The sequence below is a fragment of the Nitrospirillum pindoramense genome (genome assembly GCF_007827955.1).
GTDB classification, from domain to species: domain Bacteria; phylum Pseudomonadota; class Alphaproteobacteria; order Azospirillales; family Azospirillaceae; genus Nitrospirillum; species Nitrospirillum amazonense_B.
Genome location: NZ_VITR01000001.1, coordinates 1 through 57,074, shown reverse-complemented (window position 1 = coordinate 57,074; position 57,074 = coordinate 1). Strand labels below are relative to the sequence as shown.

Below are 57,074 nucleotides of genomic sequence, written 5' to 3'. Positions count from 1 at the left end.
CCGCTATCACGCCGACCGGGCGGAGCAGATGCTGCCCGCCGGGTCGCCGGATTGGGTGCGGGCGCAGGACATCCGCGTCCTGGTGGAAAGCCGCCTGCCGCACAACATGCGCCCGCAACTGGCGCCCAGCAGCGGCCTGGCCTCGCCCGACACCCCCATCATCTCCACCGGCCGCATGCCGGAGGATGCCCTGTCCACCGGGGGTACGGCCGCCATCGGCCCCACCTTCCCCGGTATCACCGACCTGCCGACCCCCACCACCATCGGCGCCGGTTCCTCGGGCCTGGGTACCCTGGGCGGGGGCGGCATGGGCGGACAACGCGGCGGGCCGGGCGGACGCTAATGCGCCCCGGGGGATCTGCCCAGGGGATCTGCCCGTCGTATCCGCCCGGCGCCGGGCGCGGCCGTCAGCCCAGCCGGACCATCTTCACGAAGCCGGCCGACTCGCTGTCCAGGATGGCGGATTGGGCGGACAGCCTCTCCGCCAGGCCGGCGACCCCCTGGGCGGCATCGCCCACCGCCTGTGACGCGCCTGTCAGGTCGCCCAGGCTGCCGGCCACGTCGCCGATGCCCACCGCCGCCTGCTGCACATTGCGCGCGATCTCCTGCGTCGCGGCGGTCTGCTCCTCCACCGCCGAAGCGATGGTGACCGTCAGTTCGTTGACGTCGGCGATGGTGGCGCCGATGCGACGGATGGCCGTCACCGTCTGGGTGCTGCGGCCCTGAATGGTGGTGATCTGCGCCGCGATCTCCTCCGTCGCCTTGGCGGTCTGGTTGGCCAGGCCCTTGACCTCATTGGCGACGACGGCGAAGCCCTTGCCCGCCTCGCCCGCGCGGGCGGCCTCGATGGTGGCGTTCAGGGCCAGCAAATTGGTCTGGGCGGCGATGGCCTGGATCAGGCCCAGCACCTCACCGATCCGGCGGGCGTCACCGTCCAGGCCCTCAACCACCGTGTCCGTCTCGCGCACCACGGCCAGCGCCTCGCCGGCGATGGTGGCGGAACGCACGACCTGGGCGCTGATCTCGCCGATGGAGGCCGACAGCTCCTCGCTGGCCGCCGCCACGGTGTTGACGTTGCTGGACGCGTCAGCCGCCGCGCCCGACGCCGCCCGCGCGCGGGTGAGGGCCTGGTCCGCCGCCTGGGTCAGCGTGGCGGCCAAGCGCTCCAAATCGGTGGCGGCCTGGGTGACGGTGCCCACCACGCCCCCCACGCGGGCCTGGAACGTATCGGCCACGCCGGCCAGGGCCTGGCGTTGGCGCGCCGCCGCCTCCGCCTCCGTCCGCGCCTGCTCCGCCCGCAGGGCCGCGGCGTTGCGCATGTGCTCACGGAACAGGGCCACCGCGCGCGCGATGCGGCCGATCTCGCTCCGGTCCGTCGTATAGTGGATGTCGACGTTCAGGTCGTCGGCCGCCAGCCGGTCCATGGTGCCGCACAGATCGGCCAGGGGGCGCGTGATGCTGCGGGCGATCAGAACGGTGAACACGCCCGCCACCAGCAGCACCAGCACGGTGCAGGCGCCGGTCCACAGCGCCTCGCGCCACAGGGTGGCGTCGATGTCGTCGATATAGACACCGGCCTGCACCGCCCATTTCCACGGTTCGTAGGGCGCGGCGTAGACCAGCTTGGGCGCCGGCACCTCGGCCCCAGCCGTGCCGCGCGGCGCCTCATAGGTCGCCAGGCCCCCGCCCCGCTGGGCCGCGGCGATGATATCCGCCACGATGCGGGTGCCCTTGGGGTCCTTGAACTCCATGCGATTCACGCCTTCGTTCTTGGGATTGGCGTGGACCAGCGTGACGCCATCGAACTGATAGACACCGTAGTAATCGCCCTCGCCCCAGCGCATGGCGCGGATGGCCTTCTTAACCGTCTCCTGCGCCTGGTCCAGCGGCATCCTGCCGGCCTTAACCTCCCCATCATAGGTGTGGATCAGCTTGAGCACGCTGCCGACCATGTCGTGCAGCTTCTGCTCGCGCTCGGCATAGATCGACTTGCGCAGACTCCAAACCTGCGCCCCCGAAATGGCGAGCATCGACACCACCATGATGGCCATGATGATGCCGATACGCAGAATTAGCGAAAAATTGCGCATGTGCGTGGGTCCCCCCGCTGAGGCGTTCAACCTTTCCGGACATGTAGCATGGTTAATTTTTTGGGCAAGCCGCCACGGGCGGGCGCCACCCAGGGTGGTGCACGCCGCATGGGAAGGCGGCCGTCAGGCCGGGTCGCGCGCCTGTTCCAGGGCCCAGGCGGTGACCAGGGCGTCGGCGATGCGCATCATCAGCAGCAGGGCCAGGCGACGCTCGATCTCATCCAGCGGCCGGACCAGATGCAGGTGCAGCATGGCCACCGCGCCGGCGTGCGGGTTGCCGCCCTCCCCCGCCGGGCCGGTCAGCGGCCAGGCCAGGGTCATGGCGTCGTTGGCGAAGTCGTGACGCAGGTCGCCCGGGCTGCGCAGGGCGTTGGCCAGGGCGCCGGTGTCGGCCACGGTGGCCAGGGGATGTCCGGCCGCGTCCTGATAGCGTCCGCGTCCCGCCAGGATGCGGGCCGACAGGCGGTCGGCACCGTACATCACACAGAAAAGCCCATCGGCCGGCTGCTCCAGCACCTCCGCGATCTGATCCAGGGCCGCCCCCGCGGCCGAGGATGGGCCTGACAGCGCCATCTGGCACAGCCCCAGCCCAGCCACCCGTTCCAGTCCGATGCAAGATCGTTCCAGCGTCCGGATGTGGTGGTAGGCGCGCAGCGCCGTGATGGTGGCCGTCACCAGCTTGCGGGCGGTCAGCTCGGTCTTGGCTTTGTAGTCGTTGACGTCATAGCCGGCGATCACGGCGTCCTCCGGCGCCTGGCCAGGCTGGCCGGTGCGCAGGATGATCCGCACCGCCCGGTTGCCCAGCTCATCCCGGATGCGGGGCACAAGCTTCAGGCCGGCGTCGTCGCTTTCCATCACCACGTCCAGCAGGATCATGGCGATGTCATGCTCCCCCCGCAGGATGTGCAGCGCTTCGGCGGCGGAGTAGGCGGAGACGAAGGCCAGGCCGCGGCCCTGGAAGGCGAACTTGCGCATGACCAGGCGGGTCATGGCGTGGACCTCGGGATCGTCATCGACGATCAGCACCTGCCAGGGCGGCATGCCCGGAATCAGTTCCGACTCCTCGCCGGCATCCTCATCCTCGTCGTCCTGGAAGAGGAAATCGTCGTCGTCATCCGCCATGGTCATGGCCAACCCCACCTTCATGCCTGGGCATGGAAACGCATCCCCGCCGGCGTCATCCCCCACCGGCGTCATCACCGGCGTTATCCTATGCAAACCCCAGACCCAGCCCAGCTCATGACCGCACAGCGCCGCCAGCCTGGCAAGCGCGACGATGGATGGCCCACCGGCAAGGCGGACGCAAGGCCGGCGGCGCATGACGCCGCACCCGCGCCCTTGCGGGATTGCGCCCTGCCGCCGCCTGGTCCATGCTGCGCGCCGTCACCGCCACCCCGGGCACGAGGCACCTTGGCTTTGGGGAAAAGGCCGCAAACCGGAGTTTGTCCCGATGTCGCGTACCATTAACGCCACCCTTTGCGCCACCGTGGCGCTCGCCGGCCTGGCGATCGTCAGCCCGGTCTTCGCCGCCGACAAGCCGGTGGCGGACAAGGGGCCCTACGACAAGGCCCAGGTGGAACAGATCGTCCACGACTACATCCTGGCCCATCCCGAGGTGATCACGGAGGCGGTGCAGGCGCTGCAGGACAAGGCCGAGGCGGAGGAGGCCAAGGCCGCCGCCGACGCGCTGGTGAAGCACAAGGATGAGCTGTTCGCCTCCAAGGCGTCCCCCGTGGGCGGCAACCTGAAGGGCGACGTCACGATGGTGGAGTTCTTCGACTATCAGTGCGGCTACTGCAAGCACACCCAGCCGGAGATGGACAGCGCCATCAAGAAGGATGGCAAGGTCCGCATCGTCTACAAGGAATTCCCCATCCTGGGCCCGGCGTCGGTCATCGCCACCAAGGCGGCACTGGCCGCCAACATGCAGGGCAAGTACGAGTCCGTGCACGCGGCGCTGATGGCGGCCACGGGCAAGCTGGACCGGGACCGCATCCTGTCCATCGCCAAGGAGGCCGGCGCAGACACCGAGCGCCTGGTCAAGGACATGGATTCCCCGGCCGTGCAGAAGGAAATCGACGCCAATCTGGCGCTGGCCGACGCCCTCAACATCCACGGCACGCCGGGCTTCGTCATTGGCAACACCCTGGTGCCAGGGGCCATCGGCGCCGACGCCTTCAAGGATCTGTTCGCCAAGGCCCGCAGCGCCAAGAGCTGACCGCAAGGCCAGCGCAGTAGGCGCCGGGCCGGTTTGAGACGCCGGGGACGCATGGGCGGACCCCGGCGCCCGCGCGCGTGGATTCTTGCCCCGGGCGCCACCCGTGTTATAAAGCGGCCTTCGACGGACGCTGGCCGGGGACGCATACCCCCCAGACGTCCGGGTTCAGAGACGTACGTACACAAAGGCGACACACCCTTGGCCATCGCGCCCTCCGTCCTGGTTTTGAACGGTCCGAACCTCAACATGCTGGGGATTCGCGAGCCGCACATCTATGGCGCGGAGACGCTGGAGGATATCGAGAACGCCTGCCAGGAAACGGCCGCGCGCCTGGGACTGGAGATCGATTTCCGCCAGTCCAACCATGAAGGCGAGCTGGTCACCTGGATACAGGACGCGCGCGGCGAACATGACGCCATCATCCTGAACGCCGGCGCGTACACACATACATCCATCGCCATCCACGACGCGCTCAGCGCCGTGGGCCTGCCGGTGGTCGAGGTGCACTTGAGCAACATCTTCCGGCGCGAGCCGTTCCGGCATCACTCCTACGTGTCGCCGGTGGCACGCGGCGTCATCTGCGGCTTCGGCTCGCAGGGTTACCTGCTGGCGCTACAGGCGGCAGCCCGCCTGATCGACAGCCCACCCCCCGCGTAAACGAGAAACCGTAACGCCGGCACCGGCGCACCCCCCTCACAGGCAACCGGCCTACCCAACACCATCGGCGGCCTAACCGCAGCCCAGTACCCAGGATCATGACAATGGCGACCTTCGAACTCGACAGCGAATTCGTGCGCAAGTTGGCCGAGCTTCTCGGCGAAACCGGTCTCACCGAGATCGAGTACGCGGAAGGCGAAAAGCGCATCCGCCTGTCCCGCGCCGCCCCGGCCGCCGCCTTGGCGCCCGTCGCCGTGGCCGCCGCCCCGGTGGCGGCCGCCGCCCCCGTCGCCGCCCCCGTGGCGGCCGTGCCCCCGGCGCAGCATCCGGGCGCGGTGAAGTCACCCATGGTCGGCACCGCCTATCTGGCGCCGGAGCCGGGTGCCTCCACCTTCGTGAAGGTGGGCGATACGGTGAAGGTGGGCCAGACCCTGCTGATCATCGAGGCCATGAAGGTCATGAACCCCATCAAGGCGACCAAGGCCGGCACCGTGACCCAGATTCAGGTCGGCGACGCCCAGCCCGTCGAATACGGCGAAGTCCTGCTGATCATCGAGTGAGGATTTGACCATGGGCGGCCTATTCGAGAAGGTCCTGATCGCCAATCGCGGCGAGATCGCGCTTCGCATCCACCGCGCCTGTCGCGAGATGGGTATCCACACCGTGGCGGTGCATTCCACCGCCGACGCCGACGCCATGCATGTCCGCCTGGCGGATGAGAGCGTGTGCATCGGCCCGCCCTCGGCCAAGGAAAGCTACCTGAACATCCCGGCCATCCTGTCGGCGGCGGCGATCACCGGAGCGGACGCCATCCATCCCGGCATCGGCTTCATGGCGGAAAACGCCCAGTTCGCCCAGATGGTGGAGGAACACGGCTTCGCCTGGATCGGCCCGTCGCCGGAACACATCCGCATCATGGGCGACAAGGTCACGGCCAAGCGCACCGTGATGGACCTGGGCCTGCCGGTCGTTCCCGGCTCCGACGGCCCGGTGGAAACGGTCGAGGCCGCCCTGGTCAACGCCGCCCGCATCGGCTACCCCGTGCTGATCAAGGCCGCCGCCGGCGGTGGCGGCAAGGGCATGAAGGTGGCCTGGAGCGAGGGTGAACTGGCCGAGGCGTACCAGTTGGCCCGGGGCGAGGCGCGCGCCGCCTTCGGCAACGACCAAGTCTACATGGAAAAGTACCTGGCCAAGCCGCGCCACATCGAAATCCAGCTGCTGGGCGACCACCACGGCACCGTGGTGCATTTCGGTGAGCGCGACTGCTCCATCCAGCGCCGCCACCAGAAGGTGGTGGAAGAAGCGCCGTCGCCGGCGCTGAACGCGGAAGAGCGGGCCTTCATCGGCAACCTGGCGGCCAAGACGGCGGCGGCCTTCGGCTATCGCGGCGTCGGCACGATGGAGTTCCTGTACGAGAACGGGCAGTTCTACTTCATCGAGATGAACACCCGCCTGCAGATCGAGCACACCATCACCGAGATGGTCACGGGCATCGACCTTGTGCGGGAACAGATCCGCGTGGCCACCGGCGCGCCGCTGGGCTATGGCCAGAACGACATCAAGTTCAACGGCCATTCCATCGAATGCCGCGTGAACGCCGAGAACCCGGTGACCTTCACCCCCAGCCCCGGCAAGATCGACGGCTATCACGCCCCGGGCGGCCTGGGTGTTCGGGTGGATAGCGCGCTGTACGACGGTTATCGCGTGCCCCCCCACTACGACAGCATGATCGCCAAGCTGATCGTCCACGGGAACAGCCGTAACGAGTGCCTGATGCGCCTGCGCCGCGCCATCGAGGAATTCGTCATCGGCGGTATCGACACCACCCTGCCGCTGCACCAGCGCATCATCGCCCAGCCGGACTTCATCAACGGCGACTATGACATCCGCTGGCTGGAGGAATGGATGAAGAACCAGCCCGCCGGCTGATCCTTCCTAATCCACAGACACGTGACCCAGGCCCGGGATCGACGGATGGTCGGCCCCGGGCCTGTCGTTTTTCCAGCCCCGCGACCGGCCCGGAGCGATAGCCACTGCACGGCCGCGGGAAATGCACTACCTTTCCTGTCGCTCCGCGTGATCCTGGGACCGGCATGGCCTTTCTTGTCTTCATCGCCCTGATGGTGGCCCTGTGGGCCCTGATCCATGCCGACAAAGCGAACCGCCGGGTGGCGAACCTGAACGCCCGGCTGGACGTATTGACCCGGCGGTTGGCCGACCTGCAGGGCAGCCCCCCCCAGCCCCAGAGCGTCGGGGCGCCGGTGGCGACGGCCCCGCCAACGCTCTCCGAGCCCCTCCCCGCGCCGGTGCCGCCGCCTGTGGCGGATACGCCCTCCCCCCGTCCCATCCCCAAGCCCATCCCCAAGCCCATCCCCAAGCCCGTCCCCACCCCGTCGCCCTCCCTTGGGCCGCCCTCCCTTCCGCCACCGTCCCTGGAGCAGGCGCTGGGCACGCGCTGGCTGGTCTGGCTGGGCGCCATCGCCGTGGCCCTGGCGGGCGTGTTCCTAGCCAAGTATGCCGTGGACCTGGGTCTGCTGGGCCCCGCCGTGCGCCTGACCCTGGGCGGCCTGTTCGGCGCCGGGCTGGTGGTGGCGGGCGACGTCCTGCGCCGACGCACCGCCAGCGCCGCAGAGATGGATGGAAGGGGCGGGCACCCGTCGTTCCAGGCCGCCTCCATTCCCGCCGCCTTGACCGCGGCCGGCTTGGCCATCGCCTTCGCCTGCGTCTATGCCGCCCACGCCCTGCACGGCCTGATCGGGCCTGGCACCACATTCGCCGGCCTGGCCGTTCTGACCGGGGCGGCGTTCCTGCTCGCCTTGCGCCACGGGGGTGGCGAGGGCCTGTCCGCCGGCGCCTTCATCGCCCTGCTGGGCTTGGGCGGCGGCTTGGCCGTGCCGGCCCTGGTTCCCAGCGACCACCCCTCGGCCTGGGCCTTGTTCGGCTACCTGGCGCTGCTGAACACCGCCACCCTGGCGGTGGGATGGCGGCTGCCGGCTCCCTGGCTGGGGTTGCCGGTGCTGGCGGGGGCCGCCCTGTGGGTCGTGACCGCCACGGCCCATGGATCGGACGCCGTCCCCATCGCCGTGTTCCTGGTGGCCCTGTCGGGCGCGGGGATGGGGTTCGCGCTGACGGGCCTGCGCCACCGCCGGTCGGATGTCACCGACGCCTGGATCGCCATAGCCCTGGGCGGCGTGCCCCTGCTATTGGATTGGCTGTTGCTGGTGGGAAGCGACTATGCCGTCGCCGGCGTGGCCGCGCTGGCCATCCTGACCCTGCTAGCGGTGACGGCCGCGCGGTGGCCTTCCCCGCACACCCGCGTGATGACGGCGTTGGCGCCCATCGCCGCCGCCATCGCCACCCTGGCGCTGTCGCAGGGCTTTACCGTGCGCGCGGCCGACCTGCCTTATGGGGCGCAGCTGGCGGTGGCCCTGGGCTTTGGCCTGGGGTTGGCCGCGGCTGGCCTGCGTGCGCTGGCCATGCCCCCCGCCATCACCGGCACCCGGCCGCGGGCCTGGGCCTGGAGCGCGGCCCTACCGATGACAGCCCTGGCCTGGGCCGGCTGGGCCTTCGACCCCTCCAACACAGTGCCCGACGTCGCCTGGGCGTTGGCCGGCATCGTGCTGGCGGGCGGCGCGGCCTTGGCCGCGCGATGGACGGCGCGAACCGAGGGCGCGGCGGACGCCTTCGTCATCGCCTCGCTGGCGCTGGTCAGCCTGGCGCTGGCCGCCCTGTTGCATACCTCCTGGCTGACAGCGGCGCTGTCGCTGCTGATCCCGGCGGTGGCGTTGATTGAAAGCCGCACGGCGGTGGCGGGGCTGGCCGTCGCGCTGCGACGGGCGGCGGCGCTGCTGGCCATCGTGGTGGCGGGCCGCCTGATGCTGAATCCCTGGGTGCTGGATTATCCGCTGAACGGCACCTCCCCCCTCAATTGGCTGGTGTGGGGCTGCGGCGTCCCGGCCCTGGCGTGCGCGGGTGGCGCCTGGCTGCTGCGCCGACGCCGCGATGACCGTCCGGCGCGCGGCCTCGCCATCGCCGCCCTGGTTCTGGGCCTGCTGTTCGCATGCCTGGAAATCCAGGCGATGCAGGGTGGCCGCCTGGACAGCGACCCGTTCGCCCTGCTGCCCACCAGCCTGCGCACGGCGCTGTTCCTGGTGACGGCCCTGGTCCTGGCCGGCCGGCCGGGCCACCCCGGCCCCGCCCACCCCGTGGCGCGGTGGGGGGCGCGTATCCTGGTGCGCCTGGCGACAGTACAGGTGGTGGTGGTGCAGTTGGGTATCCTGAACCCCCTGTGGGCGGACGAACCGGTGGGGTCCTGGCCGGTGGTCAACCTGCTGCTGCTGATCTATGCCCTGCCGGCCCTGCTGTTCGGCCTGGTGGCCTGGGGCCAGACACCCGGGCCGGGTCGGCGCGTCCTGGTGACCCTGGTGCTGGTCCTGACCTTCACCTGCATCTCGCTGGAGGTGCGCCAGGCCTTCCATGGCAGCATCCTGACCCTGTGGGCCCACGGCGGCGGGCGGTCGGATGCGGAATGGTACAGCTATTCCGCCGCCTGGCTGGCCTTCGCTCTGGTGTTGCTGGCGGCGGGGGTGAAAACCCGCCGGGCGGATGTGCGCTACGCCTCGCTGGCGGTGCTGCTGGTGACGGTGTTGAAGGTCTTCTTGTCCGACATGGCGGACCTGACCGGCCTGCTGCGCATCCTGTCCTTCCTGGGCCTGGGCCTGTGCCTCATGGGCATCGGTTACGTCTACCAGCGGGTGGTGTTCATAGCCGCCCGTCCGCCCGAGGGGACCGCCTGATGCGCCTGACACCGGAACTGCTGGTCCGCGCCTATACCCTGGGGGTCTTCCCCATGGCGGAATCGGCGGAGGATGACGAGATCTTCTGGTTCGACCCGCCGGAGCGGGGGATCCTGCCGCTGGATGGGTTCCATGCCCCGCGGCGCCTTATGCGCACCGTGCGCCAGGGGCGTTTCCAGGTCAGTGTCGACACCGATTTCGCCGGGGTGATGCGCGCCTGCGGCGAATCCACCACCGACCGGCCGGACACCTGGATCAACGCTCAGATCCTGGAGGCCTATGTCGCGCTGCATCGCGAAGGCCACGCCCATTCCGTGGAATGCCGGCGCGAGGGCCGGCTGGTGGGCGGCCTGTATGGTGTTTCCATCGGTGGCGCGTTCTTCGGCGAAAGCATGTTCTCGCGCGAGACCGACGCCAGCAAAGTGGCGCTGGTCCATCTGGTGGCCCGCCTGCGCGCCGGGGGTTATCGCCTGCTGGACACCCAGTTCGTCACCACCCACCTGGCGCAATTCGGCGCGGTGGAAATTCCCCGCGTCCAATATCGGGCGCTGCTGGCCCGGGCCTTATCCCAACCAGCGCGGTTTCACTGTGATTTGCCGGAGGGCAGCTTGGACGACGGCGCCTTGGTCGCCGGATTCCTGCAGTCCACCACCCAGACGTCGTAGACCGGGTCCTCCATCGCCGACAGGGCGGGGCTGGACGCGAACATCCAGCCAGTGAAGACCTTCGCCGCCGGATCGTCAGGCTTGGCCTCCACGATATCCAGGAAGGCGGCCGATTCAGGTTCCTCGATGGGGGTGGTCTTGCGGCAAGCGCGGGCCGCCACCGTCAGCTGGCCGAAGCGGCCGGTCTGCCCCACCGGAATCTCGACGGTGGAGACGCGGCCGGTGACCTTGTCCAGGCCGCCCAGGACGGCGACCTTCATATCCTCGAACGTGCGCGGTACGGCCGGCTGCGCGGGCAGCGGGGGCAATGGCGTGACGGGCGAGGCCCCTTCGGCCCCGCCACCCGCGGCGGTGCCCTGGGCGCCCTCCGCCGGCTGCTGGTCCTGTTGCTGCCCGGCCGCGTTGGGTCCGCTCACCGGCTGGCTGGTGGGCGGCTGCTCCTCCGGCGCCTGGTCGACGGTCTTCTTCACCTCGGATGGCGAAGCGCCCGGTGCGGCCGCGGCTGGCGACGCAGGCGGAACCGGCGGCGCACCGGCAGGAATGGTCGGAGTGCTCTGGGCCCAGGCGCCGGCGGTGGCGGCCACCGCCAGGCAGGAAGCCGCCAGCAGCAGACGCCGCAGGCTCATTTGCCGCCGCCGTTCAGCAGCCCCTTGGACGGGTCGGCCTTGGGTTGCTGGGCAGGGGGTTGCTGGGCGGCGGGCTGTTGGCCCTGGCTGGCGTCACCGCCCTTGTTGGCATTGCTGCCACCGGCGCTGAAGATGAAGCGGCCGAGCAGATCTTCCAGGTTCACGGCGGACTGGGTGTACTGGATGCGGCCACCGGGCTTCAGCATCTCTTCCTCGCCACCGGGCTGCAGGTTCAGGTACTTGCCGCCCAGCAGGCTTTCGGAGGCGATGCCGGCGCTGGTGTCCTCGGGCAGCTTCACCTGGCTGTCGATCTGCATCTCGATAACCGCCTGGTAGGTCTTGGGATCCAGGTAGGCCTTGGTGACCGACCCGACCTTCACGCCGCTGATGCGGACGTCGTTGCCGGCAGTGAGGCCACCGGTGCTGGCGAACCGGGCCTGCAGCGCATAACCGGAAACGGCGCGCACATTGGCCGTGGTGTAGGCGAAATAGAGGAAGAACGCCGCCACCACCAGGACGACGGCCCCCAGCACGGTCTCGATCACATTGCTGCGCATTGGCTTCCTCTGGAAAACCCTAGAAATAGGACAAGCCTGGCTTGGCGCAAGGCCCCGGGGTCGATTGGACGGCGCCCATGACCCAACGTCGGCCGCAGGAGGACGATACGCCCCTGCCCAGCCCTGTCGTTAGCCTGTCACGCGGGCCGCCCTTCAGCACCGTCGCGCTGACGGCAAACGGCTGCGGACCGGGCACCCCCGTTTGGGACCGCTTACGCGGGCGTCCAGGGCTCGTAATCACCGGTGGCGGAGGCGCGGTGACCGCCCTCGTAGGTGTGCCCCGGCGGACGGTAGGCGGTGGTGGTGCCGGTGGCGTTCGGCTCATGCGCCTTCACCCACGGCTTATGGTAGGCGCTGTTTTCCGGCAGCGGCTGTTCCATGGAGTAGTGCAGCCAGCCATGCCATTCCGGCGGCACGGCCGACGCCTCGGGCTCACCCGCGAACAGCACCCAGCGGCGCACCTTCATGCCCGGCCGCGCCTTCTTTTCCCGGAAATAACGGTTGCCGAACCGATCGGTGCCAACCAGTTCCCCCCGCCGCGAAATCAGCAGGCGGATCGACAGTTGGGACAGCCAGGTCAGGATGGAGATGCGTTGGGTCATGAGCCGAAACCAGGAAAGTGTGCCAGGGACGGTATGGATGGGGGCCAAGCGCCTGGCAGCGGGCCCCCGAAACGAACCGGCCGGACTATGGCAGTTTCAGCCCCCCGCGTCCATACGCAGAGGGGGGCCGCCGACGCCGGCCGGGGCATGGCTGCCTCCGAACCCGCTTGGACGGCCACTCGGGTGGCGACGCCGCGGTCTGTCCGACCAACGATGCGGCCAGCTATGCGGCCAGCTATGCGGAAGGATAGCGGCCAGGGGCGGTAACCCTTTCGAAAGACTTGGACGTCTTGATGGCAACCGTGGGGCCGAGGGGGCCAACGGCAATGCAACTGGACGACATGGAATAAGGAATGGACGTGGTGGACGGCCTGGGCATAACCGCGCGGCATGCGGTGGGGATGGCGGCGGCGCTGTCGCGACCATCGGCGATGCCGCGGCCCACCCTATCCGGTACCGTCGCATTAGATGACTCTCTTCTGCTGGCCGCGCTGGACGCTGTTTCCCAAGGCGTCGTGATCGCGGGGCCGGATTGCCTGATCCGGTACTGCAACACCGCCTTCACCGCCATGACTGGCCATGAGATGGCCGCCGTCCTGGGCCGTGGGTGCGACCTGCTGTGCGGGCCGGACACGGACCCCGCCACCCTGGCCGCCATCCGCGACTGCGTCAGCCAGGGCATCCCCTTCCATGGTGAGGTGCTGAACTACGGCAAGGACGGCCATCCCTTCTGGAACGAGCTGACCGTCACCCCGACATTGGATTCGCGGGGTGCCCTGAGCCATTTCATCAGCATCCACCGTGACATCACCGCCCGCAAGGCGGCGGAAACCGCCCTGCGCGAGGCGGCCCAGCGCCACCGCTTCCTGCTGGATCATGTGCTGGCCGGCGTCATGGTCCGCGCCGCCGACACGCGGCTGTGCTACGCCAACGCCGCCGCCTGCCGCATGCTGGGCCTGAGCGAGGATGCCATCCTGGGCAGCTATGAGCCCGATCCGCGCTGGAGCTTCGTACGGGAGGATGGCAGCCCGGTGCCCGCCGACGAACTGCCGGGCAGCCTGGCGCTGCAGGGCCGCATGGATGCCAACAACATGCTGCTGGGCCTGAGGCGGCGCGGGGATTCGTCCACCACCTGGCTGATGTGCAACGCCTATCCCGTGCTGGACGACAACGGCCAGCCGGTGGAGGCGGTCATCAGCTTCACCGACGTGACCGACCTGAAGAAGGTCCAGCAGTCGCTGGAAAAGTCAGAGGAACGGTTGCGCCTGGTGCTGCGGGGGTCGCAGGACGCACCCTGGGATTGGGACCTGACCAGCAACCTGCTCTACTACTCCCCCCGCTGGTGGGAGATGATCGGTTACGAGGTGGGCGAGCTGTGCCGGGACCCCAGCCCTTGGCAGGACCTGACCCACCCCGACGATTGGGAACCCGCCCGGGCGATTTTCCACGCCGCGCTCAAAAGCGGGCAGGAAAGCTATGAGATGGAATTCCGCCTGCGCCACAAGGACGGCCACTACGTCCCGGTGCTGTCGCGCGGCTTCATCCTGCGCGATGCCGATGGCCAGGCCGTGCGCGTCTCCGGCACCAACACCAACCTGACGGAGCGCCGGCAGGCGGAGCAGCGCATCCACCACCTGGCCTATTATGATTCCCTGACCGAGGTGCCCAACCGCAGCCTGCTGCTGGAACATCTCCGCCGCTCCCTGCTGTCGGGAAGACGCCGGGCGTCCCAGGGCGCGCTGCTGTTCATCGACCTGGACCATTTCAAGGTGGTGAACGACGCCCTGGGCCACGACCAGGGCGACGAACTGCTGCGCCAGGTGGCCGCCCGGCTGCGCGCCTGCGTGCGGGACACCGACATGGTGGCGCGCCTGGGCGGGGACGAGTTCGTCGTGATGCTGGAAGGGCTGGGCCGCACGGCTGACGACGCCGCCCTGGCGGCCAAGGCGGTGGGCGGCAAAATCTTGGCCGCCTTCGATACCCCCTTCGTGCTGGGCGCGGACAGCCACCGGGCCACCCCCAGCGTGGGCGTGGCCTTGTTCGGCGCCGAAACCAAAAGCGCGGACTGCCTCATCAAGCAGGCGGACCTGGCCATGGGCGCGGCCAAGGCCGGCGGCGGCAACGCGCTGCGCTTTTTCGATGCCGGCATGCAACTGGCCGTGGATGGCCGCCTGGCCCTGGAAAAGGATCTGCGCGAGGGGCTGGAGCGCGGGCAGATGGCCATACGCCTTCAGCCCCAAGTGGACCAGGCCGGCACGGTCGTGGGCGCGGAGGTCCTGCTGCGCTGGGAGCATCCGGAGCGCGGCCTGGTCTCCCCGGCGGACTTCGTCCCCCTGGCCGAGTCCACGGGCCTGATCCTGCCGCTGGGCAAATGGGTGTTGAAGGAGGCGTGCGCGACCCTGCGCCGCTGGGCCCACGACCCGATTCTGTCGCGGCTGTCCCTGTCGGTCAATGTCAGCGCCCGCCAGTTCCACGAGTCGGACTTCGACAGCCAGGTCCTGGAGATCCTGGCCGCCACCGGCGCCAATCCCTGCCGGCTGAAGCTGGAACTGACGGAAAGCCTGCTGGCCCACGACATCGGGGACATCATCGCCAAGATGGCGCGCCTGAAGGAGCGCGGCGTGCGACTGTCACTGGACGATTTCGGCACCGGCTATTCGTCGCTGGGCTATCTTCAGCGCCTGCCGCTGAACGAACTAAAGATCGACCGCATGTTCGTCCGCGACGTGCTGTCCAACCCCAACGACGCCAACATCGCCCGCATCATCCTGTCGCTGGCCCACAATCTGGGCCTGTCGGTGATCGCCGAAGGGGTCGAGACGGCGGGGCAGCGCGATTTCCTGCAAGCCAACGGCTGCCGCTTCTACCAGGGCTACCTGTTCGGCCGCCCTGTCCCGGTCGCGGCGTTCGAGGACGGCTTGCGGCGCCGGTCGGCCTGACCGCTGGCCGCCCGTTGGCCGCCCGCGGGGCGCTACCGCCCGCGCCGGGCCCGCCAGCGGCGCCAGGCGGCCACGGGGCCATGGTCGGCGCGGATTTCCCAGACCAGCAGCAGCAGGCCGGCCAGGACCAGCGGCAGCACGTAATAAAGGAAGCGGTAGGCCAGCAGGGCGCCGATGGCGCCGCCGGCGGGGCCGTGATCCCGCAGGCCCAGCAGCAGGATGGTCTCGAACACGCCCAGGCCGCCCGGCACATGGCTGACGATGGCGATGGCCAGGCCGGCGCAGAACAGGGCCGTGAACTCCATGAAGCCCACGCTGGACTCCGCCGGCAGCAGGGTCCACAGCGCCGCCGCCGACAGCAGGATTTCCAGCGACGCGATGACGATCTGCGACAGCATCACGCCGGAGGACGGCAGGGCGACGGACCACCGCCACAGCCGCATGGGCTTGTGCGTTACGGCCGCCGCCACCGTCATGGCGCCCAGCCCCGCCAGCACCAGGCCGGCCACCCCCTGCAGCAGCCAGGCGGGCACGTTCAGCATGCCGGCCCCCACCTCCGGCCCGATGGCCACGCCCAGCGCGCCGGTGAAGGTGATGCCCAGCGTGAAGGTCGTGGTGGAGAACACGACGATCTTGGCGATGTCCGCCGCTGACAGGCCCGCCACCGAATAGACACGATAGCGCACCGACCCGCCGCTGATGACGGCGAAGCCCACATTGTTGGAAATGGCGTAGCCGGCGAAGCTGCCCAGGCCCACGGTGCGGTAGGGCAGCTTGATGCCCAGGTATTTCAGGGCAGAGACGTCATAGAGCGTCATAACCATGTAGGCGCCGGCCACCAGGCCCGCCGCCTGCGCCACCCGCGCCCAAGGCAGAAGCTGGACATAGGCCCAGACCTCCGCCGGGCGGAAGTCCCGCGCCACATGGCGCACGGCCAGCACGACCAGCCCCAGCAGCACCAGGGCGGTGACCAGGGTGGTCAGGCGCTTGATCCAATTGGGCCGGTGTGTCGCGGGTTGTGTGGGGTCCCCATCCGCCGCCCTGTCCCCCATCGCCGTTTCACCGCCCCCCCTGTCGCCTGCCCCCGTCCCACCCACCGGCGGGCGCGCCGCCGGGTCGATGACCACCGGATGATGATATGTCGGGCGATTGGGGCGCTGGTCTGGGCTGCGCTCAGGGGACATTCGGGACGGGGATTCTCGGGACTGAAGAAAAGTAGGCGCCGGAATACCGCCGGCGCGGGCGAGGGGGCACCCTGCCATCTTCCTCCCGGGTTGAAAACCCAAAAGCGCAGAGAGGGCCGGGCAGCGGCGGCCCGGACGCCGCCCCTGGCCCGGTGGTCGCCCAGCCACATTTTTCAGCCGACGAAAAGGGGCCCGCCGGAACGGTGAGAGGCCCGGGTTTGCTGGAGAATCGCCCCCTACCCGAAGAGTCAACCACAACCCGTATGCACCTGCCCGTTTGGCACCACAAAATGTCGTTGATGGTCGAAACATGGTGGCATACGCTTCCCCGACATACAGCATCTTGGGGTGCTGTCGCGGCGCGGAGCACCAGGGACCAACCCAGGTTTTGGGGTGGTTTTGCCTGTTTCCACGGCCATCCTCCGGGCAACGATTCCGGACGAGGCCCGCCCCCGCGACACCCACCCCGTCATCGCGGCATTTCATTCAGGGGTCGGGGCACCATGCGCATCGAAAGACGGTTCACGGTCGACGGTCGGGACGCTTACGAGGGGATCGCCTTCCGCACGGCGACCAGCGAGATCCGCAACCCCGACGGCTCGGTGGTTTTCCAGGCCAAGGACATCCAGGTGCCGGCGGATTGGAGCCAGGTGGCCTGTGACATCCTGGCCCAGAAGTATTTCCGCCGCGCCGGCGTGCCCGCCCGCCTGAAGACGGTGGAGGAGAACGACGTCCCGTCCTTCCTGTGGCGCCACGTGGCCGACCAGGACGCGCTAGCCGCCCTGCCGGAAAAGGAACGGGTGGGGGGCGAGACCTCCGCCCGCCAGGTGTTCGACCGCCTGGCCGGCACCTGGGCCTATTGGGGCTGGAAGGGCGGCTACTTCGACAGCGAGGCCGACGCCAGCGCCTATTTCGATGAGATGCGCCACATGCTGGCCCGCCAGATGGCAGCGCCCAACAGCCCGCAGTGGTTCAACACCGGCCTGCACTGGGCCTATGGCATCGACGGCCCCGCCCAGGGCCACCACTACGTCGACTTCAAGACCGGCGAGTTGGTGGCCAGCAAGTCGGCCTATGAGCATCCGCAGCCGCATGCCTGCTTCATCCAGTCCGTCGCCGACGACCTGGTGAACGAGGGCGGCATCATGGACCTGTGGGTGCGCGAGGCCCGCCTGTTCAAGTACGGCTCCGGCACCGGTTCCAACTTCTCCCGCCTGCGCGGCGATGGCGAGCGGCTGGCCGGCGGCGGCAAGTCCTCCGGCCTGATGAGCTTCCTGAAGATCGGCGACCGCGCCGCCGGGGCCATCAAGTCGGGCGGCACCACCCGCCGCGCCGCCAAGATGGTGACGGTGGACCTGGACCACCCGGACATCGAGGCCTACATCGACTGGAAGGTGGTGGAGGAGCAGAAGGTCTGCGCCCTGGTGGCGGGCTCCAAGCTGGCCAACAAGCACCTGAACGCCATCATGGCGGCGGCGACGGAGGGCATGGGCCCGGATGCCGAGCGGCTGGACCCCACCAAGAACAAGGCGCTGAAGCGGGCCATCATCGAGGCCCGCAAGTCCATGATCCCGGAAAACTACATCCAGCGGGTCATCCAGTTCGCCGGCCAGGGCTATACGGAGATGGAGTTCCAGACCTATGACACGGACTGGGACTCCAGCGCCTACCTGACCGTTTCCGGCCAGAACTCCAACAACTCCGTCCGCGTGCCCGACGCCTTCATCCGCGCGGTGCAGGAGGATGCCGACTGGAACCTGATCCGCCGCACCGACGGCAAGGTGGCCAAGACGCTGAAGGCCCGCGACCTGTGGGACAAGATCGGCCATGCCGCCTGGCAGTCGGCCGACCCCGGCGTGCAGTACGACACCACCATCAACGACTGGCACACCTGCCCCGAGTCCGGCCGCATCAACGCGTCCAACCCTTGCTCGGAATACATGTTCCTGGACGACACCGCCTGCAACCTGGCGTCCCTGAACCTCATGGAGTTCCGCCGGGCCGACGGTTCGTTCGACACGGACGCCTTCAGCCACGCCTGCCGGCTGTGGACGGTGGCGCTGGAAATCTCCGTGCTCATGGCGCAGTTCCCCTCCAAGGAGATCGCGCGCCTGTCGTACGAGTACCGCACCCTGGGCCTGGGCTTCGCCAACCTCGGCGGCCTGCTGATGGCGGCGGGCATCCCCTATGACAGCGCCGAGGGCCGGGCCATCTGCGGCGCCATCAGCGCCGTCATGACCGGCGTCGCCTATGCCACCTCCGCCGAGATGGCGGGGGAACTGGGGCCCTTCCCCGGCTACGCCCCCAACGCCACCGCCATGCTGCGCGTCATCCGCAACCACCGCCGCGCCGCCTATGGCGCCGGGGAAGGTTACGAGGGCCTGTCGGTTACCCCGGTGCCGCTGGATGCCGAGGATTGCCCCGACCAGCGGCTGATCGTGGCCGCCCGCCGCGCCTGGGACGAGGCGTTGGAACTGGGCCAGAAGCACGGCTACCGCAACGCCCAGGCCACCGTGGTCGCCCCCACCGGCACCATCGGCCTGGTCATGGACTGCGACACCACCGGCATCGAGCCGGACTTCGCCCTGGTGAAGTTCAAGAAGCTGGCCGGCGGCGGCTATTTCAAGATCATCAACCGCGTGGTGCCGGAGGCGCTGTCGCGCCTGGGCTATTCCGCCACGGACGTGGCCCGCATCGAGCGTTACGCCGTGGGCCACGGCACCCTGAAGGGCGCGCCGGGCGTGAACCATGAGACGCTGGCGGCCAAGGGCTTCGGCCCGGAACAGCTGGAGAAGCTGGAAGCCGGCCTGGCCAACGCCTTCGACATCAAGTTCGCCTTCAACAAGTGGACGCTGGGCGCCGACTTCCTGACCGGGGCTCTGGGCGTGCCGGCGCACAAGCTGGAGGAGTTTGGCTTCGACCTCCTCTCCCACCTGGGCTTCACCAAGGCGGAGATCGAGGCGGCCAACGTCCACTGCTGCGGCGCCATGACCCTGGAGGGCGCACCCGGCCTGAAGGCCGAGCACCTGCCCGTGTTCGATTGCGCCAGCCCGTGCGGGAAGATCGGCACACGCTATCTGTCGGCGGAAAGCCACATCCGCATGATGGCGGCCTCGCAGCCCTTCATCTCCGGCGCCATCTCCAAGACCATCAACATGCCCAACCACGCCACGGTGGAGGCGTGCAAGGACGCCTACATGCTGTCGTGGAGCCTGGGCCTGAAGGCCAACGCGCTCTACCGCGACGGCAGCAAGCTGTCCCAGCCGCTGAACGCCCAGGTGCTGGAGGAGGATGAGGAGGAAGACGTCGCCGAAACCACGCTGGAGCGCGTGCTGGAGGCCCCGGCCGCCGCGCGCGTCGAGGTGGTGACGGAGCGCATCGTGGAAAAGGTGGTGGAGAAGGTGGTGCGCGCCCAGCGCGAGCGTCTGCCCCACCGCCGCAAGGGCTACACCCAGAAGGCCATGGTGGGCGGCCACAAGGTTTATCTGCGCACCGGCGAGTATGAGGACGGCAAGCTGGGCGAAATCTTCATCGACATGCACAAGGAGGGCGCCGCCTTCCGCTCGCTGATGAACAACTTCGCCATCGCCATCAGCCTGGGCCTACAGTACGGCGTGCCGCTGGAGGAGTATGTGGAGGCCTTCACCTTCACCCGCTTCGAGCCCGCCGGCATGGTGCAGGGCAACGACGCCATCAAGATGGCGACGTCCATCCTGGACTATGTGTTCCGTGAGCTGGCCATCAGCTATCTGTCGCGCACGGACCTCGCCCACGCCACGCCGGAGGACATTCTGCCCGACACCATGGGCGGCGGCGTGAAGCAGAGCGACCTGCCGCCGCACGCGGCCGAGGTGGCGGAGGAAACGCTGAACGCCGTGGCGCGCATCACCTCCACCGGCTATGTCCGCAACAACCTGCCCAACCTGCGGGTCCTGCCCGGCGGCCAGGCCGGCCGCGCCGTCGCCGCCTTCCAGACGGCCACCGCGACCGCCAGCGTGGAAACCCACGTCGCCACCGGCACCCACGGCGCTCCCCAGGCCTACTCCACCCTGACCCGCGCGGAAAAGGTGGTGACCAGCACCAGCTACGGCGGCGCCGTTTCCGGCGGCAGCGACGCCCGCTGGGAAAAGGTCAAGGAAGCCCGCGCCAAAGGCTACGAAGGCGACCCCTGCCCTGAGTGCCAGAACATGACCCTGGTGCGGAATGGGACGTGCCTTAAGTGCGACACCTGCGGCAGCACGACGGGGTGCAGTTGAGGGGGGTGCCGTCCATCAAGTGAATCAAACGCCCATTCAAACGGCTCGCCCTTCGGGTCGAGCCGGCTGGCGGTTTGATAGCTCCGGCGGCTTTGAAAAGATCGCCCTCAGGGTTTCAGCTTCATCCCAGCGAATTTCGGGGGAAAAATGAAGGCTTTTATTAGCTGGAGTGGTGAGCGCAGTCATGCGCTCGGCCAGGCATTGTATGATTGGTTGCCCATGGTTCTCCAGTCCATAGAACCATGGCTATCCCAATCCGACATTGATGCAGGTGAACGGTGGGCAAATCAGGTTGGGAAAGAACTAGAGGCTTGTAATTTTGGAATAATTTGCATAACGCGGGAAAATATCTCGTCCCCTTGGATTTTGTTTGAGGCAGGAGCCTTGGCAAAATCCATGCAGGAAGGCCGGGTTGTCCCTCTATTACTCGACATTGAGTTCAAAGATATCGCCGGCCCACTTGCGCAGTTTCAAGCTAAGAAGGTCGAAAAATCTGGCATATTTGATGTAGTGACTTCTATTAATAAATTTTCAGACGGAAAGCTATCGGATACCCACCTGAACCGTCAGTTTGAAGCACTATGGCCGACTTTCGAGAAATCTGTTGAGCAGTTCCCCAAAAACCCTCCACATGCTCAGAAAACTAGACCGCAGCATGAGATACTGGAGGAACTCGTTTCCAGCATCCGTGGCCTAGATATGCGTTTCCGCGAGAGCCAAGAGGAAACGCCGCGAGTTCGCCGCCGCAGGACTCGCTTTCATCCGGTGGTGTTGCGCGACCTACTACATTCTAGCGATTTTGGCCCAAGTGACCCCATCCAATTCCTGCTTCTTGCTAGCTTTATAAAGGAGGAATTTCCTTGGATGCATGAGCTTGGCGTTGAAGCATACAGAGAGGCAACTCATACCTCGAACAAAGATACTGCACGGCGTCGTTTCTTTGCAGCCATAAAAATGTTGCACAACATGCCCTTCGTGGAAAATTACAGCGAAAAAGAAACATACATTTTCATGCGGGAATTTGAGCGTTTTATTTCAGATCTCAACTTCGATGGTCTTCTAGCACCGATTTCAAAAAAATAATTTCAATAGAGATACGGAGAAACTGTAGGAAAGACATCCGGTATATTTGATATATGGATAATATCTCCCTCCCGCCCCTACTCCTGATGAAAGAGGAAGACGACGAAGCCCGCGCCGCGACATGATCCGCGTGGTCGTCGACACCAGCGTTTTCCTAAGCGTATTCGCCACGCCTGGGCGAACATCCACCCTGCGGCTGAATAGGCGGCGGGTTGCGCCGCCCCCCCTGACATTGAAAGAAACCTACGCGGAACTGGCCGCCAAACTTGCGGCGTCACAGTTCGCCCTGGGGTTTGGCACCAAAGCGAACCGTCAAACCAGGATTCCGACGCTTCGGAAAAGCCATCAGCGATTTTTCACAACCCACCGCCGACCACCGAGCCGTCCTTGCGGCGGGAGAGCTGCACCTGGCCGTCCACGCATTTCACGTAGGTCGTCTTGCCGGGCGTCAGGCCGTCGCAGATGATCACCAGAGCGCGCGGCAGGGCGCCGAACTCCTTGGAGCCGCGCACGCCGGCGTTATAGGTGTCGAGGTAGGTCTTCAGCGCCGTCTTGCGGACGGGCTGGCCGTTCTGGTCGATCATGGACGGTACGGGCTCCCCAAAAGCATCCTGGATCATCGCCCGAAGGACGCCTGCGCCGCCAGCGCCATTTCAGGCCGGCCACGTGCAGCCGTCCGCCTTCAGGGCAGGGGCAGGCAATCCGGGTTCAGCTTGTTGGCCGTCTTGCCGGTGTAAAGCTGGCCGCCCTTGAACGAGACGGCGCCGGTGAAGCTGCCGCTTTTCCACAGGGGCTGGCAACTGGTGGTGCTGAGGATGAACAGCTTGCGGGCGCCGCCGGCGGAGGTGGTCACCAGCAGGTGCTGGCCGTCGCTGTACAGCGTGCCCTCGATGGGGGCCACGGCGGCGTCGGCGGTGCAGGTGGTGCCGTCCTGGCCGGTGATGGTCAGGGGGCCTTTCCAGGACGTGCCCGCCCCGTCGGCGGCGGGCCCCAGGTCCAGGGTCAGGACATCGGCGCGGACCTTGCCGGACGCCGGTTCCACCGGCTGGTAGGGGCAGACGACGGGCAGATGGCGCTGGGGGGCGGCCTGGGCCACGGCGGGCGGAATCAGCGCCGCCGCGGCGGCGAGGGCCAAACCTTTGGAGAAGATCGTCATGGGCGAAGCAATCCTTGGATGAGCCTGTCCTTGGTAAAGATCATTTTCCGCGCCGCGCGAAAACACTCCCCCTGTTGCGGTAGCCCTTTAGGAGGTAGCGGCTGAGGGAATGCAAAGCGCCCCCAGCTTATGCGTCCTGGTGCCCAGGCGCAGAGCCTGAGGCGTCAGGCTCACCTCCCCCGAGAATGGGGAGCTTTTCCATAAGATCCGGCAATTGTTGATGTCCAAGAAGTGAACCCTCCGCTCGCCGCCCGAGTAGGTGGAGACAATGACGCGCTGGCCATCACTGAATAAGGGGCGCTCCACCAAACTGACATCGGGGTCAGCTGTGCAGGATGACCCGTCCGCATGGGTGAACACCACGGGCCCTTGCCAGGCCTGCGGGTTCACGGTGTCGTCTGCCATCCCCAAATCCATGGTGGCGGATCCCACCAGGATTTTGCCCACGCCAGGCTCAAGCGTCTGGTACGCACAGGCTTGGGCCAGCGCCGTGGACGTCGCCACTACGGTTGGGACGATGACGGCGAGGGTCAGGGTGGGAAGCGCTTTCATGGTGCTCAATGGCCGATATGAGGTGGGATGGGCGCATGGTTCGCCGCGTTCCCGTCCCGTTCCCCCGTGTACGGGCTTCCGGGTATAGGGCCCCCATGCACAGGGAAGTGGAGCGGCCTTTTGCCCCCGCAACTGCCCTGAATGGTTATTTCCCTCACGCGATGGGCCGCACGTTGGGCAGGAATTCCCGCCCCCGGTCCACCAGGAAGGCCTTGACCGCCGCCGCCGCCGGCGCCAGGCGCTTGTCCGACCGCTTGGCCACGAACCACTGGCGCACGATGGGCAGGCCCTCCACGTCAAGCGGCGCCAGGCGGCCGCTTTCCAGTTCGGCGGCGATGGTGTGGGCGGAGATGAAGGAGAGGCCGAGGCCGGCCATCACCGCCTGCTTCACCGTCTCATTGCTGCCCACCTCCATGCTGATGGGCGGGTGCAGGTCGGCCTGGGCGAAGAACCATTCCATCAGCATGCGGGTGCCGGACCCGACCTCGCGCACCAGGAAGGTTTCGTGCGCGAATTCCTCCAGCCTCAGTTGGCGGCGGCCCACCAGCGGGTGGTGGGGTGGGGCGATCATGATGTGGGGATGGTCGCCGAGGGCGTGCATGTCGACGGCGAGGTCGCGGGGCGGGCGGCCCATGATGGCGATGTCGATGCTGTCCGCCTTCAGCGCCGCGATGATCTCCTCCCGGTTGCCCACCATGAGCGACAATTCGATCTGCGGGTATTCGCCGTGGAAGGCGCCCAGGGCGTAGGGCGCGAAATACTTGGCGGTGCTGACCACCCCCACCGCCACCCGGCCGCCGGACAGGTTGCGCAGCGCCTCCATGGTGGCGGCGCAATTGTTCAGTTCCGCCTCGATGCGGATGACCGTCTCGATCACCTCCCGCCCCGCGTCGGTGGGCTTGAACCGTTCCCCCAGCCGGTCCAGCAGGGGGACGCCCAGCAGATCCTCCAGCGCCTGCACCTGCATGGTGACGGCCGGCGGCGTGACGTGCAGGCGCTTGGCCGCCGCCGTCACCGACCCGGTTTGCGCCACCGCTGCCAGGGCGCGCAGCTGCTTCAGCGTCACATTGCGCATGTCCCGCCCCTCACTTTCAGAAATTCTGAACGGAAAGCTAAGTTTATTCGAATTTTCTTACGCTGCAATCGTCCGCACACTCCCTCTCAAGAACGACGCCGGCCAACAACAAGACGGGCCGGGAACGACGCGGGGACGGGAACCCCGCCCAGAAGCGGGAGGACATCATGGCGAACACCACGACATTGGCGCGGCATCTGGTTGCCTGGAGCGGGAGCACCCAAAACGGTGGAGCCCAGAACGGTGGAGCCCATCTGCGGGCGGATATCGTGCGCACCATCCTGGCCCTGGCCGACGCCGGCCTGGCCATCGCCGACCTGGTGGCCATGGGTCCCCTGGCGGGGGAGATGGCCGCCGTGCGCGGCGAAAGCAACGGCGACACCCAGAAGGAACTGGATCTGCGCGCCCATGACATCGTGGTCGATCGCCTGGCCGGCGCGCCGGTGGCGGTGGTGGGGTCGGAGGAGAGCGACGCCCCCGTCCTGCTGAACCCGGCGGGCACGCTGGTCGTGGCCATCGACCCCCTGGATGGGTCCAGCAACATCGAAACCAACGTGTCGGTCGGCACCATCTTCTCCATCCTGGGGGTGGAGGACCCGACGGACCCCGCCGCCTCGCTGCTGCAGCCGGGGCACCGGCAACTGGCGGCCGGTTTCCTGGTCTACGGGCCGCAGACCGCCCTGGTGCTGACCCTGGGCGAGGGCACCGAGATCTTCTTCCTGGATAAGCGGCCGGTCGAGCCACTGCCGGCGGTCCATGGCGGCGCCGGCTGGGCGTCCCCGGCGCCGCGGACGCCAAAGGCGGAATTCGTGCGCATGACCAGCCCGGTGACGGTGATGGCGGAAACCAAGGAGTTCGCCATCAACGCCTCGAACCAGCGGCATTGGGCGCCCAGCATCCGCACCTATGTCGACGACTGCCTGGCGGGGTCGGACGGGCCGCGGGCCAAGAACTACAACATGCGGTGGATCGCGTCCCTGGTGGCCGACGCCTTCCGCATCCTGCGCCGGGGCGGCGTCTATCTCTACCCCACCGATGAGCGTCCGGGCTATCGCAGTGGCCGCCTGCGCCTGGTGTACGAGGCCAACCCCATCGCCCTGGTCATCGAGCAGGCGGGCGGGGCCGCCACCGACGGGCAGAACCGCATCCTGGACCTGACGCCCCGCCACCTGCATGAGCGCACGGCCCTGGTCTTCGGCTCGCAAACGGAGGTGCGGCGCGTGGCCGAGCACCATACCGCCCCGGCCATCCTGGCCGACCGCGCGCCCCTGTTCGGCCAACGCGGCCTGCTGCGCGCCTGACCGGCCTGCCCCTTCAGCCGCTAGACCGGGAGGTCCCCCGCCATGTCCATCCGCCATCCCATCATTTCGGTCACCGGGTCGTCGGGCGCCGGCACCACCAGCGTCCGCCAGATTTTCGAGCAGGTCTTCCGCCGCGAGGGGGTGAACGCCGCCTGCATCGACGGTGACGCCTACCACCGCTATGACCGGGCGCAGATGAAGCAGGCCATCGCCCAGGCCGACAAGGACGGCGACCATCATTTCAGCCATTTCGGCCCGCAGGCCAACCTGCTGGGCGAATTGCAGGAGCTGTTCCGCCGCTATGGCGACGACGGCACCGGCCGCACCCGCCACTATGTCCACGACGCGGCGGAGGCGGAACAATACGGCTGCCCCGCCGGCACCTTCACCCCGTGGGAGGAGCTGCCGGGCCCCAGCGACCTGCTGTTCTATGAGGGCCTGCACGGCGCCGTGGTGGCCGATGGCTATGACATCGCCGGCCATGCGGACCTGAAGATCGGCGTGGTGCCGGTGATCAACCTGGAATGGATCCAGAAGATCCACCGTGACCGCACCCTGCGCGGCTACAGCACGGAGGATGTGATGACCACCATCCTGCGGCGCATGCCGGACTATGTCCGCTACATCTGCCCGCAGTTCACCCAGACGGATATCAATTTCCAGCGGGTGCCCACGGTCGACACCTCCAACCCCTTCATCGCGCGGTGGATACCGACGCCGGACGAATCCATCGTCGTCATCCGTTTCCGCAACCCGCGCGGCATCGACTTCGCCTACCTGCTGTCCATGATCGCCGGCAGCTTCATGTCGCGGGCCAATTCCATCGTCATCCCGGGCGGCAAGCTCGACCTGGCCATGCAGCTGATCCTCACGCCGCTGATCCTGCAGCTGGTCGACCGCAAGCGCCGCGCCGGTTGAGGAGGCCGAGAAATGACGCCCACCCTATCGCTGCGCCAGATCGAAACCACCGAACCCGGGGCCGCGCCCGCCCCTGACGGAACGCCCAGCTTGGCCGACATGGCCAACGCCGTCCGCATGCTGGCGGTGGCGGGGGTGGAGGCGGCCAAGTCCGGCCACCCCGGCATGCCCATGGGCATGGCCGACGTCGCCACCGTGCTGTTCACCCGGGTGCTGCGCCTGGACCCGGCGCGGCCCGACTGGCCCGACCGCGACCGCTTCGTGTTGTCGGCCGGCCACGGCAGCATGCTGCAATACGCCCTGCACCACCTGCTGGGCTACGCCGACATGGGGCTGGAGGAGCTGAAGCGCTTCCGCCAGTTGGGCTCCCGCGCGGCGGGCCACCCGGAATACGGCCATGCCCAGGGGATCGAGACCACCACCGGCCCCCTGGGCCAGGGCCTCACCACCGCCGTGGGCATGGCCCTGGCGGAGCGGCACCTGAACGCCCGCTTCGGCGACGCCCTGGTCGACCACCGCACCTATGTCATCGCCGGTGACGGCTGCCTGATGGAGGGCATCAGCCAGGAGGCCATCGACCTGGCCGGCCAGCTGCGGCTGTCCCGCCTGGTAGTGTTGTGGGACGACAACGGCATCACCATCGACGGCACCACCCGCCTGTCCACCCGCACCGACCAATTGATCCGCTTCGCCGCCTCCGGCTGGGCGGTGGAGCGGGTGGACGCCTACGACCATGCGGCCATCGAGGCCGCCCTGCTCCGCGCCCAGGCGAGCGACCGCCCCACCTTGATCGCCTGCCGCAGCGTCATCGGCTATGGCGCGCCCACCAAGGCGGGTACCTGCGGCGTTCACGGCGCCCCCCTGGGAGCTGAAGAAGCGCGAGGCGCGGCACAGGCCCTGGGTTGGGACAGCCCGCCCTTCACCGTGCCGGACGACATCCTGGCCGCCTGGCGCAGCGTGGCCCAGGCCGGCGGCCAAGCGCGGGAGGCGTGGGAGCGGCGGCTGGCCGCCCATCCGGCCCGCCTGGATTTCCAGCGGGTCATGGCGACCGACGCGGGGCCGGATCTGGCCGACGCCCTGGCCGCCTATCGGCAGGAGTTGGCGCAGAGCCGGCCGACGATGGCGACGCGCAAGGCCTCGCAACTGGTCCTGGGGGTGGTGAACGCCGCCACCGACCTGACGGTGGGCGGCTCCGCCGACCTGACCCATTCCAACCTGACGCAGACCAAGGGAATGGCGGCGATGGAGGCGGATGCCTACGCCGGCCGTTACATCCACTACGGCATCCGCGAACATGCCATGGCCGCCGTCATGAATGGATTGGCCCTGCATGGCGGCCTCATCCCCTACGGCGGCACCTTCCTGGTGTTCTCCGACTATGCCCGGGGCGCCATCCGCTTGTCCGCCCTGATGGGCGTGCGCGTCATCCATGTGCTGACCCATGACAGCATCGGCCTGGGGGAGGACGGCCCCACCCACCAGCCGGTGGAGCACCTGGCCATGCTGCGCGCCACGCCCAATCTGCACGTCTTCCGCCCCGCCGACGCGGTGGAGACGGCGGAGTGCTGGGAACTGGCCCTGACCAATCCCGGCACGCCCTCGGCCCTGTGCCTGTCGCGCCAGGACCTGCCCACCCTGCGCCGCGACGCCTCCTGGAACCGCAGCGCCACCGGCGCCTACATCCTGCGCGAAACGGACGGCCCGCGCGACGCCACCCTGCTGGCCACCGGGTCGGAAGTGGCCCTGGCGGTGGAGGCGGCGGAGCGTCTGGCCAAGGAGGCCATCGCCACCGCCGTGGTGTCCATGCCCTGCTGGGAACTGTTCGAGCGGCAGTCGCCGGCATCCCGCGCCCTGGTGCTGGGCAGCGCGCCCCGCATCGGGGTGGAGGCGGCGGTGCGCTTCGGCTGGGACCGCTGGCTGGGTGACCAGGGCGCCTTCATCGGCATGGAGGGCTTCGGCGCCTCCGCCCCCGCCACGGACCTTTACCGCCACTTCGGCATCACCGTCGACGCCATCATGGCCGCCGTCCGCGCCCGCGTCGCGCACGCCTGACGCCTTTTCCGTTCTAGGACGCGACTGCGTCCGCCGGAGATTTCTGGGGAGCGTAGCGGACTGGAAATCGAGGACAGCCAAGCGGCCGGATGGCCGCGCCCGGCGATTGAGGGAACAAGGAGAACACTTATGGCTCGTATAACCCTTCGTCAGCTACTGGACCACGCGGCGGAGCGCGACTACGGCGTTCCCGCCTTCAACATCAACAACATGGAACAGGGTCTGGCGGTCATGGAGGCCGCCGCCCAGGTGGACGCGCCCGTCATCCTGCAGGCCAGCCGGGGCGCCCGGTCCTATGCCGGCGATCTCATGCTGGCCCATATGATCGACGCGCTGGAGGCGCTGTACCCCACCATCCCGCTGTGCCTGCATCAGGACCACGGCAACAGCGAGGCCACCTGTCTGACGGCCCTGCAGCACGGCTTCACCTCCGTCATGATGGACGGGTCGCTGATGGCCGACGCCAAAACCCCCGCCTCTTACGACTACAACGTCGACATCACCCGCCGCGTGGCGGAGGCGGCGCACTGGGTGGGCGCCTCGGTCGAAGGGGAACTGGGCGTGCTGGGCAGCCTGGAAACGGGCCAGGGCGAGGCGGAGGACGGCCACGGAGCGGAAGGGGTGCTGTCCCTGGACCAGCTGTGCACCGACCCCGACCAGGCGTTGGACTTCGTCGCCGCCACCCGGGTGGACGCGCTGGCCATCGCCATGGGCACCTCGCACGGCGCCTATAAATTCTCGCGCCAGCCGGACGGCGACATCCTGGCCATGAACGTGGTGGAGGCCATCCACGCGCGACTTCCCAACACCCACCTGGTGATGCACGGCAGTTCGTCCGTGCCGCAGGAATTGCAGGACCTGTTCAACGCCTATGGCGGCCAAATGCCCCGCACCTGGGGCGTGCCGGTGGAGGAGATCGTGCGCGGCATCCGCTTTGGGGTGCGCAAGATCAACATCGACACCGACTGCCGCCTGGCCATGGCGGTGCAGTTCCGCAAGACGGCCACGCAGAACCCGGCGGAATTCGACCCACGCAAGTTCCTGAAGCCAGCCATGGACGCCATGAAGGCGCTGTGCCGCGATCGGTTCGAGCAGTTCGGCGCCGCCGGCAACGCCAGCCGCATCACGCCCCTGCCCATGGCCGCCATGGCCAAGCGCTACGCCACCGGTGCCCTGGACCCCCAGTTGGGCCGGACGCCGGTAGCGGCTGAGTAACCACCGCCCCGCCACGCACGTGAACCAGGCCCCGACCGGGGCCGCCGGAGATTTCCGGGGAGCGTCAGCGGATTGGAAATCGAGGATAGCCAAGGGGCGGATGCCCCGCCGGCGCTTGAGGAGGACAGGAACATGAACGCCATCGACAATAGGGACCGCCGCGACCGCTATGCCGCCGGCGTCATGAAGTACCGCGACATGGGCTACTGGCAGCCGGATTACGAGCCCAAGGACACGGACGTCATCGCCGTGTTCCGCATCACCCCGCAAGACGGGGTGGACCCCATCGAGGCCGCCGCCGCCGTGGCGGGCGAATCCTCCACCGCCACCTGGACCGTGGTGTGGACCGACCGCCTGACCGCCTGCGACAAGTACCGCGCCAAGGCCCACCGGGTGGACCCCGTGCCCGGCTCCCCCGACAGCTGGTTCGCCTACATCGCCTATGACATCGATCTTTTCGAACCCGGATCGATTGCCAACCTGACGGCGTCCATCATCGGCAACGTCTTCGGCTTCAAGCCGCTGAAGGCCCTGCGGCTGGAGGACATGCGCCTGCCGGTGGCCTATGTGAAGACCTTCGACGGGCCACCCACCGGCATCGTTGTGGAGCGGGAACGGTTGGACAAGTTCGGCCGCCCCCTGTTGGGCGCCACGGTGAAGCCCAAGCTGGGCCTGTCGGGCCGCAACTATGGCCGCGTGGTCTATGAGGCGCTGAAGGGCGGCCTGGACTTCACCAAGGATGACGAGAACATCAATTCCCAGCCCTTCATGCACTGGCGCGACCGCTTCCTCTATTGCATGGAGGCGGTGAACCGCGCCCAGGCGGCGACGGGCGAGATCAAGGGCACCTACCTCAACGTGACCGCCGCCACCATGGAGGACATGTACGAGCGGGCGGAGTTCGCCAAGTCCATCGGGTCGACCATCGTCATGATCGATCTGGTCATCGGCTACACCGCCATCCAGTCCATGTCGAAATGGGCGCGGCGCAACGACATGATCCTGCACCTGCACCGCGCCGGCCATTCCACCTACACCCGGCAAAAGAGCCACGGCGTGTCCTTCCGCGTCATCGCCAAATGGATGCGGCTGGCGGGCGTGGACCACATCCACGCCGGCACCGTGGTGGGCAAGCTGGAGGGCGATCCCGCCACCACCAAGGGCTATTACGACATCTGCCGCGAGGACTTCCTGCCCCAGCGGCTGGAGAACGGCATCTTCTTCGACCAGTCCTTCGCTTCGCTGCGCAAGACCATGCCGGTGGCGTCGGGCGGCATCCATGCCGGTCAGATGCACCAGTTGCTGGATTTGTTCGGCGACGACGTGGTGCTGCAGTTCGGCGGCGGCACCATCGGCCACCCCATGGGCATCCAGGCGGGCGCCACCGCCAACCGGGTGGCGCTGGAGGCCATGGTGCTGGCCCGCAACGAGGGCCGCGACATCCTGGCCGAGGGGCCGGACATCCTGGCCGCCGCCAGCCGCCACTGCACGCCCCTGCGCCAGGCCTTGGACGTCTGGAAGGACGTGACCTTCAACTACACCTCGACCGACTCACCGGACTTCGTGCCGACCGCCAGCGTCGCTGGCTGACGCCCTCAAGCGGCGGGCGGCCGCACGAGGTGCCGTCGGCGCCCTTCCCATCAGAGAGTGAGGAAATCATCATGCGCGTCACCCAAGGAACCTTCTCCTTCCTGCCCGACCTGACGGACGAGCAGATCACGGCCCAGGTGCAGTACTGCATCGACAACGGCTGGGCGGTGAACATCGAATTCACGGACGACCCCCACCCCCGCAACACCTACTGGGACATGTGGGGCATGCCCATGTTCGACATCCGCGACGCCGCCGGGGTGATGGGGGAACTGGCCTCCTGCCGCAAGGTCTATGGCGACCGCTACATCCGCATCTCCGGCTTCGACGCCAGCCACGGATGGGAGAGCGTGCGCCTGTCCTTCATCGCCAACCGGCCGGCCAACGAGCCCGGCTTCGGCCTGGAACGGCAGGAACATGACGGGCGGCGCGTGCGCTACAGCACCCGCGCCTATGCCGCCCAATTGCCGGAAGGGGAGCGGTATTCGTGATGGCCTCCCCCCTCCCGTTGAAAGCCGTCCCGCCGGGGGCCGCCGCGGCCCCGGCGGCCCCCGGTGCCGTGGATTTGCGCGCCGACTTCGAAGCCTCCGGCCTGCCGGAAATCTTCGACCAGTTGGACCGGGAGATGGTGGGTCTGGCCCCCATCAAGGGGCGGCTGCGCGAGATCGCCGCCCTGCTGCTGGTGGACAGGGCGCGCCAGCGCTTCGGCCTGGCGGTGGGCGCCCCCACCCTGCACATGAGCTTCACCGGCAACCCCGGCACGGGCAAGACCACCCTGGCGCTGAAGATGGCCGCCATCCTGCACCGGCTGGGCTATGTCCGGCGCGGGCACCTGGTGACCGTCACCCGCGATGATCTGGTGGGCCAGTACATCGGCCACACCGCGCCCAAGACGAAGGAGGTGCTGAAGCGCGCCGCCGGCGGCGTGCTGTTCATCGACGAGGCCTATTACCTCTACCGGCCGGAGAACGAGCGCGACTATGGCCAGGAGGCCATCGAGATCCTGCTGCAGGTCATGGAGAACCAGCGCGACGACCTGGTCGTCATCCTGGCCGGCTATGCCGACCGCATGGACCGCTTCTTTCAGGCCAACCCCGGCTTCCGCTCCCGCGTGGCCCACCATATCGACTTCCCCGACTATGGCGAGGAAGAGCTGCTGGAAATCGGGGAGCGGCAACTGGAGAGCATGAACTATCGCTTCAGCCCCCGGGCCAAGGCTGTGTTCGCCCAATATATCGCCCTGCGCCGGGGCCAACCCCACTTCGCCAACGGCCGGTCCATCCGCAACGCCCTGGACCGCGCCCGCCTGCGTCAGGCCAGCCGCCTGTTCCAGCGGGAGGATGGCGCGCTGTCCGTGGACGACCTGACGCTGATCGAGGCGGAGGACATCCTGGCCAGCCGGGTGTTTGCCGGCGCCTCGGATCGGGAGACGCCATCATGACCCAGCCGCTGATCGCCCCCAGCATCCTGTCCGCCGACTTCGCCAGCCTGGGCGCCGAGGTGCGGGCCATCGCGGCGGCGGGGGCCGACTACATCCATGTCGATGTCATGGACGGCCATTTCGTGCCCAACATCACCATCGGCCCCACCGTGGTGAAGGCGCTGCGCCCCCATACCGACCGCCCCTTCGACGTGCATCTGATGATCAGCCCGGTCGATCCCTATCTGGAGGCCTTCGCCCAGGCCGGGGCCGACATCATCACCGTGCAGGCGGAGGCCACCACCCACCTGGACCGCACGCTGGAGCGCATCCGCGCCCTGGGCAAAAAGGCCGGGGTGGCGCTGAACCCCTCCACGCCGGAAAGCGCCGTCGCCTATGTCCTGGACCGGCTGGACCTGGTGCTGGTCATGACGGTAAACCCCGGCTTCGGCGGCCAGTCCTTCATCCCCGCCATGATCCCAAAGATCCAGGCCCTGCGCGCCCTGATCGGCCGCCGGCCCATCCAGATCGAGGTCGACGGCGGCGTGAACCATGAGACGGCGCGCCTGTGCGCGCAGGCGGGGGCGGAGGTGCTGGTCGCGGGCTCCGCCGTGTTCCAGGACGGGCCTGGCCGCTACCAGGCCAACATCGCGGCATTGCGCGGATAGACCGCGAAGAGTGGGCCGTTCGAGGACGACAGCGCCAGGGCACAACCCTCGGGACAAATCCCGGGCGGCGGCACCCGCCTTATGGCATGATGCGCGGCAAAGGGGGGGCCGGCGCGGCGGTTCCCCCGCGCCACCAACAAGTGGGGAGAGACGCCTTGTCGCCTTTCGGCGTGTTCGCCTTGGCCGTCCTGGCCTTCGCCATCGTTCTTGTCTACAGCGGCATCAAGACCGTGCCCCAGGGCATGGAATACACGGTGGAGCGGTTCGGGCGGTATACCCGCACCCTGAAGCCCGGCCTGGCCATCATCGTCCCGTTCTTCGACCGCATCGGCGCCCGGCAGACCATGCAGGAGGTGGTGCTGGACGTGCCGTCGCAGGAGATCATCACCAAGGACAACGCCATGGTCACGGTGGACGGCGTGCTGTTCTTCCAGGTGCTGGACGCCGCCAAGGCCAGCTATGAGGTGCGCAACCTGGACAGCGCCGTGCTGAACCTGACCATGACCAACCTGCGCACGGTCATGGGCTCCATGGATTTGGACGAGCTGCTGTCGCAGCGCGACGCCATCAACGCCCGCCTGCTGACCGTGGTCGACGCCGCCACCCACCCCTGGGGCGTGAAGATCACCCGCGTGGAAATCCGCGACATCCAGCCGCCGCGCGACCTGGTGGACAGCATGGCCCGCCAGATGAAGGCGGAACGGGAACGTCGCGCCCTGATCCTGGAGGCGGAAGGCCTGCGCCAATCCGCCATCCTGCGGGCGGAGGGCGAAAAGCAATCCGCCATCTTGCAGGCCGATGGCAAGAAGGAGGCCGCCTTCCGCGAGGCGGAGGCCCGCGTGCGCCTGGCGGAGGCGGAGGCCACCGCCACCCGCGTGGTATCGGAGGCGATCGCCGGCGGCAGCGTGCAGGCCGTGAACTACTTCATCGCCCAGCGCTATGTCGACGCGCTGAAGGGCTTCGCCGCCAGCCCCAACCAGAAAATCCTGTTCATGCCCATGGAATCGACCGGCATCCTGGGCGCCCTGGGCGGCATCGCCGAACTGGCCAAGGACAGCTTCGCCGGCGCGCCCGCCAACCAGGCCCGCCCCAGCGCCCCGCCCCGCCGGACCGATCCGCCGCCCGCCCCACCCTCGGCACCGCCGACCGGTGGCCCGTGGGCAACGCCCGAGAGCTGAGGAGTAGGCCATGCCCGACTTCACCGCATGGACGGCCCACGCCTGGCACTGGTGGGCGGCGGGCGTCGCCCTGGCCCTGGTGGAAATGATCACCCCTGGCGTCGGCCTGCTGTGGCTGGGGGTGGCGGCCGTGCTGGTGGGGTGCGTGCTGTTCCTGGTCCCCGCCCTGCCCCTGGTGGCCCAGGTGGTGCTGTTCGCCGTCCTCGCGGCCGCCTTGCTGGTCGTCACCCGCCGCTGGCTGGGCCGTGGCAGCCCCGCCACGCAGGCCCCGCCCGAGCGGCTGAACGAACGCGGCGCCCTCTACCTGGGCCGCATCGTCACCCTGGAAACCGCCATCGTCAACGGCCAGGGCCGCGCCCGCCTGGACGACGGCGCCTGGCTGGTCCACGGCCCCGACGGCCTGCCGGCGGGCGCAACCGTGCGGGTGGTGGGCCTGGATGGCACGGCGCTGAGGGTGGAGGCGGCGTAAGGCCGCCCCCGTTCTCATCGTACCCGCCGGAACCGCTCCCCCTCATAGGCCCGGACCTCATTGCCCCGTTCCAGGGCATCGTGCCGGGCCCATCGCTCCCGGTCCGCCGCCTCGCCCGCCTGGCGGTCGCGGTCGGCCAGCGCCGCCGCCAGCCGGGCCATGGCCAGCGCCCGGTTGCGGTGTTGCGACCGTTCCTCCTGCGCGAAGACCGCCAGGCCCGTGGGCAGGTGGGTGACGCGCACGGCGGAGCTGGTCTTGTTGACATGCTGGCCGCCGGGGCCGGAAGCGCGGCAGGCCTCCACCCGCAGATCCGCCTCCCGTAGGCCGGCCGAGGCCGGTGGCGGCGCCAGGCGGGACACGCCGACATACCAGTTCTTGCGCCCCCAGCCGGAACGCAGCGGACTGGGGCAAGTCCAGCGCACGCTGCCCTCCCAGGTGCGGGCATAGCCCTCCACGCCGGTCCCATCGAGGGCCACCAGAGCGGAGAGGGGACCGTGGGGGCCGGCCTCCGTCTCCAGCACCTCGGCCCGCAGCCCCGCATCGGCGGCCTCCGCCACCAACACGCGCAGCAGCCCCGCCACCGCGACCTGGCATTCGCCAGGACCACGGCCGGCTGTGAACAGCAGCCACGTCATTGTTGACCCCACTTGGCGGCGCGGGCGGCCCGGCGGTCGCGCCGCCAGTCGCCTTGCGCCCCCTTTGTTTCGTCCCGGGCCCCGTGCGAGGTCTTGAACGTCACCAGCGGCCGCAAGGTGGCGATGACGGTCAACAAGCCAGCCGCCTCAAGGTCGGCGACGACGGCGCCCACGTCCTTGTAACAATCGGGCGCCTCCTCCCACAGCAGCAGTTCATCACCACAGACGACACGGCCACCGAAGGGGGTATGCGCCAGATCTTCCCGCCGATATCGGCCCTTCAGCTTGCCCTTGGCCTCATGCCGGGCCAGCTTGCGTCCAGCGCCATGGGCCAGGGACCATAACGCCTGGTCCCGGCCCGCGATGGGCTGGACCAGGATGCTAAGGTCTCCGCGCGACCCGGGGATAACGACTGGCCCCTGGTCGGCAGGTGCCGCCCCCTTGCGATGCAGCCAACAGCGGCAACCGTCCATCACCGCCGCCGTCACGCTGTTGTGGCAGACATCCAGCACTGGCCGGCCGTCCACCCCCAGGGCGGCCAGCGTGCGGTGGGCACACAGGTCGCGGTTGGCCCTGGCCCAGCGGACGGCATCGTCATGCTGCGCCAGATAGGCCTGGCCTTCGGCCGAGCCGTGGGCAACGCCGGTGGCGCCGAAGCGCTCGGCATGACGGCGCAGCACCGCCTCCCCCACCCCGCGCGAGCCGGTATGGACCAACAGGCACAACCGATCTTCCTTGATGCCCAGGGCAGCCAGCGCCGCCGCGTCGCGGGTCTGGTGCACCTGCTGCACCTCGATGAAATGGTTGCCGCGCCCGGGGGTGCCGAGGGCGTCGTCGTGGTCGGTGGCGGCCAGCCCCCGATCCGCCAACCAAGCGGTGGTGTCGCCGTCCCACGGTTGGTCCAGCCCGTCCAACCGCGCCGCCAAGCGGTCCGGCCGGGCCTTGCGCACGGGATGGTCGGTTGCCCACAGCGCCATGCCGCAGCCGATGTCGCTGCCCACCAGCGACGGATATAAAACGTCCTCGGACAGAAAGGCCGCCCCCACTGGCGATCCCTTGCCGGGGTGCAGATCCGGCATGCCAACGGCCAGGCGCATGCCGGGCAGGGCGGCCGTGGCATCCAACTGGCGCAGGGCTTCGCCCTCCATCCAGGTGGAGTCGGACGCGATCACGCGGGCCCGGGGCCCGCGCTCATAAATGACAGAAGTGCCCATGGTCTCTTCTCAATACCGGGCTGAACCTGGGTGGCAGCACCAATCGGGCATGCCACCAGAAGGCCATCCATCCCGTCACGGATGGTTTGATCCTTCCAAGAAAGCCGGCACCACGGGGAAAACGTGGGGGCGGCTTAAACCCCGTGAACGGGGCAGTTCGCACCAACGCGCATTCCTGCCTCCAGAGAAGAGAGATTTGAGGCCCGTTCACCGAGCCCCGAGGAGGCGGACCCTACCTCAACGGCCGGGACCCGCGCAACCTATGGCAGGCGCCAACCCGCTTATCACGCCGACTTCGCCCCCGGCTTGCCCGGTTCGACCACGAAGCTGGCACGGGTGCTGATGGCGCCGCCGGGGGTGCTGACGCGGTCCATGACGCGGAAGTTGGCCGTCAGCTTGTCATGGCCGATGTCGCACATCAGATAGCCGCGCTGGTCGTTCATGAAGCGGATGTGCGGGTTGCCGCGCTGGATCTCCTCCTGGCGGGGCCGCTTGTCGGCGCCGTCGCCGCCGGAGCTGATGGAGGTGCCGACGAACTCGGTGGCGACGATGGGGGCCTTGTCGCTGCGGTAGTCGGCCTTGAGGTCGCCGACGAAATTCTGGTGCTCATCCCCCGTCAGCACCACCACGTTGTTCAGGCGGCGGTCAGCGATGTGGCGCAGCAGGCGCTGGCGCGGCTCGTGATAACCTTCCCAGCTGTCCATGTTGTAGATGGGGCCGTGCCAGGGCTCGCGGTTCATGGTCATCATCATCACCTGCTGGCCGATGATGTTCCAGCGGGCGCGGCCACGGTCCAACCCCTCGAACAGCCAGCGCTCCTGCTCCTCCCCCATCACCTGGGCATCGTCATCGTCCTGACCCTCGCAGGCGGGCTTGAAGCCGTCGCCGCAGGGCTGGTCGGTGCGGAACTGCCGCGTGTCCAGCAGGTGCAGGTCGATCAGGTTGCCGAAAGCCAGGCGGCGGTAAATCTGCATGTCCGGGCCCTTGGGCCAGGAGGCGCGGCGCAAGGGCATGTGCTCGTAATACGCCTGGGCCGCCGCCGCGCGGCGCAGCAGGAAATATTCCGGCGGCGCGATGCCGGCGCCGTCGGTGGCGCCCGTCCAGTTGTTGTCGACCTCATGGTCGTCCCAGGTCACCATCCACGGGCAGGCGGCGCGGGCCAACTGCAGGTCCAGGTCCATGGTGTACTGGGCGTAGCGGCGGCGGTACTCATCCAGCGAATAGGGCTCATCGCCCAGATGCTGCCGGGGGGTGGGGATGGCCAGGCCGCCATAGCGGCTGCTCTCATGCGTCCGCACCCGGTTTTCGTAGATGTAGTCGCCATAGTGGAAGACGAAGTCCGGCCGTTCCTCCGCCAAATGGCGGAAGGCGGTGTAATAGCCGTCCTCGTAATTCTGGCAGCCGACCATGCCCAGGCGCACGCGGTCCACCTTGGCCCCCAGGGCCGGGGCGGTGCGGGCGCGGGCCACCATGCTGCGCTCCGCCCCCACGGTGAAGCGGTAGTAATAATCCCGGCCCGGTTCCAGGCCACCGACCTCGACATGGACGGCATGGCCCAGTTCCGGCCGCGCCACCTCGGTCCCGCTCTGCACGATGGTGCGCATGCGGTCGTCCGTCGCCACCTGCCAATCCACCTCCACCGGCCGCTTGGGCATGCCGTAGCCGAACGCCAGCGGATCGGGCGCCAGCCGGGTCCACAGCACGAAGCCGTCGGGCAGCGGGTCGCCGGAGGCCACGCCCAGCGAGAACGGATCGTTGCTGAACGCCGCCTGCGCCAGGGCCGAGCCCATGGACGACGGCAGCAGGAAGGCCGTGGCCGCGGTCGCGCCGAAGGTCTTCAGCAGGGCGCGGCGGGTGGCCTCGGGAACAGGGCTGAACCGGATCATGGGTGGGATCTCGACGGCTGGCGGGCAAGGGCGCGCCACGGAGAAATGGCGCAAGCGGGCGGCAGAGTGCCTGCCGGCGGGGGCCTGTCAACCCGGAAAACCCCACCCGGCCAGCCCGTCATGAAAGTGTCGCAAGCGGCCGCAACCCTCGCGTCAGCGGCCGGCGCAACCGCAGATGGCGCCCACGGCCGCGCCGCCCTATCTTGACCATTTGGTCAGGATCAGCCAGGGTGCCGTGCCCCCTTGCGCCCCCCGGCTTGCCGGGAGCTTGGGAAATGGACTAGGTTTCAGGTCGAGCAAGCGGTGCGGCCTTCCCGTTCGCCGCCCGTCAATCGAGTATGCCCCAAGGGAGGCAGGGACCCTTCATGAGTAGAGCGATCCGCGCGGCGTTGGCGGCGGCCGCCCTGTTGAGCTGCGCCTTGTCCGCCCCCAAAGCGGATGCCGCCTTCTTTCCCGGCGTGGTCTTCGATTATGGCGGCAAGTACGACAAGTCCTTCAACGAAGGCGTCCTGACGGGAATCGAGCGTTTCCGCCGTGAGACGGGCGTCACCTACAAGGCGCTGGAGATCAGCAACGACGTCCAGCGCGAGCAGTATCTGCGCCGCCTGGCGGAGCATGGCGCCGACATCATCCTGGCCGTGGGCTTCAGCCAGGCGCCGGCGGTGGCCAAGGTCGCCAAGGAATTCCCGGAGATCAAGTTCACCCTGATCGACGGCGTGGTGAAGCTGCCCAACGTCCAGTCCATCCTGTTCTCCGAGCAGGAGGGATCGTATCTGGTGGGCATGCTGGCGGCCTTGAGCAGCAAGACCCACACGGTGGGCTTCGTCGGCGGCATGGACATCCCCCTGATCCGCCGATTCGCCTGCGGCTATGAGCAGGGGGTGAAGGCCGTGGCCCCGGACGACCATGTCATCACCAACATGGTGGGCACCACGCCCGCCGCCTGGTCGGACCCCACGCGCGGCGGCGAATTGGCCAAGAGCCAGTTCGACAGGGGCGTGGACGTGGTGTTCGCCGCCGCCGGGCAAAGCGGCATCGGCGTGCTGCAGGCGGCCAAGGATGCCGGCAAACTGTCCATCGGTGTCGACAGCAACCAGAACCATCTGTTCCCGGGCTCCGTCCTGACCTCCATGGTCAAGCGGGTGGACGTGGCCGCCTACAACGCCATCAAGGCGGCGCAGGACGGCACCTGGCAACCCGGCGTGCGCACGCTGGGCCTGAAGGAGGACGGCGTGGGCTGGGCGCTGGATGAGAACAATGCCAAGCTGGTGACGCCGGAGATGAAGGCGGAACTGGACGCGGCCTCGGCGGAAATCCAGGCTGGAACCCGCAAGGTCGCCAATTACGACGAAACCAACGGCTGCAAGTACTGACGCCGCCCCGCCACGCCTCGGGGCCGCCTATTGCCCCCCTGATCTAGAGACCAGCCGCCCCGTGTCGCAGACCGTTCCCCCCCCGACTTCCCCGCCGCCGCCGGGCCCCTGGGCCGTGGAACTGGTGGGCATCGACAAGCGCTTCGGCCCCGTCCACGCCAACAAGGCCGTGAGCCTGCGCATCCGCGCCGGGTCCATCCATGGCCTGGTGGGGGAGAACGGCGCCGGCAAGTCCACCTTGATGAGCATCCTCTACGGCTTCTACCAGGCCGATGAGGGGCAGATCCTGGTGAACGGCGCCGAGGCGCGCATCCGCGAGCCCAAGGACGCCATCAACCTGGGCATCGGCATGGTCCACCAGCACTTCATGCTGGTGGAGGAGTTCACCGTGCTGGAAAACCTGATGCTGGGGGCCGAGGGCGGCGCCCTGCTGAAGGACGGCATCCGCAAGGCCCGGGCGGAGGTGGAGCGGCTGGAGAAAGCCTATCGCCTGGACGTGCCGCTGGACACCAAGGTCGCCGACCTGAACGTGGGCGTGCAACAGCGGGTGGAAATCCTGAAGGCGCTTTATCGCGGCGCCCAGGTGCTGATCCTGGATGAGCCGACGGCCGTGCTGTCGCCCCCGGAGGTGCAGGACCTGTTCCGCATCCTGGACGCGCTGCGCGCCCAGGGCCGCACCATCCTGATGATCACCCACAAGCTGAAGGAGATCATGGCCATCACCGACGCCGTGTCGGTGCTGCGCCAGGGGGCGGTGGTGGCCAACTTCGACACCCGGGACACCAGCGAGGCCGCGCTGGCCGAAGCCATGGTGGGCCGCCGCGCCAACCCCGTCGTCCGCCGGCTGGGGGCGCCCGCGGGCGCGCCGCTGCTGACGGTGGAGGACCTGAGCGTGATCGACGAGCGGGGGGTGGAGCGCCTGAAGGGCGCCACCTTCCGCGTGCGGGCCGGGGAGATCGTGGGCGTGGCCGGCGTGGCCGGCAACGGCCAGTCGGAATTGCTGGAGGCGCTGTCGGGCATGACGCCGTTCCAGCGCGGCCGCTTCCACATCAATGGCCGTGACGTGACGCCGGAGGCCCCCATGGACCCGGCCCAGGCCCGGCGCCAGGGCATCGCCCATGTGCCGGAGGATCGCCTGCGCCGCGCGGTGGTGAAGCCCTTCCCCGCCTTCCAGAACGCCCTGCTGGGCTATCAGGACGACCCGGCCATGGCTGACGGCCCGCGCCTTAACTGGAAGCGGGTGGCCGCCGCCACCGCCCGCCTGATGGAGGATTGGGACGTCCGCCCCCGCCAGCCATCCCTACGCACCTCGCTCTTTTCTGGCGGCAACCAGCAGAAGCTGGTGCTGGGCCGGGAGATGGAGCGCGACCCCAACGTGCTGCTGGTGGGCCAGCCCACCCGGGGCGTTGACATCGGCGCCATCGAGTTCATCCATCGCCGCCTGCTGGCCATGCGCGACGCCGGCAAGGCCATCCTGCTGGTCTCCGCCGAGTTGGAGGAGATTATGGCCCTGTCCGACCGCATCCTGGTGATGTGCGACGGCGCCATCACCGGCGAGCTGGCGGCCGAAGACGCGACCGAGGGATTGATCGGCCGCCTGATGGCCGGCATCACCGACGATATGGAACAGCCGCGCGCCGAAGCGGGTGGACAGGCGGTATGAGCGGCGAATTCATTCTCTACAATACCGAGGACGGCCGGGCCCAAGTCCGCCTGGCCATTGACGGGGGCACGGTCTGGCTTAGCCAAGCCGGCATGGCGGAGCTATTCCAGACAACACCTCAAAACGTCACCCAGCACGTTCGTGCCATCTTCGCCAGTGAAGAGGTTGCGCGGGAGGGAACCTGTAAGGATTACTTACAAGTTCAAACCGAAGGCGATCGGCAAGTCCGTCGTAAGGTCACCCTGTACGGACTGGAGGTGATCCTGGCGGTCGGCTTCCGCGTGCGCAGCCCGCGCGGCAGCCAGTTCCGCCGCTGGGCCAACAGCGTGCTTAAGGACTATCTGGTCAAAGGCTTCGCCATCGATGATCGCCGGCTGGCGGAGCCATCGGAAGGCTTCGACTATTTCGACGAACTGCTGGAACGCATCCAGGCCATCCGGGCCTCGGAGAAGCGCTTCTATCAAAAAGTCAGGGATCTGTTCGCCACCGCCGCAGACTACGACGGGAAGGCGGAGACGGCCCGTCGTTTCTTTCAGAGCATTCAGAACAAGATGCTGTGGGCTGTGACCAGCCACACGGCGGCGGAACTGATCGTCAGCCGCGCTGACCCCGCCAAGGCGAACATGGGCCTGACCGCCTGGTCCGGTGATCGTGTGCGCAAGGTCGACGTCGCCACCGCCAAGAACTATCTAGCGGACACCGAGGTGCGGGAACTGAACCGCCTGGTCTCTGCCTTCCTTGACCTGGCAGTTGATCGGGCGCAGCGGCGACAGCAGACGACCATGGCCGACTGGGGGCGTTTCGTGGATGACTATTTGAAATTCACGGATCGACCTGTGCTGGCCCACGCCGGCAGCGTCAGCCACGACCGCATGCAGCAGGTGGTGGAACAGCGCTATGAGGCATTCGATGCCGCACGTCGGGAAGCGGAGCGCCAACGTGCCCAGCAAGAATACGAACAGGACATAGAGGCCGAGTTGAAGCGCATTGAATCCGGCCTGCATGGCCACGCTCCATCGCGCCGGGACGGTGCGGCATGAGCGCGTCAACCAATTCCGACGGCCTGCCGCGCTGGGCCACGCTGGCCCTGCTGCCGGCCATCAACCTGGGCGCCGCCCTGGTGGTGTCATCCCTGGTCATCCTGGCCATCGGCCAGGACCCCGTTTCCGCGCTGGCCTTCATGGTCAAGGGCGCGGTGGGCAGCGGCACGGGCCTCAGCTACACCCTTTATTACGCCACCAGCCTGATCTTCACCGGCCTGGCCGTGGCCATCGCCAACCATGCCGGCCTGTTCAACATCGGCGGCGAGGGCCAGGCCTATGTCGGCGGCCTGGGCACCGGCCTGGTGTGCCTGGCCTTGAGCGGCTGGCCCTGGTACGCGGTGTTGCCGGTGGCGGTGCTGGCGGGCGCCCTGTTCGGCGCGGTGTGGGGCCTGGTCCCGGGGTATCTGCAGGCCTATCGCGGCAGCCACATCGTCATCACCACCATCATGTTCAACTTCCTGGCCAGCGCCCTGATGGTCTACCTGCTGGGCGGGCCGCTGATCGAGCATGGCCAGATGGCGCCGGAAAGCCGGGAGTTCGCCGAGAGCACCTTCCTGCCGGCGGTGAAGGAGATCGCGGCCGCCCTGGGGTATCGCACCCCCACCCTGCCCCTGAACCTGTCGCTGATCCTGGCGCTGCTCTGCGCCGGTGGGGTCTGGTTCCTGATCTGGCACACCCGCTGGGGTTTCCAGATGCGCACGGTGGGCGCCAACGAGGCGGCGGCGCGCTATGCCGGCATGAACGCCCGCACCACCATCGTCGTCGCCATGGCCATTTCCGGCGCGCTGGCCGGCCTGGTCGGCATCAACGAGCTGCAGGGGGTGCAGCACCGCATCACCCTGAACTTCCAGGCCGGCATGGGCTTCACCGGCATCGCCGTGGCCCTGATGGGCCGGGGGCACCCGGTGGGCATCGTCCTGTCGTCGCTGCTGTTCGGCGCCCTGTACCAGGGCGGGGCCGAGCTGTCGTTCGAATACAATGAGATCAGCCCGCGCCTGGTGGTCGTCATCCAGGGCGTGGTCATCCTGTTCTCCGGCGCGCTGGAGCATATGTTCCGCCCGGCGCTGCTGCGCCTGTTGAAGCCCAAGGCCCCGGCCGCCGCCGGCCAGCGCGCTTAAAGATCCGGGGGAAGAGATCATGGACGATACCGCCCTGTGGATCGTGTCGCTGCTGGCCAGCACCGTGCGCCTGGCGACACCGCTGGTGCTGGCGGCACTGGCCGGCTTCTATTCCGAGCGCGCCGGCGTGGTCGACATCGGCCTGGAGGGCAAGATGCTGACCGGCGCCTTCGCCGCCGCCGCCACCGCCACCGCCACCGGGTCGCCTTGGGCGGGCCTGGCGGCCGCCATCGCGGCATCGCTGGTGCTGGCCCTGGTGCACGGCTTCGCCTGCATCACCCATCGCGGCGACCAGGTCGTGGCCGGCGTCGCCATCAACACCATCGCCGCCGGCCTGACCGCCGTGCTGGCCAACGCCTGGTTCGACCTGGGCGGCCGCACCCCGTCGCTGGACGGCACGCAGCGTTTCCTGGGCCTGCATTTCCCCCTGACCGACGCCCTGCGCGGCGTGCCCCTGCTGGGCCGCCTTTATGGTGAGGTCGTGGGCGGACAGAACCTGCTGGTCTACCTGGCGGTCCTGGCCGTGCCCCTCACCTCATGGGTCGCCTACCGCACCCGCTTCGGCCTGCGCCTGCGGGCGGTGGGGGAAAACCCGGCCGCCGTGGACACCGCCGGCATTTCCGTGCCCTGGCTGCGCTATCGCGCCGTGCTGATCACCGGCGCCCTATGCGGTGTCGCCGGCGCCTATCTCTCCATCGCACAGGGCGCCGGCTTTCAGGAGAACATGACCGCCGGCAAGGGATACCTGGCGCTGGCTGCCCTGATCCTGGGCAAGTGGCGGCCCTATCCCACCCTGGCGGGCTGCCTGCTGTTCGCCGCCACCGACGCCTTGCAGGCCCGTTTGCAGGGGGTGGCCCTGCCGGTGGTCGGCGCGGTGCCGGTGCAGATCATCGAAGTGCTGCCCTACATCCTGACCGTGCTGCTGCTGGCCGGCTTCGTCGGCAAGTCCATCCCGCCCAAGGCGGCCGGCCAAGCCTATGTCAAAGATCGCTGAGCGACCTACATCAAGGCGGGCGCCGATCATCTTGATGTAACAGCGCGCCTGTAAAGCCAGGGCGGGGGCCGGACGCCGGCCCCGCCATTTCCCCGACGCCGATGAAGGACGCCCCGCCATGCCCGCCCGCCGCCGCCTGGCCGCCCTGCTGTTGACCGGTAGCATGCTGATCGGGGCCGTGACCGCGACGGCGCAGGAGGCCCGGCCCGAGCAGATCGACGTGCAGATCCTGTCGACGACCGACCTGCACATGAACCTCATGGATTACGATTACTACGCCGACAGGCCGGACCCGGGCGTCGGCCTGGTGCGGGTGGCCAGCCTGATCCGCAAGGCGCGCGCGGAAAAGCCCAACACCCTGCTGGTGGATGCCGGCGACCTGATCCAGGGTACGCCCATGGGCGACTATGTGGCCCGCGTCCAGGGCCTGGGGCCGGGCAAGTTCCAGCCCATCATCGCCGCCATGAACGCCCTGGGCTATGACGCCGCCGTCATGGGCAACCATGAATTCAACTTCGGCCTGGATTACGCCGTCGCGGCGGAGAAGGAGGCCAAGTACCCCGTGCTGGCCGGCAACGTGAACCGGGTGGAGGATGGCCAGCCGCTGTTCCCCGCCGGCGTCATCCTGGACCGGCAGTTCACCGACGGCACCGGCGCCAAGCACACGGTGCGGGTGGGCGTGGTCGGCGTGCTGACGCCCCAGATCGTGCTGTGGGACAAGGACAAGCTGGAGGGCAAGGTCACCACCGCCGACATCGTGGACGTGGCGGCCAAGACGGCCCGCGACCTGAAGGCCCAGGGGGCCGACGTGGTGGTGGTGGTGACGCACAGCGGCCTGTCGGGCGCGCCCTACCAGAAGATGGCGGAGAACGCCGGCGTCGCGGTTGCCGCCATCCCCGAGGTGGACGCCGTCGTCACCGGCCATTCCCACCGCGTCTTCCCCGGTGCCGATTATGCCAACCTGCCGGACGCCGACATCCCTCACGGCCTGATCCATGGCAAGCCGGTGGTCATGGCCGGATTCTTCGGCGACCATCTGGGCGTGATCGACCTGATCCTGTCCGCCGATCCCAAGGCCCATGACGGCAAGGGTGGCTGGATCGTGGTCGGCGGCCATGCCGAAACCCGCGCCGTGCTGACGCGGGTGAATGGCAAGGCCACCCCCCTGGTGGAACCGGACGCGCAGGTGGCGGCCCTGGCCCAGGCCGCGCACCAGGCCACGCTGGACTATGTGCGCCAGCCCGTGGGCAAGAGCACCGGCCGCATCGAGACCTATTTCGCCTTCATCGCCGACCAGCCGGCCCTGGACATCGTGTCCGACGCCCAGCGCGCCTATGTGGCCAAGGCCCTGGCGGGCGGCCCCTACGCCGGGCTACCCATCCTGTCGGCCGCGGCCCCGTTCAAGGCCGGCGGCAAGCCGGGACCCGACTATTTCACCGACGTGGCCGCCGGGCAGATCAGCCTGCGCAACGTGGCCGACCTCTACCTCTATCCCAACACCGTCGCGGCGGTGAAGGTGACGGGCGCCCAGGTGCGGGATTGGCTGGAAATGGCGGCGCGCGTGTTCAACCGCATCGATCCGGCCAAGAAGGAAGCGCAGATGCTGGTGAACCGCGCTGTTCCCAGCTTCGACTTCGATGTCATCGATGGCGTCACCTGGCGGGTCGACCTGACCCAGGCACCCCGCTTCGGGGGCGATGGCAAGCCGCTGCCCGGCGACAACCACCGCATCGTCGACCTGCGCTATGAGGGCCGGCCGGTGAAGGACGATGACGAATTCATCGTCGTCACCAACAACTACCGCGCCAACGGCGGCGGCAACTTCCCCGGCCTGGATGGCAAAAATATCGTCTATTCCGGGACGGAGACGATCCAGGAGATCATCGCCGACCATCTGCGCGGCGTCGGCACGCTGATGCCCAAGACCAACCACAGCTGGGGTTTCGCCCCCATCGCAGCGCCGGTGACGGTGCTGTACGACACCAACGCCAAGGCCGCCCCACTGCTGACCAACTACCCCAACCTCAGCGACGCCGGCCCGGGCGAGCCGGGGCTGGAGCTGTTCCGCGTCGACCTGTCACCGACGGCGCTGGCCGGCCAGGCCCTAGGCAAGTGAGGATCGGTCGGATGGGGGACGGGGACGTGCGGGTCGACAAGAAAGTATGGCGGGCCTACCTGGCGGGGCCGGAGGTGTTCCTGCCCGACCCGGGTGCCGCGGCCGAAGTGCTGCGCGCCGTGTGCGCGCGACATGGCATCGTCGGCGTCTTTCCCCTGGATGGCGCGGTCGCCGCCACCCCTGGGGAGCCGCCGGCGGCACACGCCGCCCGCATCCGCGCCGCCAACCTGGCGCTGATTCGGGAGACGGACCTGGTGCTGGCCAACGCCAGCCCCTTCCGGGGCCCCTCCGCCGACGATGGCACAGCCTATGAGATGGGCTACGCCACGGCGCTGGGGCGGCCGGTGTTCGCCTACACCGAAACGGCCGACAGCCTGCTGGAGCGCACACGGGCCCACGGCCCCGTCACACGCAGCGAGGACGGCGCCTGGCGCGACCCGGCGGGACAGATGGTGGAGGATTTCGGCCTGGGCGCCAATCTGATGCTGGTGGACCCGGCGATCACCGCCCGGGGCAGGGTCGGCACCCACGGCCTGTACCAGGGCGCGGAGGCCGCCGTCGCGGCGGCGGCGGCCTGGATCGCCGGGCAGCCCCCAAGCCCTGAAATACGGTAGCTGAAAACACGACAGCCGGGCCGTTGCCGGCCCGGCTGTCGTCGGTCCTACCGTTTCACGCGCATCAGGCGGCGTTCTGCGACACACCCATGCGACGGAACCGGTCGCTGTCCAAAACCACCTCAAGCGCAAGGCTCAGGCGATCACTGGCGCGACCATCGACCAGGAATTCGACATGGGGCGGATGACCCGCCCGCTGGTGGATGGCGTGGACCAGCAGGCGACGCTTGGGCAGCTTCACCTCTTCCATCCATTCACCGGGTTTGGGCGGCTCGCCCCCGCGCCTAGACAACACCATAGCTTCCCTACTCCTTAACAGCCTCGGCGGTGCCCGCGCATGCGGCACCCCCGCGGGGTCGGCTCTTGAAACCCGGGCCGTTCGCCGGACCGGCCGCCCGGGGGTGAAACCCTTGGGCTGTCACGGTCAGCATAATCCAAATCAAATGCTAAGAGATATAGCTTAGGGGTACGTGGTGCCCTTGTCATCCGCCATCTTCCCCCCTTTCGCCATCCGGGGCCGCCAAAAGGGGCAGGCCGGTGCGGAAAGTGGAATGGGCAGGGCCGCCGCCATAGGGAAATATCCCATACTTCGCAGATGGTTGCTCTATTCCTATCCTCCGCTCAACCAGCCGTCCCGCCAGGCGTCGGCATCCGCGACATCACCTAAAGAGCCAAGCGGGTCGGTTGCCTCGAAGGGATTAGACAAAAGGCTATGTCCCTCGCGCCGAGCGGCAGACCCCATGGCATAGGCGATGAGCAGATAGCCCATCAGTTCGCTGCCCAAACCGCCCGAACCGGAACCGGCCGAACCGGAACCGCCTGGCCCCGCCTGAGGGGAAGAGAGCGGCGCGGCGAGAACATCGGCGGTGATGGTCATGGGCGTTCTCCTCCCTGGCGCCTGTCGAGACGGGCAGTGCCGTTGAGGTACCGAAGCCCGCGCTCAGCGTCCTTGAGATGAATCAATCAGCGACCAAGTGGTTCACCCAACGAAGTCCATAAGGCTGCGTAATGAGGAAGCCAGGTTGGGGTTCGAGGATTGTTTGCATTATGCAATGCTTTGGTCACCGAACTATTCAAAAGGCGCGATGCGTATCGCAGTGCAAAAGGTGAAATTCTGCATCGCATCGTAGGACAGCACCGCGACACCCACGCGATGCATCATGTTAGTTAATTGAAATTAATACATTCATGGCGATTCGGTGAAAATTGGCATGCCTCGTGCTTATAACGGGACATGAACCAAATGGGCAAAGCCCACCCCGAACCGATAGGACTTACCGCCATGATCCGCCGCATTGCCGCCGCCTCCGCCCTTGTCGCCGCCCTGATCTCCGCCCCGGCCCTGGCCGACACGTCGGGCAGCATCCGGCTCAGCGGCACCGTCGCGCAGACCTGCACCGTGGCGGTGACCGATGCCGGCGCCACCCTGAACATCCTGTCCGGCTCCAGCAACGTGGCGGTCGGCAGCGTGGTCGAGAACTGCAACGACGGCGCCGGCTACACCATCACCGTCGCCTCGGCCAACAACGGCACCCTGAAGTCCAGCGCCACCGGCGCCCAGGCCATCAGCTACACCACGTCCTACGACGGCACCAGCGGCTCGGGCTCCAGCTTCGCCGTCACCCGCTCCGGCGCCCAGTTCAACAAGACCGCCGCCGTGTCCGTGACCGTCCCGGCCAACGCCCAGGCCATCGCCGGCAGCTACGCCGACACCCTGACCATCACCATCGCCGGCAAGTAAGCCGACCCCTTCTTCGTCGTGCCAAAGGGGCGCCCCCGGCCGGGGCGCCCTTTCGTGCGTCCGGGCCGACCCTGGCGAACGGCAAATCCTAATGCATTGATTCGCTTGCGTTCCTGACCTTCCACCCACTGCGGAACGCAAGGGTTGGGCTGCCGCGCCCGACAAGCCCGGCCGGCATTGATAAGATATATTAACCTTATCAATGCGTTAACAAATAAGCCCGGCGCGGTCCCGGTTCTGGCCCCCCGTTTGCTGTTACCTCTCCCATCAAGCAAACGGGCAACAAGCCCAGCCGAACCGATAGGAACCACCGTCATGACCCGCTTCGCCGCCGCCGCCCTGATCGCCGTCGCTTCCCTGGCCGCCGCCCCCGCCTTCGCCGCCGCCAGCGCCTCGGGCACCATCCAGCTGAACAGCACCGTCGCCCAGACCTGCACCGTGGCCGTCACCGACGCCGGCGCCCAGCTGAACATCCTCTCCGGCTCCAACGCCGTCACCGTCGGCAGCGTGGTCGAGACTTGCAACGACGGCGCCGGCTACCAGATCAGCGTCACCTCCGCCAACGGCGGCACCCTGAAGTCCAACGCCACCGGCGCCCAGCCCATCAGCTACACCCCCATCTACGACGGCCAGTCCAGCGGCAGCAGCGTCAACGTCGTCCGCTCCTCCGCCCAGTTCAACAAGACCGCCACCGTCGCCGTCACCGTCCCCGCCAACGCCCAGGCCATCGCCGGCAGCTACACCGACACCCTCACCATCACCATCCAGGGCAAGTGAGCCGCCAGCCACACCAGCGCACAAGCAAAACGGCCCCGCCTGCTCAGCCAGGCGGGGCCGTTTTTGTTTTCTCGCCACCGCAGCAAAGGGCGCCAGCGCACGGCGCAATAAAAAACCCCGGCAGCCTCAAAGGCGCCGGGGTCGAGTTTAAAAGGGAGGAAAACGCAACCAAGTTGCCCTCCTGTTATCGCTCTTAACTATGAACAAATCCTTTACTGCAGCGCACAAAGACGGACCACCCAACGGGTGCCAAACCCTGAGGGCCGCCCCTGTCCAAGCAGCAAACGATCCTGTAATATCAAGGCTGTTAGCCCTGGCGTGGCACTGCAAAGCCCCGTCTGGACCCCCGTCACGGCGTGCCGGACAGAGGTTCACGGTTTAAGAGAATTCGGGGTACCCCCTTCGCCCGGGCTGGGGTGTGGGATACTTGGGAGGAAACGGAATGAACGGAACCGCCGGACGGCTCGTCTGGCTGATCGTGGCGCTTGTCGGCGCCGGATCGCTGGGCGTGGTCGCGCTGTCGCGCGGCGAAAGCATCAACGCGCTGTGGGTGGTTGTGGCGGCGCTGTGCACCTACACCATCGCCTATCGCTTCTACAGCCTGTACATCGCCAATGTCGCCCTGAAGCTGGACGGCGGGCGCGCCACCCCGGCCATCCGCCATAACGATGGCCTGGATTATGTGCCCACGGACAAATGGGTGCTGTTCGGCCACCACTTCGCCGCCATCGCCGGCGCCGGCCCCCTGGTGGGTCCTGTCCTGGCCGCGCAGATGGGCTACCTGCCTGGTACCCTGTGGATCCTGGTCGGCGTCGTCTTCGCCGGCGCCGTACAGGACTTCATCATCCTGTTCGCCTCCACCCGCCGCGACGGCCGGTCCCTGGGCGACATGATCAAGTCCGAGATGGGCACGGTGCCGGGCGTCATCGCCCTGTTCGGCGTGCTGCTGATCATGATCATCCTGCTGGCCGTGCTGGCGCTGATCGTGGTCAAGGCCCTGGCCGGCAGCCCCTGGGGCACCTTCACCGTCTTCGCCACCATGCCCATCGCCGTGCTGATGGGCGTCTACGGCCGTTTCATCCGCCCCGGCCGCGTGGGCGAGATGTCGGCCATCGGCCTGGTCCTGCTGCTGCTGGGCATCATGGGCGGCCAGTGGGTGGCGGAGGATCCCGCCTGGGCCGCGGCCTTCACCTTCAAGGGTGAGACGCTGGCCCTGATGCTGATCGGTTACGGCTTCATCGCCTCGGTCCTGCCGGTGTGGCTGCTGCTGGCGCCGCGCGACTACCTGTCAACCTTCCTGAAGATCGGCACCATCATCGCGCTGGCCGTGGGCATCCTGATCGTCATGCCCGAGTTGCACATGCCGGCGGTCAGCCGTTTCGTCGACGGCAGCGGCCCGGTCTTCTCCGGCCAGCTGTTCCCCTTCCTGTTCATCACCATCGCCTGCGGCTCGGTCTCGGGCTTCCACGCCCTGATTTCCTCCGGCACCACGCCCAAGATGCTGGAGACGGAGACCCAGGCCCGCATGATCGGCTACGGCGCCATGCTGGCCGAAAGCTTCGTGGCCATCATGGCCCTGATCTCGGCCTGCGTGCTTCACCCGGGCGTCTATTTCGCCATGAACACCCCCGCCGGCGTCATCGGCACCACGGTGGACCAGGCGGCGCAGGTGGTGGGCAACTGGGGCTTCGCCATCACGCCCGACGAGCTGGCCCAGGTGGCCAAGAACGTGGGCGAATCGACCATCCTCAGCCGCGCAGGAGGCGCCCCCACCCTGGCCGTGGGCATGTCCACCATCCTGTCCAACCTGGTCGGCGGCCAGTCCATGACCGCCTTCTGGTACCACTTCGCCATCCTGTTCGAGGCCCTGTTCATCCTAACCACGGTCGACGCCGGCACCCGCGTAGCCCGCTTCATGATCCAGGACCTGCTGGGCACGGCGGTGCCGGCCCTGCGCGTCACCCAGAGCTGGGGCGCCAACCTGCTGGCCACGGCCATCGCCGTCGCCGGTTGGGGCTATTTCCTGTACCAGGGCGTGGTCGACCCGTTGGGTGGCATCAACACGCTGTGGCCCCTGTTCGGCATCTCCAACCAGATGCTGGCGGCCATCGCCCTGATGCTGGGCACGGTCATCCTGTTCAAGATGAAGCGGGAGAAGTTCGCCTGGATCACCATCCTGCCCACCACCTGGCTGGCCATCTGCACGCTGACCGCCGGCTGGCAGAAGCTGTTCGATGACAACCCGGCCGTGGGTTTCCTGGCGCACGCCAGGAAGTTCTCGGTCGCCCTGGCCGACGGCAAGGTCCTGGCCCCGGCCAAGACGACGGAGGCCATGGCCCGGGTCATCACCAACGATTATGTCGACGCCACCCTGTGCGGGGTGTTCATGGCCGTGGTCGTTTCCATGCTGGTGTTCGGCCTGCTGAACATCCGCAAGGCCCTGGCCAACCCGCGCGCCACGACGCACGAGGTCGGTGCCGTCTCCCTCGGGGGTGGGGCCGCCATCGCCGCCGGGGACGACTGATGGCGGCGCAGGCGCAAGCCCTTCCCTTCGCCAAGCTGGTGGCCCGCATGGCCAACCTGATGGTGGGGTTGCCGGACTACGACAGCTATGTCGAGCATCGGCGCCTCAACCATCCGGACCAGCCGGTCATGTCGCGGGAGGCGTTCTTCCGCGAACGGCAGGAGGCGCGATACAGCGGCAAGGTCGGCCGCTGTTGCTGAACCCGTCCGATTTGTTTACCGAGAGGGGGCCCCACGTGGGCCCCCTCTTTCTTTGCCCGCGACCAACGAAAGCCCCAGCATGCGCATCATCTCCGCCAACCTGAACGGCATCCGCTCCGCCACCACCAAGGGCTTCTTCGAGTGGATGGCGGCCCAGGACGCCGACATCGTCTGCGTGCAGGAGCTGAAGGCCCAGGCTGAGGACATGACGCCCCTGATGCTGGCGCCCAGCGACGCCGCCGGCGCCCCCTATCATGGGTTTTTCCAATACGCGGAAAAGAAAGGTTACAGCGGCGTCGGCCTCTACAGCCGCAAGGCGCCGGACCAAGTGATCGTGGGCCTGGGGATCGAGGACATCGACGCCGAGGGCCGCTATGTCGAGGCGGTGTTCGGCAACCTGTCCGTCGTCTCGGTCTACCTGCCCTCCGGTTCCAGCGGGGAGCATCGGCAGGCCGCCAAGTTCGCCTTCATGGACCGCTTTCTGCCCCACATGGCGGCCCTGGCCCAGGCGGGCCGCCAGGTCATCATCTGCGGCGACTGGAACATCGCCCACAAGGAGATCGACCTGAAGAACTGGAAGGGCAACCTGAAGAACTCGGGCTTCCTGCCGGAGGAGCGCGCCTGGCTGTCTCGCCTGTTCGATGAGCAGGGCTGGGTCGACGTCTATCGCCGCCTATACCCCGAGGTGGGGGAGGAAGGCTACACATGGTGGTCCAACCGGGGCCAGGCCTGGGCCAAGAACGTGGGCTGGCGCATCGATTACCAGATCGCCACGCCGGGCGTGGCCGCCACCGCCCAACGGGCCGCCATCTACAAGGACCAGCGCTTCAGCGACCATGCGCCGCTGACCGTGGATTATCTTTAAGTTTTTCCTCAAACGCCGGCAGGCGCATCCGCGCCTTTGGCTTATCCTTGTTCCGCCCTACGGTGCTCACTGCGGGGCCGGCGGTCGCCGGCCTTAAAAAAAACCTCTTGAGCCGGACCTTGGGTCATACCCGCACCGTCCCCTTATCGACGATGATCGGGGGCGAACGGTGCACACAAGGGCGAACGGCATGGCCAGGAAGCGGATGGCGGAACCGGTGCTGACGGCGGCGGAAGCGGCCATGCGCACCGGGCTGACCGTCCGGGCGCTGCGGGTCTATGAGGCCAGGGGCCTGCTGGACCCGCCGCGCACGGACAAGGGCTGGCGGCTGTATGGCCCCCGGGAGTTCCAACGCCTGGGTATCATCCAGGCGCTGAAATCCCTGGGCCTGTCGCTGGCCGAGATCGCCCGGGTCCTGGCCGGCGACACCCCGTCGCTGCGGCGCGTGCTGGAGGTGCAGGCCGCCCTCTGGCGCGGCCGGCTGGCGGCGGCCCAGGCCGGCCTGGACCTGGTGGAGCAGGCCCTGGCCCGCACGGATACGTCCCGTCCCGACGTCCCCCCGATCTCCGTCGATGATCTGTGCACTTTGATCCGGAGATTGGACATGAACACAATGCCTGAAACCCTGCGCACCGTCCTGGCCGAGGACTACACGGCCGAGGAACGCGCCACCCTGATGACACCCCGGGGCAGTGAGGCGGCGGCGGCCGAGGGCGCCCGCGCCTGGACCCAGTTGATCGCCGACATCCAGGCCTTGCGGCAGGCCGGCATTCCGGCCACCGATCCGCAAGCCCAGGAGGCCGCCCGGCGCTGGCAGGGCCTGGTGGCCGCCTTCACCCAGGGGGACGGGGCGGTGGCGCAACGCACCGCCGGCCTATGGCAAAAGGCCCTGGACCGCGACCCGCAAGGTCACGGCCTGCCCTTCGACCAGGGCCTGTGGGATTATGTCGGCGCCGCCACGAAAGCGGCCCAGGCGTAGGCGCAAAAGAAAACCCGCCCTGGCCTGCGCCGGGGCGGGTTCTCCTTGAACTCGAGCCGGGTGGCGATCAGCGCGCGGCCTTGGCCTGGGACAGGAAGCTGCTGCCATCGTCCTGCCAGCCGCCGCCCAGCGCCTTGAACAGGCTGACACTGGCCTGCACCCGCGACAGCTTCACCTGGGCGAGGGTGTCCTGAGTGGACAGCAGGGTGCGCTGGGTATCCAGCAGGGTCTGCAGATCGGTCAGGCCGCCCTTGTAGCGGTCCTCCGCCAGTTCGAAAGCGCGCTGGCTTTGGGCCACGGCGTCCTTCTGCAGGCTGTACTGGTCCTGGTAGCGGTCGATGGAGTAGACGGCGCTTTCCACGTCGGACAGGGCGGACAGGGCGGCCTTGCGGTAATCCTCCGCCAGTTCGCGATGCCGGCCTTCCGCCTGGCGCACCTGGCCCTCCAGCCGCCCGCCGGAGAACAGGCTCTGCGCCAGGTTGCCACCCAGGCTGAACAGCAGGGTGGGGGCGTTCACCAGATGGGCCAGGGTCGCCGCCTCGACACCCGTGCTGGCGTTCAGGGTGACGGACGGCAGCATCTGGGTCCGCGCCACCGTTATGTCGGCGCCGGCGGCGGCCAATTGCGCCTCGGCATAGCGGATGTCGGGGCGGCGGGTCAGCAGTTCGGCCGGGACGCCGGTGCCCAGGGCCGGGGGCTGCACGTCGGCCAGGCCACGGCCCTGGACGGTGAAGCCTTCCGGCGCCCGGCCCAGCAGGATGGCCAGGGCGTTCACCTGCGTGCGTTCCTGCTGTTCCAGGGCCGGCACGGCGGCGCGCTGGGTGGCCACGATGGATTTCTGCTGCACCAGATCCAGCTGGCTGTCGGCGCCGGCGGCCACGCGAGCCTCGATCAAGGACAGCACATGCTCGGCATTTTCCAGGTTGCCGCGCGCCACCGCCAAGCGGTCCCGCAGCGCCAGGATCTGGAAATAGGTCGACGCCACATTGCTGCTGAGCGACAGGGCAACTGTTTCGTTATCGAAACGGCTGGCGTCCAGGCTGAATTGCGCGGAATCGCGGCTGGCGCGGTTCTTGCCCCAGAAGTCGATCTCATAGCTGGCGGAAAGCGACGCCTGGTGCACATTGCTGGCATAGTCGCTGGCCGGCACGGAGGCCAGGCCGCGGGCGGCCGAGCCCTTCATGTTACGGCTGCCGGAGCGGGTGCTGCCCAGCCCAAGCTGGACGCTGGGCCACAAGGGGGCGCCGGCGATTTCCGCCTGGGCCTCGGCCTGGGCGATACGGGCGGCGGCGGCCCCCAGGTCGGGGTTGTCGGCCCGCGCCTGGGCCAACAACTGGGTCAGTTCGGGGGAGTTGAAACCCGACCACCAGTCGGTGCTGGGCCAGGCGGCGGCGGCGGTGGTCACGGCCACCGTCTTGGTCGTGCCATCCGCGACGCCGCCCTGGGTGGACGTGGCATCCCACTTGGACGGCATCACCAGGGTCTTGGCCGGGTCGGCCGGGGTTTCCCCGTCCAGCGCGCAGGCCGCCAGCATCAGCGGCAGGAAGGCGACAGCCAGCCGGCGGAGCCGGAGAGGGGCGGCCGAGGACGGGGCGACGGGGGTGCGCGGCGTGGACATCGTGGAAACCTTCGATCCGGCAAAACGGTTTCGTCCCCCCGCACGGACGACAGCGCAAAGGCTGGGTGCAGGGGCTGGCGATAGGGAACGCATGTCAAGAAAGACCAGCGGCGCGGACGGGTTCGGTCGGTTTGGCCCCCGCCACGGCCCGGCGCATCCGGTCCAGTGCAATCGTGCAGTGGTTTAAGGCAAAGGCCGCCCGCGTCTCAGTGACGCGGCGCACATGTCACCGGGCGGCCGCCACGCTTGGAGCAGACCGACCAAAGGTGGAATCGCCTTTGGGCGTGAAGCTGCTCGTGGGACAGACTCAGCGAGAGCTGGCTGCGTCTGGTTTTACGCAAGTCGGCTCTAGCAGGATGCGGAAAAACCCTTTCGTCTGAGTTCCTGTCGTGATTCGCTTCCTCATGACGATGAGGAGGATGGGATGCGTGGCGGAGACATTCGGAC

At 68.1% G+C, this 57,074-nt stretch carries 49 protein-coding genes (1 of these 49 running past the window's edge); 33 read left to right on the top strand and 16 right to left on the bottom strand.

Translation table 11 applies throughout. The features are described 5' to 3' along the window. Positions 1-343: the final stretch of a M48 family metalloprotease gene (locus tag FBZ90_RS00245; RefSeq protein WP_246130071.1), read on the top strand. The gene continues 1,271 nt to the left of window position 1, outside the view; 343 of the gene's 1,614 nt are visible here — the last part of the coding sequence; the start codon falls outside the window, past its left edge; it ends in the stop codon at positions 341-343. Positions 344-407: 64 nt separating this feature from the next. Here the strand turns inward: FBZ90_RS00245 and FBZ90_RS00240 are convergent, their stop codons facing one another. Both FBZ90_RS00240 and FBZ90_RS00235 read right to left on the bottom strand, forming a co-directional pair. Continuing rightward, positions 408-2,090 carry a methyl-accepting chemotaxis protein gene (locus FBZ90_RS00240; protein ID WP_145728870.1) on the bottom strand — a complete coding sequence of 561 codons (1,683 nt, stop codon included), beginning with the start codon at positions 2,088-2,090 and terminating at the stop codon, positions 408-410. A 123-nt stretch (positions 2,091-2,213) separates the two neighbouring features. Beyond that, a complete protein-coding gene (locus FBZ90_RS00235; RefSeq protein WP_246130070.1) occupies positions 2,214-3,218 on the bottom strand; it encodes a DUF3369 domain-containing protein in 1,005 nt (334 codons plus the stop codon). Between the two features lie 322 nt (positions 3,219-3,540). Between FBZ90_RS00235 and FBZ90_RS00230 the strand changes: the two genes are divergently transcribed. The 6 genes from FBZ90_RS00230 (at position 3,541) to aat (ending at position 10,426) form a co-directional block, all read left to right on the top strand. After that, positions 3,541-4,308 (top strand): DsbA family protein, encoded by a 768-nt coding sequence (locus tag FBZ90_RS00230; protein WP_145728866.1) that lies wholly within the window; start codon positions 3,541-3,543, stop codon positions 4,306-4,308. Positions 4,309-4,506: 198 nt separating this feature from the next. After that, on the top strand, positions 4,507-4,965 hold the full coding sequence (gene aroQ, locus FBZ90_RS00225) for a type II 3-dehydroquinate dehydratase (RefSeq protein WP_145728863.1): 459 nt from the start codon (positions 4,507-4,509) through the stop codon (positions 4,963-4,965). A gap of 104 nt (positions 4,966-5,069) precedes the next feature. Then, entirely contained in the window at positions 5,070-5,525 is a 456-nt protein-coding gene (accB, locus tag FBZ90_RS00220) for an acetyl-CoA carboxylase biotin carboxyl carrier protein (RefSeq protein WP_145728860.1), read from the top strand. A gap of 10 nt (positions 5,526-5,535) precedes the next feature. Then, positions 5,536-6,894 carry an acetyl-CoA carboxylase biotin carboxylase subunit gene (gene accC, locus FBZ90_RS00215; RefSeq protein ID WP_145728858.1) on the top strand — a complete coding sequence of 453 codons (1,359 nt, stop codon included), beginning with the start codon at positions 5,536-5,538 and terminating at the stop codon, positions 6,892-6,894. Between the two features lie 164 nt (positions 6,895-7,058). Continuing rightward, positions 7,059-9,761 (top strand): DUF2339 domain-containing protein, encoded by a 2,703-nt coding sequence (locus FBZ90_RS00210; protein ID WP_145728856.1) that lies wholly within the window; start codon positions 7,059-7,061, stop codon positions 9,759-9,761. Then, positions 9,761-10,426: a leucyl/phenylalanyl-tRNA--protein transferase gene (gene aat, locus FBZ90_RS00205; protein WP_145728854.1), complete on the top strand. Its 666-nt coding sequence runs from the start codon at positions 9,761-9,763 to the stop codon at positions 10,424-10,426. Before FBZ90_RS00210 ends, aat begins: the two co-directional genes overlap by 1 nt. Here the strand turns inward: aat and FBZ90_RS28195 are convergent. From FBZ90_RS28195 to FBZ90_RS00190, 3 genes are all read right to left on the bottom strand, one after another. After that, positions 10,345-11,052, bottom strand: a complete 708-nt coding sequence (locus FBZ90_RS28195) for a DUF2155 domain-containing protein (RefSeq protein WP_246130068.1) — start codon at positions 11,050-11,052, stop codon at positions 10,345-10,347. The genes aat and FBZ90_RS28195 overlap by 82 nt on opposite strands. After that, complete coding sequence (gene mlaD, locus FBZ90_RS00195) at positions 11,049-11,609, bottom strand: outer membrane lipid asymmetry maintenance protein MlaD (protein WP_145728852.1); 561 nt, start codon at positions 11,607-11,609, stop codon at positions 11,049-11,051. The genes FBZ90_RS28195 and mlaD overlap by 4 nt, the downstream gene beginning before the upstream one ends. A gap of 212 nt (positions 11,610-11,821) precedes the next feature. After that, on the bottom strand, positions 11,822-12,211 hold the full coding sequence (locus tag FBZ90_RS00190) for an NADH:ubiquinone oxidoreductase subunit NDUFA12 (protein ID WP_145728849.1): 390 nt from the start codon (positions 12,209-12,211) through the stop codon (positions 11,822-11,824). A 353-nt stretch (positions 12,212-12,564) separates the two neighbouring features. On the opposite strand from FBZ90_RS00190, the gene FBZ90_RS00185 reads away from it, so the two are divergent. Beyond that, entirely contained in the window at positions 12,565-15,150 is a 2,586-nt protein-coding gene (locus FBZ90_RS00185; RefSeq protein ID WP_145728847.1) for a sensor domain-containing protein, read from the top strand. Positions 15,151-15,182: 32 nt separating this feature from the next. Here FBZ90_RS00185 and FBZ90_RS00180 read toward each other — a convergent pair whose 3' ends face one another. Then, a complete protein-coding gene (locus FBZ90_RS00180) occupies positions 15,183-16,334 on the bottom strand; it encodes a lysylphosphatidylglycerol synthase domain-containing protein (protein ID WP_246130067.1) in 1,152 nt (383 codons plus the stop codon). 503 nt (positions 16,335-16,837) lie between these two features. On the opposite strand from FBZ90_RS00180, the gene FBZ90_RS00175 reads away from it, so the two are divergent. Both FBZ90_RS00175 and FBZ90_RS00170 read left to right on the top strand, forming a co-directional pair. After that, the gene (locus FBZ90_RS00175; RefSeq protein ID WP_145728844.1) at positions 16,838-20,590 is read left to right on the top strand and encodes a vitamin B12-dependent ribonucleotide reductase; all 3,753 of its coding nucleotides are present in this window, start codon (positions 16,838-16,840) and stop codon (positions 20,588-20,590) included. Positions 20,591-20,737: 147 nt separating this feature from the next. Next, on the top strand, positions 20,738-21,673 hold the full coding sequence (locus FBZ90_RS00170; protein WP_145728842.1) for a toll/interleukin-1 receptor domain-containing protein: 936 nt from the start codon (positions 20,738-20,740) through the stop codon (positions 21,671-21,673). 356 nt (positions 21,674-22,029) lie between these two features. Here the strand turns inward: FBZ90_RS00170 and FBZ90_RS00165 are convergent, their stop codons facing one another. From FBZ90_RS00165 to FBZ90_RS00150, 4 genes are all read right to left on the bottom strand, one after another. Further along, positions 22,030-22,293 carry a hypothetical protein gene (locus FBZ90_RS00165; RefSeq protein ID WP_246130066.1) on the bottom strand — a complete coding sequence of 88 codons (264 nt, stop codon included), beginning with the start codon at positions 22,291-22,293 and terminating at the stop codon, positions 22,030-22,032. A gap of 62 nt (positions 22,294-22,355) precedes the next feature. Next, positions 22,356-22,829, bottom strand: coding sequence for a hypothetical protein (locus FBZ90_RS00160; protein WP_145728840.1), 474 nt, complete (start codon positions 22,827-22,829; stop codon positions 22,356-22,358). An 87-nt stretch (positions 22,830-22,916) separates the two neighbouring features. Next, positions 22,917-23,381, bottom strand: coding sequence for a hypothetical protein (locus tag FBZ90_RS00155; RefSeq protein WP_145728834.1), 465 nt, complete (start codon positions 23,379-23,381; stop codon positions 22,917-22,919). Between the two features lie 154 nt (positions 23,382-23,535). Further along, positions 23,536-24,456, bottom strand: a complete 921-nt coding sequence (locus FBZ90_RS00150; RefSeq protein ID WP_145728832.1) for a LysR family transcriptional regulator — start codon at positions 24,454-24,456, stop codon at positions 23,536-23,538. Positions 24,457-24,623: 167 nt separating this feature from the next. Between FBZ90_RS00150 and FBZ90_RS00145 the strand changes: the two genes are divergently transcribed. From FBZ90_RS00145 to FBZ90_RS00100, 10 genes are all read left to right on the top strand, one after another. Further along, positions 24,624-25,757 carry a class 1 fructose-bisphosphatase gene (locus FBZ90_RS00145; protein WP_145728830.1) on the top strand — a complete coding sequence of 378 codons (1,134 nt, stop codon included), beginning with the start codon at positions 24,624-24,626 and terminating at the stop codon, positions 25,755-25,757. Between the two features lie 42 nt (positions 25,758-25,799). Next, positions 25,800-26,675 carry a phosphoribulokinase gene (locus tag FBZ90_RS00140; RefSeq protein ID WP_145728828.1) on the top strand — a complete coding sequence of 292 codons (876 nt, stop codon included), beginning with the start codon at positions 25,800-25,802 and terminating at the stop codon, positions 26,673-26,675. A 99-nt stretch (positions 26,676-26,774) separates the two neighbouring features. Then, positions 26,775-28,727, top strand: coding sequence for a transketolase (gene tkt / locus FBZ90_RS00135; RefSeq protein ID WP_145729445.1), 1,953 nt, complete (start codon positions 26,775-26,777; stop codon positions 28,725-28,727). Between the two features lie 129 nt (positions 28,728-28,856). Next, complete coding sequence (fba, locus tag FBZ90_RS00130; protein ID WP_145728825.1) at positions 28,857-29,942, top strand: class II fructose-bisphosphate aldolase; 1,086 nt, start codon at positions 28,857-28,859, stop codon at positions 29,940-29,942. Positions 29,943-30,014: 72 nt separating this feature from the next. Beyond that, complete coding sequence (locus FBZ90_RS00125; protein ID WP_477529314.1) at positions 30,015-31,532, top strand: form I ribulose bisphosphate carboxylase large subunit; 1,518 nt, start codon at positions 30,015-30,017, stop codon at positions 31,530-31,532. A gap of 71 nt (positions 31,533-31,603) precedes the next feature. Continuing rightward, complete coding sequence (locus tag FBZ90_RS00120) at positions 31,604-32,023, top strand: ribulose bisphosphate carboxylase small subunit (RefSeq protein WP_145728823.1); 420 nt, start codon at positions 31,604-31,606, stop codon at positions 32,021-32,023. Continuing rightward, positions 32,023-32,973, top strand: a complete 951-nt coding sequence (gene cbbX / locus FBZ90_RS00115) for a CbbX protein (protein WP_145728821.1) — start codon at positions 32,023-32,025, stop codon at positions 32,971-32,973. The genes FBZ90_RS00120 and cbbX overlap by 1 nt, the downstream gene beginning before the upstream one ends. Then, on the top strand, positions 32,970-33,620 hold the full coding sequence (gene rpe / locus FBZ90_RS00110; protein WP_145728819.1) for a ribulose-phosphate 3-epimerase: 651 nt from the start codon (positions 32,970-32,972) through the stop codon (positions 33,618-33,620). The genes cbbX and rpe overlap by 4 nt, the downstream gene beginning before the upstream one ends. Before the next feature lie 155 nt (positions 33,621-33,775). Next, positions 33,776-34,798 carry an SPFH domain-containing protein gene (locus FBZ90_RS00105; RefSeq protein WP_246130065.1) on the top strand — a complete coding sequence of 341 codons (1,023 nt, stop codon included), beginning with the start codon at positions 33,776-33,778 and terminating at the stop codon, positions 34,796-34,798. 10 nt (positions 34,799-34,808) lie between these two features. Further along, complete coding sequence (locus tag FBZ90_RS00100; protein ID WP_145728817.1) at positions 34,809-35,267, top strand: NfeD family protein; 459 nt, start codon at positions 34,809-34,811, stop codon at positions 35,265-35,267. Positions 35,268-35,281: 14 nt separating this feature from the next. On the opposite strand, the gene prfH is transcribed toward FBZ90_RS00100, so the two are convergent. The 3 genes from prfH to FBZ90_RS00085 form a co-directional block, all read right to left on the bottom strand. Then, positions 35,282-35,902, bottom strand: a complete 621-nt coding sequence (gene prfH, locus FBZ90_RS00095; RefSeq protein WP_145728815.1) for a peptide chain release factor H — start codon at positions 35,900-35,902, stop codon at positions 35,282-35,284. Continuing rightward, positions 35,899-37,116 (bottom strand): RNA ligase RtcB family protein, encoded by a 1,218-nt coding sequence (locus tag FBZ90_RS00090; RefSeq protein WP_145728813.1) that lies wholly within the window; start codon positions 37,114-37,116, stop codon positions 35,899-35,901. The genes prfH and FBZ90_RS00090 overlap by 4 nt, the downstream gene beginning before the upstream one ends. 284 nt (positions 37,117-37,400) lie before the next feature. Then, positions 37,401-39,002, bottom strand: a complete 1,602-nt coding sequence (locus tag FBZ90_RS00085) for an alkaline phosphatase D family protein (RefSeq protein ID WP_145728811.1) — start codon at positions 39,000-39,002, stop codon at positions 37,401-37,403. A gap of 365 nt (positions 39,003-39,367) precedes the next feature. On the opposite strand from FBZ90_RS00085, the gene FBZ90_RS00080 reads away from it, so the two are divergent. The 7 genes from FBZ90_RS00080 to FBZ90_RS00050 all read left to right on the top strand — a co-directional run bounded on the left by FBZ90_RS00080 (position 39,368) and on the right by FBZ90_RS00050 (position 47,923). After that, positions 39,368-40,375, top strand: coding sequence for a BMP family lipoprotein (locus tag FBZ90_RS00080; RefSeq protein ID WP_186455515.1), 1,008 nt, complete (start codon positions 39,368-39,370; stop codon positions 40,373-40,375). Between the two features lie 61 nt (positions 40,376-40,436). Beyond that, positions 40,437-42,038, top strand: coding sequence for an ABC transporter ATP-binding protein (locus tag FBZ90_RS00075; RefSeq protein ID WP_145728809.1), 1,602 nt, complete (start codon positions 40,437-40,439; stop codon positions 42,036-42,038). Continuing rightward, the gene (locus FBZ90_RS00070) at positions 42,035-43,078 is read left to right on the top strand and encodes a virulence RhuM family protein (RefSeq protein ID WP_145728807.1); all 1,044 of its coding nucleotides are present in this window, start codon (positions 42,035-42,037) and stop codon (positions 43,076-43,078) included. The genes FBZ90_RS00075 and FBZ90_RS00070 overlap by 4 nt, the downstream gene beginning before the upstream one ends. Next, positions 43,075-44,199, top strand: a complete 1,125-nt coding sequence (locus tag FBZ90_RS00065; protein ID WP_145728805.1) for an ABC transporter permease — start codon at positions 43,075-43,077, stop codon at positions 44,197-44,199. Before FBZ90_RS00070 ends, FBZ90_RS00065 begins: the two co-directional genes overlap by 4 nt. A gap of 19 nt (positions 44,200-44,218) precedes the next feature. Next, positions 44,219-45,193, top strand: coding sequence for an ABC transporter permease (locus FBZ90_RS00060; protein ID WP_145728803.1), 975 nt, complete (start codon positions 44,219-44,221; stop codon positions 45,191-45,193). A gap of 118 nt (positions 45,194-45,311) precedes the next feature. Then, positions 45,312-47,309 (top strand): bifunctional 2',3'-cyclic-nucleotide 2'-phosphodiesterase/3'-nucleotidase, encoded by a 1,998-nt coding sequence (locus tag FBZ90_RS00055; RefSeq protein WP_145728801.1) that lies wholly within the window; start codon positions 45,312-45,314, stop codon positions 47,307-47,309. Positions 47,310-47,320: 11 nt separating this feature from the next. Continuing rightward, positions 47,321-47,923 carry a nucleoside 2-deoxyribosyltransferase gene (locus FBZ90_RS00050; RefSeq protein WP_145728799.1) on the top strand — a complete coding sequence of 201 codons (603 nt, stop codon included), beginning with the start codon at positions 47,321-47,323 and terminating at the stop codon, positions 47,921-47,923. A 64-nt stretch (positions 47,924-47,987) separates the two neighbouring features. Here the strand turns inward: FBZ90_RS00050 and FBZ90_RS00045 are convergent, their stop codons facing one another. Continuing rightward, positions 47,988-48,221 carry a hypothetical protein gene (locus FBZ90_RS00045; protein WP_145728797.1) on the bottom strand — a complete coding sequence of 78 codons (234 nt, stop codon included), beginning with the start codon at positions 48,219-48,221 and terminating at the stop codon, positions 47,988-47,990. Positions 48,222-48,533: 312 nt separating this feature from the next. Further along, a complete protein-coding gene (locus tag FBZ90_RS00040) occupies positions 48,534-48,800 on the bottom strand; it encodes a hypothetical protein (protein WP_145728795.1) in 267 nt (88 codons plus the stop codon). A gap of 405 nt (positions 48,801-49,205) precedes the next feature. Between FBZ90_RS00040 and FBZ90_RS00035 the strand changes: the two genes are divergently transcribed. The 6 genes from FBZ90_RS00035 (at position 49,206) to FBZ90_RS28040 (ending at position 55,009) form a co-directional block, all read left to right on the top strand. Further along, positions 49,206-49,664: a Csu type fimbrial protein gene (locus FBZ90_RS00035; protein ID WP_145728794.1), complete on the top strand. Its 459-nt coding sequence runs from the start codon at positions 49,206-49,208 to the stop codon at positions 49,662-49,664. A 315-nt stretch (positions 49,665-49,979) separates the two neighbouring features. Next, positions 49,980-50,441, top strand: coding sequence for a spore coat protein U domain-containing protein (locus FBZ90_RS00030; RefSeq protein ID WP_145728792.1), 462 nt, complete (start codon positions 49,980-49,982; stop codon positions 50,439-50,441). 442 nt (positions 50,442-50,883) lie between these two features. Next, positions 50,884-52,965: a carbon starvation CstA family protein gene (locus FBZ90_RS00025; RefSeq protein ID WP_145728790.1), complete on the top strand. Its 2,082-nt coding sequence runs from the start codon at positions 50,884-50,886 to the stop codon at positions 52,963-52,965. Beyond that, a complete protein-coding gene (locus tag FBZ90_RS00020; RefSeq protein ID WP_145728788.1) occupies positions 52,965-53,165 on the top strand; it encodes a YbdD/YjiX family protein in 201 nt (66 codons plus the stop codon). The genes FBZ90_RS00025 and FBZ90_RS00020 overlap by 1 nt, the downstream gene beginning before the upstream one ends. A 79-nt stretch (positions 53,166-53,244) precedes the next feature. Continuing rightward, positions 53,245-54,030, top strand: coding sequence for an exodeoxyribonuclease III (locus FBZ90_RS00015; RefSeq protein ID WP_145728786.1), 786 nt, complete (start codon positions 53,245-53,247; stop codon positions 54,028-54,030). A 190-nt stretch (positions 54,031-54,220) separates the two neighbouring features. Next, on the top strand, positions 54,221-55,009 hold the full coding sequence (locus FBZ90_RS28040; protein ID WP_211101861.1) for a MerR family transcriptional regulator: 789 nt from the start codon (positions 54,221-54,223) through the stop codon (positions 55,007-55,009). 67 nt (positions 55,010-55,076) lie between these two features. On the opposite strand, the gene FBZ90_RS00005 is transcribed toward FBZ90_RS28040, so the two are convergent. Continuing rightward, the gene (locus FBZ90_RS00005) at positions 55,077-56,627 is read right to left on the bottom strand and encodes an efflux transporter outer membrane subunit (protein WP_145728784.1); all 1,551 of its coding nucleotides are present in this window, start codon (positions 56,625-56,627) and stop codon (positions 55,077-55,079) included. Positions 56,628-57,074: the final 447 nt, after the last annotated feature.

Excerpts from the sequence above, each read along its gene's own strand:
- FBZ90_RS00005 (WP_145728784.1), bottom strand. The coding sequence starts at position 56,627 with ATGTCCACGCCGCGCACCCCCGTCGCCCCGTCCTCGGCCGCCCCTCTC.
- FBZ90_RS00175 (WP_145728844.1), top strand. The coding sequence starts at position 16,838 with ATGCGCATCGAAAGACGGTTCACGGTCGACGGTCGGGACGCTTACGAG.
- FBZ90_RS00085 (WP_145728811.1), bottom strand. The coding sequence starts at position 39,002 with ATGATCCGGTTCAGCCCTGTTCCCGAGGCCACCCGCCGCGCCCTGCTG.
- FBZ90_RS00165 (WP_246130066.1), bottom strand. The coding sequence starts at position 22,293 with ATGATCCAGGATGCTTTTGGGGAGCCCGTACCGTCCATGATCGACCAG.
- FBZ90_RS28040 (WP_211101861.1), top strand. The coding sequence starts at position 54,221 with ATGGCCAGGAAGCGGATGGCGGAACCGGTGCTGACGGCGGCGGAAGCG.
- FBZ90_RS00185 (WP_145728847.1), top strand. The coding sequence starts at position 12,565 with ATGGACGTGGTGGACGGCCTGGGCATAACCGCGCGGCATGCGGTGGGG.
- FBZ90_RS00060 (WP_145728803.1), top strand. The coding sequence starts at position 44,219 with ATGGACGATACCGCCCTGTGGATCGTGTCGCTGCTGGCCAGCACCGTG.
- FBZ90_RS00055 (WP_145728801.1), top strand. The coding sequence starts at position 45,312 with ATGCCCGCCCGCCGCCGCCTGGCCGCCCTGCTGTTGACCGGTAGCATG.
- FBZ90_RS00090 (WP_145728813.1), bottom strand. The coding sequence starts at position 37,116 with ATGGGCACTTCTGTCATTTATGAGCGCGGGCCCCGGGCCCGCGTGATC.
- FBZ90_RS00210 (WP_145728856.1), top strand. The coding sequence starts at position 7,059 with ATGGCCTTTCTTGTCTTCATCGCCCTGATGGTGGCCCTGTGGGCCCTG.
- FBZ90_RS00170 (WP_145728842.1), top strand. The coding sequence starts at position 20,738 with ATGAAGGCTTTTATTAGCTGGAGTGGTGAGCGCAGTCATGCGCTCGGC.
- FBZ90_RS28195 (WP_246130068.1), bottom strand. The coding sequence starts at position 11,052 with ATGAGCCTGCGGCGTCTGCTGCTGGCGGCTTCCTGCCTGGCGGTGGCC.
- FBZ90_RS00015 (WP_145728786.1), top strand. The coding sequence starts at position 53,245 with ATGCGCATCATCTCCGCCAACCTGAACGGCATCCGCTCCGCCACCACC.
- FBZ90_RS00240 (WP_145728870.1), bottom strand. The coding sequence starts at position 2,090 with ATGCGCAATTTTTCGCTAATTCTGCGTATCGGCATCATCATGGCCATC.
- prfH (WP_145728815.1), bottom strand. The coding sequence starts at position 35,902 with ATGACGTGGCTGCTGTTCACAGCCGGCCGTGGTCCTGGCGAATGCCAG.
- aat (WP_145728854.1), top strand. The coding sequence starts at position 9,761 with ATGCGCCTGACACCGGAACTGCTGGTCCGCGCCTATACCCTGGGGGTC.
- FBZ90_RS00180 (WP_246130067.1), bottom strand. The coding sequence starts at position 16,334 with ATGTCCCCTGAGCGCAGCCCAGACCAGCGCCCCAATCGCCCGACATAT.
- accC (WP_145728858.1), top strand. The coding sequence starts at position 5,536 with ATGGGCGGCCTATTCGAGAAGGTCCTGATCGCCAATCGCGGCGAGATC.
- FBZ90_RS00070 (WP_145728807.1), top strand. The coding sequence starts at position 42,035 with ATGAGCGGCGAATTCATTCTCTACAATACCGAGGACGGCCGGGCCCAA.
- FBZ90_RS00155 (WP_145728834.1), bottom strand. The coding sequence starts at position 23,381 with ATGAAAGCGCTTCCCACCCTGACCCTCGCCGTCATCGTCCCAACCGTA.
- FBZ90_RS00020 (WP_145728788.1), top strand. The coding sequence starts at position 52,965 with ATGGCGGCGCAGGCGCAAGCCCTTCCCTTCGCCAAGCTGGTGGCCCGC.
- FBZ90_RS00230 (WP_145728866.1), top strand. The coding sequence starts at position 3,541 with ATGTCGCGTACCATTAACGCCACCCTTTGCGCCACCGTGGCGCTCGCC.
- FBZ90_RS00235 (WP_246130070.1), bottom strand. The coding sequence starts at position 3,218 with ATGACCATGGCGGATGACGACGACGATTTCCTCTTCCAGGACGACGAG.
- FBZ90_RS00150 (WP_145728832.1), bottom strand. The coding sequence starts at position 24,456 with ATGCGCAATGTGACGCTGAAGCAGCTGCGCGCCCTGGCAGCGGTGGCG.
- FBZ90_RS00160 (WP_145728840.1), bottom strand. The coding sequence starts at position 22,829 with ATGACGATCTTCTCCAAAGGTTTGGCCCTCGCCGCCGCGGCGGCGCTG.
- FBZ90_RS00065 (WP_145728805.1), top strand. The coding sequence starts at position 43,075 with ATGAGCGCGTCAACCAATTCCGACGGCCTGCCGCGCTGGGCCACGCTG.
- FBZ90_RS00030 (WP_145728792.1), top strand. The coding sequence starts at position 49,980 with ATGACCCGCTTCGCCGCCGCCGCCCTGATCGCCGTCGCTTCCCTGGCC.
- cbbX (WP_145728821.1), top strand. The coding sequence starts at position 32,023 with ATGGCCTCCCCCCTCCCGTTGAAAGCCGTCCCGCCGGGGGCCGCCGCG.
- fba (WP_145728825.1), top strand. The coding sequence starts at position 28,857 with ATGGCTCGTATAACCCTTCGTCAGCTACTGGACCACGCGGCGGAGCGC.
- rpe (WP_145728819.1), top strand. The coding sequence starts at position 32,970 with ATGACCCAGCCGCTGATCGCCCCCAGCATCCTGTCCGCCGACTTCGCC.
- FBZ90_RS00190 (WP_145728849.1), bottom strand. The coding sequence starts at position 12,211 with ATGACCCAACGCATCTCCATCCTGACCTGGCTGTCCCAACTGTCGATC.
- FBZ90_RS00045 (WP_145728797.1), bottom strand. The coding sequence starts at position 48,221 with ATGGTGTTGTCTAGGCGCGGGGGCGAGCCGCCCAAACCCGGTGAATGG.
- FBZ90_RS00050 (WP_145728799.1), top strand. The coding sequence starts at position 47,321 with ATGGGGGACGGGGACGTGCGGGTCGACAAGAAAGTATGGCGGGCCTAC.
- mlaD (WP_145728852.1), bottom strand. The coding sequence starts at position 11,609 with ATGCGCAGCAATGTGATCGAGACCGTGCTGGGGGCCGTCGTCCTGGTG.
- tkt (WP_145729445.1), top strand. The coding sequence starts at position 26,775 with ATGGCCAACGCCGTCCGCATGCTGGCGGTGGCGGGGGTGGAGGCGGCC.
- FBZ90_RS00120 (WP_145728823.1), top strand. The coding sequence starts at position 31,604 with ATGCGCGTCACCCAAGGAACCTTCTCCTTCCTGCCCGACCTGACGGAC.
- FBZ90_RS00100 (WP_145728817.1), top strand. The coding sequence starts at position 34,809 with ATGCCCGACTTCACCGCATGGACGGCCCACGCCTGGCACTGGTGGGCG.
- FBZ90_RS00040 (WP_145728795.1), bottom strand. The coding sequence starts at position 48,800 with ATGACCATCACCGCCGATGTTCTCGCCGCGCCGCTCTCTTCCCCTCAG.
- FBZ90_RS00140 (WP_145728828.1), top strand. The coding sequence starts at position 25,800 with ATGTCCATCCGCCATCCCATCATTTCGGTCACCGGGTCGTCGGGCGCC.
- accB (WP_145728860.1), top strand. The coding sequence starts at position 5,070 with ATGGCGACCTTCGAACTCGACAGCGAATTCGTGCGCAAGTTGGCCGAG.
- FBZ90_RS00080 (WP_186455515.1), top strand. The coding sequence starts at position 39,368 with ATGAGTAGAGCGATCCGCGCGGCGTTGGCGGCGGCCGCCCTGTTGAGC.
- FBZ90_RS00035 (WP_145728794.1), top strand. The coding sequence starts at position 49,206 with ATGATCCGCCGCATTGCCGCCGCCTCCGCCCTTGTCGCCGCCCTGATC.
- FBZ90_RS00025 (WP_145728790.1), top strand. The coding sequence starts at position 50,884 with ATGAACGGAACCGCCGGACGGCTCGTCTGGCTGATCGTGGCGCTTGTC.
- FBZ90_RS00145 (WP_145728830.1), top strand. The coding sequence starts at position 24,624 with ATGGCGAACACCACGACATTGGCGCGGCATCTGGTTGCCTGGAGCGGG.